Annotated in this window: 56 protein-coding genes (2 of these 56 running past the window's edge); 37 read left to right on the top strand and 19 right to left on the bottom strand. The window is 63.9% G+C overall.

Features of this window, described 5'->3' with window-relative positions:
• The 8 genes from NKI58_RS00595 to ssuD all read left to right on the top strand — a co-directional run.
• On the top strand, nt 1-57 hold the 3' portion of the coding sequence (locus tag NKI58_RS00595) for an ABC transporter ATP-binding protein (protein ID WP_352647922.1). 942 nt of this gene lie to the left of the window's left edge; the window shows 57 of its 999 coding nt (coding positions 943-999); its start codon lies off the left edge, out of view; the stop codon is at nt 55-57.
• A complete protein-coding gene (locus tag NKI58_RS00590; protein WP_352783418.1) occupies nt 35-982 on the top strand; it encodes an ABC transporter ATP-binding protein in 948 nt (315 codons plus the stop codon). The genes NKI58_RS00595 and NKI58_RS00590 overlap by 23 nt, the downstream gene beginning before the upstream one ends.
• A 20-nt stretch (nt 983-1,002) precedes the next feature.
• On the top strand, nt 1,003-2,058 hold the full coding sequence (locus tag NKI58_RS00585) for an aldo/keto reductase (RefSeq protein ID WP_352783419.1): 1,056 nt from the start codon (nt 1,003-1,005) through the stop codon (nt 2,056-2,058).
• 73 nt (nt 2,059-2,131) lie between these two features.
• Complete coding sequence (gene msuE / locus NKI58_RS00580) at nt 2,132-2,722, top strand: FMN reductase (protein ID WP_352783422.1); 591 nt, start codon at nt 2,132-2,134, stop codon at nt 2,720-2,722.
• A gap of 257 nt (nt 2,723-2,979) precedes the next feature.
• Complete coding sequence (tauA, locus tag NKI58_RS00575) at nt 2,980-3,987, top strand: taurine ABC transporter substrate-binding protein (RefSeq protein WP_352783425.1); 1,008 nt, start codon at nt 2,980-2,982, stop codon at nt 3,985-3,987.
• A 69-nt stretch (nt 3,988-4,056) separates the two neighbouring features.
• Complete coding sequence (locus NKI58_RS00570) at nt 4,057-4,851, top strand: taurine ABC transporter ATP-binding protein (RefSeq protein WP_352471351.1); 795 nt, start codon at nt 4,057-4,059, stop codon at nt 4,849-4,851.
• Nucleotides 4,848-5,696: an ABC transporter permease subunit gene (locus NKI58_RS00565; protein ID WP_352542466.1), complete on the top strand. Its 849-nt coding sequence runs from the start codon at nt 4,848-4,850 to the stop codon at nt 5,694-5,696. Before NKI58_RS00570 ends, NKI58_RS00565 begins: the two co-directional genes overlap by 4 nt.
• Nucleotides 5,697-5,738: 42 nt before the next feature.
• Nucleotides 5,739-6,887, top strand: a complete 1,149-nt coding sequence (gene ssuD / locus NKI58_RS00560) for an FMNH2-dependent alkanesulfonate monooxygenase (RefSeq protein ID WP_352783428.1) — start codon at nt 5,739-5,741, stop codon at nt 6,885-6,887.
• Nucleotides 6,888-7,750: 863 nt separating this feature from the next.
• Here the strand turns inward: ssuD and NKI58_RS00555 are convergent.
• The gene (locus tag NKI58_RS00555; protein ID WP_352456668.1) at nt 7,751-8,182 is read right to left on the bottom strand and encodes a winged helix-turn-helix transcriptional regulator; all 432 of its coding nucleotides are present in this window, start codon (nt 8,180-8,182) and stop codon (nt 7,751-7,753) included.
• Between the two features lie 150 nt (nt 8,183-8,332).
• Here NKI58_RS00555 and NKI58_RS00550 point away from each other — a divergent pair, with 150 nt between their 5' ends.
• Nucleotides 8,333-9,151, top strand: a complete 819-nt coding sequence (locus tag NKI58_RS00550) for an antibiotic biosynthesis monooxygenase (RefSeq protein ID WP_352783431.1) — start codon at nt 8,333-8,335, stop codon at nt 9,149-9,151.
• A 150-nt stretch (nt 9,152-9,301) separates the two neighbouring features.
• Nucleotides 9,302-10,039: an SDR family NAD(P)-dependent oxidoreductase gene (locus tag NKI58_RS00545; protein WP_352853023.1), complete on the top strand. Its 738-nt coding sequence runs from the start codon at nt 9,302-9,304 to the stop codon at nt 10,037-10,039.
• 94 nt (nt 10,040-10,133) lie between these two features.
• Here the strand turns inward: NKI58_RS00545 and NKI58_RS00540 are convergent, their stop codons facing one another.
• The 5 genes from NKI58_RS00540 to NKI58_RS00520 all read right to left on the bottom strand — a co-directional run bounded on the left by NKI58_RS00540 (nt 10,134) and on the right by NKI58_RS00520 (nt 14,707).
• Nucleotides 10,134-10,340 (bottom strand): sugar phosphorylase, encoded by a 207-nt coding sequence (locus tag NKI58_RS00540; protein ID WP_352621672.1) that lies wholly within the window; start codon nt 10,338-10,340, stop codon nt 10,134-10,136.
• Between the two features lie 182 nt (nt 10,341-10,522).
• Nucleotides 10,523-10,999 (bottom strand): hypothetical protein, encoded by a 477-nt coding sequence (locus tag NKI58_RS00535; protein ID WP_352621674.1) that lies wholly within the window; start codon nt 10,997-10,999, stop codon nt 10,523-10,525.
• 208 nt (nt 11,000-11,207) lie between these two features.
• Nucleotides 11,208-11,813 carry a hypothetical protein gene (locus tag NKI58_RS00530; RefSeq protein WP_502896889.1) on the bottom strand — a complete coding sequence of 202 codons (606 nt, stop codon included), beginning with the start codon at nt 11,811-11,813 and terminating at the stop codon, nt 11,208-11,210.
• Between the two features lie 213 nt (nt 11,814-12,026).
• The gene (locus NKI58_RS00525) at nt 12,027-13,307 is read right to left on the bottom strand and encodes a GNAT family N-acetyltransferase (RefSeq protein ID WP_352783438.1); all 1,281 of its coding nucleotides are present in this window, start codon (nt 13,305-13,307) and stop codon (nt 12,027-12,029) included.
• On the bottom strand, nt 13,307-14,707 hold the full coding sequence (locus NKI58_RS00520; protein ID WP_352577177.1) for a lipopolysaccharide biosynthesis protein: 1,401 nt from the start codon (nt 14,705-14,707) through the stop codon (nt 13,307-13,309). Before NKI58_RS00520 ends, NKI58_RS00525 begins: the two co-directional genes overlap by 1 nt.
• A 271-nt stretch (nt 14,708-14,978) precedes the next feature.
• On the opposite strand from NKI58_RS00520, the gene NKI58_RS00515 reads away from it, so the two are divergent.
• On the top strand, nt 14,979-15,164 hold the full coding sequence (locus NKI58_RS00515) for a hypothetical protein (RefSeq protein WP_031194557.1): 186 nt from the start codon (nt 14,979-14,981) through the stop codon (nt 15,162-15,164).
• A gap of 219 nt (nt 15,165-15,383) precedes the next feature.
• Nucleotides 15,384-15,512: a hypothetical protein gene (locus tag NKI58_RS00510; RefSeq protein WP_352633884.1), complete on the top strand. Its 129-nt coding sequence runs from the start codon at nt 15,384-15,386 to the stop codon at nt 15,510-15,512.
• Nucleotides 15,513-15,662: 150 nt separating this feature from the next.
• On the opposite strand, the gene NKI58_RS00505 is transcribed toward NKI58_RS00510, so the two are convergent.
• From NKI58_RS00505 to NKI58_RS00495, 3 genes are all read right to left on the bottom strand, one after another.
• Complete coding sequence (locus tag NKI58_RS00505; protein ID WP_352633882.1) at nt 15,663-16,163, bottom strand: hypothetical protein; 501 nt, start codon at nt 16,161-16,163, stop codon at nt 15,663-15,665.
• 162 nt (nt 16,164-16,325) lie between these two features.
• The gene (locus tag NKI58_RS00500) at nt 16,326-16,547 is read right to left on the bottom strand and encodes a hypothetical protein (RefSeq protein WP_352471339.1); all 222 of its coding nucleotides are present in this window, start codon (nt 16,545-16,547) and stop codon (nt 16,326-16,328) included.
• A gap of 67 nt (nt 16,548-16,614) precedes the next feature.
• On the bottom strand, nt 16,615-16,887 hold the full coding sequence (locus NKI58_RS00495; protein ID WP_352783442.1) for a DUF4242 domain-containing protein: 273 nt from the start codon (nt 16,885-16,887) through the stop codon (nt 16,615-16,617).
• Between the two features lie 142 nt (nt 16,888-17,029).
• On the opposite strand from NKI58_RS00495, the gene NKI58_RS00490 reads away from it, so the two are divergent.
• On the top strand, nt 17,030-19,684 hold the full coding sequence (locus NKI58_RS00490) for an ATP-binding protein (protein WP_352824331.1): 2,655 nt from the start codon (nt 17,030-17,032) through the stop codon (nt 19,682-19,684).
• Between the two features lie 162 nt (nt 19,685-19,846).
• Here the strand turns inward: NKI58_RS00490 and secA are convergent, their stop codons facing one another.
• Nucleotides 19,847-22,579: a preprotein translocase subunit SecA gene (secA, locus tag NKI58_RS00485; RefSeq protein ID WP_352853021.1), complete on the bottom strand. Its 2,733-nt coding sequence runs from the start codon at nt 22,577-22,579 to the stop codon at nt 19,847-19,849.
• Nucleotides 22,580-22,832: 253 nt separating this feature from the next.
• Here secA and NKI58_RS00480 point away from each other — a divergent pair, with 253 nt between their 5' ends.
• On the top strand, nt 22,833-23,750 hold the full coding sequence (locus NKI58_RS00480; RefSeq protein WP_352577165.1) for a peptidylprolyl isomerase: 918 nt from the start codon (nt 22,833-22,835) through the stop codon (nt 23,748-23,750).
• Between the two features lie 43 nt (nt 23,751-23,793).
• On the opposite strand, the gene NKI58_RS00475 is transcribed toward NKI58_RS00480, so the two are convergent.
• Nucleotides 23,794-24,450, bottom strand: a complete 657-nt coding sequence (locus NKI58_RS00475) for a TetR/AcrR family transcriptional regulator (RefSeq protein WP_352783657.1) — start codon at nt 24,448-24,450, stop codon at nt 23,794-23,796.
• Nucleotides 24,451-24,559: 109 nt separating this feature from the next.
• On the opposite strand from NKI58_RS00475, the gene NKI58_RS00470 reads away from it, so the two are divergent.
• Nucleotides 24,560-24,796 (top strand): putative antibiotic biosynthesis monooxygenase, encoded by a 237-nt coding sequence (locus NKI58_RS00470; protein WP_352783454.1) that lies wholly within the window; start codon nt 24,560-24,562, stop codon nt 24,794-24,796.
• Nucleotides 24,797-24,799: 3 nt separating this feature from the next.
• On the opposite strand, the gene NKI58_RS00465 is transcribed toward NKI58_RS00470, so the two are convergent.
• On the bottom strand, nt 24,800-26,026 hold the full coding sequence (locus NKI58_RS00465; protein WP_352783471.1) for a caspase family protein: 1,227 nt from the start codon (nt 26,024-26,026) through the stop codon (nt 24,800-24,802).
• Between the two features lie 180 nt (nt 26,027-26,206).
• Here NKI58_RS00465 and argJ point away from each other — a divergent pair, with 180 nt between their 5' ends.
• From argJ to NKI58_RS00440, 5 genes are all read left to right on the top strand, one after another.
• Entirely contained in the window at nt 26,207-27,448 is a 1,242-nt protein-coding gene (gene argJ, locus NKI58_RS00460; RefSeq protein ID WP_352783474.1) for a bifunctional glutamate N-acetyltransferase/amino-acid acetyltransferase ArgJ, read from the top strand.
• On the top strand, nt 27,448-28,227 hold the full coding sequence (locus tag NKI58_RS00455; protein ID WP_352783477.1) for a GNAT family N-acetyltransferase: 780 nt from the start codon (nt 27,448-27,450) through the stop codon (nt 28,225-28,227). The genes argJ and NKI58_RS00455 overlap by 1 nt, the downstream gene beginning before the upstream one ends.
• Nucleotides 28,224-28,646 carry a (deoxy)nucleoside triphosphate pyrophosphohydrolase gene (locus NKI58_RS00450; protein WP_023677979.1) on the top strand — a complete coding sequence of 141 codons (423 nt, stop codon included), beginning with the start codon at nt 28,224-28,226 and terminating at the stop codon, nt 28,644-28,646. Before NKI58_RS00455 ends, NKI58_RS00450 begins: the two co-directional genes overlap by 4 nt.
• Before the next feature lie 127 nt (nt 28,647-28,773).
• On the top strand, nt 28,774-29,079 hold the full coding sequence (locus NKI58_RS00445) for a hypothetical protein (protein WP_023677980.1): 306 nt from the start codon (nt 28,774-28,776) through the stop codon (nt 29,077-29,079).
• Between the two features lie 126 nt (nt 29,080-29,205).
• Nucleotides 29,206-29,385, top strand: coding sequence for a Flp family type IVb pilin (locus tag NKI58_RS00440; RefSeq protein WP_352456654.1), 180 nt, complete (start codon nt 29,206-29,208; stop codon nt 29,383-29,385).
• 50 nt (nt 29,386-29,435) lie between these two features.
• On the opposite strand, the gene NKI58_RS00435 is transcribed toward NKI58_RS00440, so the two are convergent.
• Nucleotides 29,436-30,308 carry a methyltransferase domain-containing protein gene (locus tag NKI58_RS00435; RefSeq protein ID WP_352453067.1) on the bottom strand — a complete coding sequence of 291 codons (873 nt, stop codon included), beginning with the start codon at nt 30,306-30,308 and terminating at the stop codon, nt 29,436-29,438.
• A 54-nt stretch (nt 30,309-30,362) separates the two neighbouring features.
• On the opposite strand from NKI58_RS00435, the gene NKI58_RS00430 reads away from it, so the two are divergent.
• From NKI58_RS00430 to NKI58_RS00415, 4 genes are read left to right on the top strand one after another with little or no spacing between them, the layout of a single operon-like run.
• Nucleotides 30,363-31,163 (top strand): ComF family protein, encoded by an 801-nt coding sequence (locus NKI58_RS00430; RefSeq protein WP_352783481.1) that lies wholly within the window; start codon nt 30,363-30,365, stop codon nt 31,161-31,163.
• A gap of 37 nt (nt 31,164-31,200) precedes the next feature.
• Nucleotides 31,201-31,470 (top strand): glutaredoxin 3, encoded by a 270-nt coding sequence (gene grxC, locus NKI58_RS00425; RefSeq protein ID WP_352670329.1) that lies wholly within the window; start codon nt 31,201-31,203, stop codon nt 31,468-31,470.
• Nucleotides 31,471-31,480: 10 nt separating this feature from the next.
• A complete protein-coding gene (locus NKI58_RS00420; RefSeq protein ID WP_352783485.1) occupies nt 31,481-32,347 on the top strand; it encodes a carbon-nitrogen hydrolase family protein in 867 nt (288 codons plus the stop codon).
• Nucleotides 32,344-32,769 (top strand): DUF1178 family protein, encoded by a 426-nt coding sequence (locus NKI58_RS00415; RefSeq protein ID WP_352696735.1) that lies wholly within the window; start codon nt 32,344-32,346, stop codon nt 32,767-32,769. The genes NKI58_RS00420 and NKI58_RS00415 overlap by 4 nt, the downstream gene beginning before the upstream one ends.
• A 115-nt stretch (nt 32,770-32,884) precedes the next feature.
• Here NKI58_RS00415 and NKI58_RS00410 read toward each other — a convergent pair whose 3' ends face one another.
• Nucleotides 32,885-33,685 (bottom strand): SDR family NAD(P)-dependent oxidoreductase, encoded by an 801-nt coding sequence (locus tag NKI58_RS00410; protein ID WP_352783488.1) that lies wholly within the window; start codon nt 33,683-33,685, stop codon nt 32,885-32,887.
• 181 nt (nt 33,686-33,866) lie between these two features.
• On the opposite strand from NKI58_RS00410, the gene NKI58_RS00405 reads away from it, so the two are divergent.
• Both NKI58_RS00405 and NKI58_RS00400 read left to right on the top strand, forming a co-directional pair.
• Nucleotides 33,867-35,087, top strand: a complete 1,221-nt coding sequence (locus NKI58_RS00405) for a winged helix-turn-helix domain-containing protein (protein WP_352783490.1) — start codon at nt 33,867-33,869, stop codon at nt 35,085-35,087.
• Between the two features lie 9 nt (nt 35,088-35,096).
• Nucleotides 35,097-35,750, top strand: a complete 654-nt coding sequence (locus NKI58_RS00400) for a Vgb family protein (RefSeq protein ID WP_352633866.1) — start codon at nt 35,097-35,099, stop codon at nt 35,748-35,750.
• 62 nt (nt 35,751-35,812) lie between these two features.
• Here the strand turns inward: NKI58_RS00400 and NKI58_RS00395 are convergent, their stop codons facing one another.
• Complete coding sequence (locus NKI58_RS00395; protein ID WP_023675145.1) at nt 35,813-37,306, bottom strand: FAD-dependent monooxygenase; 1,494 nt, start codon at nt 37,304-37,306, stop codon at nt 35,813-35,815.
• Between the two features lie 69 nt (nt 37,307-37,375).
• Nucleotides 37,376-37,861 (bottom strand): MarR family winged helix-turn-helix transcriptional regulator, encoded by a 486-nt coding sequence (locus NKI58_RS00390; RefSeq protein ID WP_352542481.1) that lies wholly within the window; start codon nt 37,859-37,861, stop codon nt 37,376-37,378.
• Between the two features lie 101 nt (nt 37,862-37,962).
• On the opposite strand from NKI58_RS00390, the gene NKI58_RS00385 reads away from it, so the two are divergent.
• Nucleotides 37,963-38,853: a DMT family transporter gene (locus NKI58_RS00385; RefSeq protein ID WP_352503215.1), complete on the top strand. Its 891-nt coding sequence runs from the start codon at nt 37,963-37,965 to the stop codon at nt 38,851-38,853.
• 19 nt (nt 38,854-38,872) lie between these two features.
• Here the strand turns inward: NKI58_RS00385 and ubiG are convergent, their stop codons facing one another.
• On the bottom strand, nt 38,873-39,622 hold the full coding sequence (gene ubiG, locus NKI58_RS00380) for a bifunctional 2-polyprenyl-6-hydroxyphenol methylase/3-demethylubiquinol 3-O-methyltransferase UbiG (protein ID WP_023675148.1): 750 nt from the start codon (nt 39,620-39,622) through the stop codon (nt 38,873-38,875).
• A gap of 214 nt (nt 39,623-39,836) precedes the next feature.
• Between ubiG and NKI58_RS00375 the strand changes: the two genes are divergently transcribed.
• The 9 genes from NKI58_RS00375 (at nt 39,837) to NKI58_RS00335 (ending at nt 52,640) form a co-directional block, all read left to right on the top strand.
• On the top strand, nt 39,837-40,406 hold the full coding sequence (locus tag NKI58_RS00375; protein WP_352783502.1) for a putative glycolipid-binding domain-containing protein: 570 nt from the start codon (nt 39,837-39,839) through the stop codon (nt 40,404-40,406).
• A gap of 198 nt (nt 40,407-40,604) precedes the next feature.
• The gene (locus tag NKI58_RS00370) at nt 40,605-41,858 is read left to right on the top strand and encodes an aspartate kinase (protein ID WP_352634310.1); all 1,254 of its coding nucleotides are present in this window, start codon (nt 40,605-40,607) and stop codon (nt 41,856-41,858) included.
• A 181-nt stretch (nt 41,859-42,039) separates the two neighbouring features.
• Entirely contained in the window at nt 42,040-44,310 is a 2,271-nt protein-coding gene (ptsP, locus tag NKI58_RS00365; protein ID WP_352783505.1) for a phosphoenolpyruvate--protein phosphotransferase, read from the top strand.
• Nucleotides 44,311-44,318: 8 nt separating this feature from the next.
• Nucleotides 44,319-45,398: a peptide chain release factor 1 gene (gene prfA, locus NKI58_RS00360; RefSeq protein ID WP_352633855.1), complete on the top strand. Its 1,080-nt coding sequence runs from the start codon at nt 44,319-44,321 to the stop codon at nt 45,396-45,398.
• On the top strand, nt 45,391-46,269 hold the full coding sequence (gene prmC, locus NKI58_RS00355; RefSeq protein WP_352621700.1) for a peptide chain release factor N(5)-glutamine methyltransferase: 879 nt from the start codon (nt 45,391-45,393) through the stop codon (nt 46,267-46,269). Before prfA ends, prmC begins: the two co-directional genes overlap by 8 nt.
• Nucleotides 46,270-46,600: 331 nt before the next feature.
• Nucleotides 46,601-47,563 carry a DUF4167 domain-containing protein gene (locus NKI58_RS00350; RefSeq protein WP_352570513.1) on the top strand — a complete coding sequence of 321 codons (963 nt, stop codon included), beginning with the start codon at nt 46,601-46,603 and terminating at the stop codon, nt 47,561-47,563.
• A gap of 238 nt (nt 47,564-47,801) precedes the next feature.
• Nucleotides 47,802-50,408 (top strand): ATP-dependent chaperone ClpB, encoded by a 2,607-nt coding sequence (gene clpB, locus NKI58_RS00345; protein WP_352783510.1) that lies wholly within the window; start codon nt 47,802-47,804, stop codon nt 50,406-50,408.
• A gap of 147 nt (nt 50,409-50,555) precedes the next feature.
• Entirely contained in the window at nt 50,556-50,921 is a 366-nt protein-coding gene (locus NKI58_RS00340) for an MmcQ/YjbR family DNA-binding protein (RefSeq protein WP_352783513.1), read from the top strand.
• A gap of 237 nt (nt 50,922-51,158) precedes the next feature.
• Nucleotides 51,159-52,640: a L,D-transpeptidase family protein gene (locus tag NKI58_RS00335; protein WP_352577123.1), complete on the top strand. Its 1,482-nt coding sequence runs from the start codon at nt 51,159-51,161 to the stop codon at nt 52,638-52,640.
• A gap of 21 nt (nt 52,641-52,661) precedes the next feature.
• Here the strand turns inward: NKI58_RS00335 and NKI58_RS00330 are convergent, their stop codons facing one another.
• Nucleotides 52,662-53,294, bottom strand: coding sequence for a TMEM175 family protein (locus NKI58_RS00330; protein ID WP_023675159.1), 633 nt, complete (start codon nt 53,292-53,294; stop codon nt 52,662-52,664).
• 168 nt (nt 53,295-53,462) lie between these two features.
• Between NKI58_RS00330 and NKI58_RS00325 the strand changes: the two genes are divergently transcribed.
• Entirely contained in the window at nt 53,463-55,028 is a 1,566-nt protein-coding gene (locus NKI58_RS00325) for an MFS transporter (protein WP_352853015.1), read from the top strand.
• Between the two features lie 17 nt (nt 55,029-55,045).
• On the opposite strand, the gene NKI58_RS00320 is transcribed toward NKI58_RS00325, so the two are convergent.
• Nucleotides 55,046-55,782 carry the end of a M23 family metallopeptidase gene (locus NKI58_RS00320; protein WP_352577119.1) on the bottom strand. Its footprint extends 1,222 nt past the window's final position, so the window shows 737 of its 1,959 coding nt (coding positions 1,223-1,959); the start codon falls outside the window, past its right edge; the stop codon is at nt 55,046-55,048.

Here is a 55,782-nt window from a genome sequence, read left to right as displayed (position 1 = left end):
GCCTGCCCCTACAGCTTCATTCCGGAGGTTGCGCATGGCGCTGCTCTCGGTCTCTGACCTTTCCACCCATTTCCACGCCCAGGGCGGCACGCTGCGCGCCGTCGATGGCGTATCCCTCGAAGTCGGACGCGGCGAGACGGTTGGTCTCGTCGGCGAAAGCGGTTGCGGAAAATCGACGCTAGGCAAGACCATCATGCGGCTGGTCGACCCGACTAGCGGCAGGATCGAGTTCAACGGCACCGACATCACCGTTCTCGACGCGCGCCGGCTGAAGGCGGCGCGCCGTAATATCCAGATGATCTTCCAGGATCCGTTCGCATCGCTCAATCCGCGCCACATGATCGGCGACATCCTGACCGCGCCGCTGAAAGTCCATGGCATCGGCAGCAAGGCCGAACGGCGCACCATTGTCGAGGACATCATCGAGCGTGTCGGCCTGCCCAAGGATTCGCTTGGCAGCTACCCGCATGAATTTTCCGGCGGGCAACGCCAGCGCATCGGCATCGCCCGGGCGCTGATCCTCAATCCGGAACTGGTTGTATGCGACGAGCCGGTGTCGGCGCTCGACCTTTCGATCCAGGCGCAGATCCTCAACCTGTTGGTCGACATGAAACGTCAGCTCGGCCTGTCCTATCTCTTCATTTCGCACGATCTATCAGTCGTCCGCTATTTCGCCGACCGGGTGCTGGTCATGTATCTCGGCCGCATCGTCGAAAGCGCCGACAATTCGACGCTGTGGACCTCGCCCCAGCATCCCTACACGCGCGCGCTGATGGATGCCGTGCCGGACCCGTCGCGGCGCCGCCAGGCCGCGCCGATCTATGGCGATCTGCCGAGCCCGCAGAACATCCCGAACGGTTGCCGCTTTCACACGCGCTGCCCGCTGGCGACGGATCTGTGCCGTTCGCAGGAGCCGGCATTCCGGGCGATCTCGCCCGGACACCACGTCGCCTGCCACTACGCCGAACCAACCCTCAACTGAAAGTTCAACGGAGCAGAAAAATGTCCGATTACCGCTATCTCGGCCGCAGCGCCCTGAAGGTTTCGCCGCTCAGCCTGGGCACGATGATGTTCGGCGGGCCGACCGAGGAGACGGTCGCGCATCGCATCATCGACAAGGCGCGCGAGCAAGGCATCAACTTCATTGACACCGCCGACGTCTATCACAACGGCAAGTCCGAGGAAGTCGTCGGTCGCGGTATCAAGGCGACGCGCGATCATTGGGTCGTGGCGACCAAGTTCGTCAACTCGCATGACAAGGGGCCTAATCTCGGCGGCCATTCGCGCAAATGGGTGATCCAGACGGTCGAGAACAGCCTGCGGCGCCTGGGAACAGACTATATCGACCTGTTCTACTTCCACCGCGCCATCTTCGATGCGCCGTTGGAAGAGCCGGTGCGGGCGATCGCCGACCTGATCCGCCAAGGCAAGCTGCGCTATTTCGGCGTCTCCAACTTTCGTGGGTGGCGCATCGCCGAAGTCGCGCATCTGGCCGATGAACTCGGCATCGACTGGCCGGTGGCCAGCCAGCCGCTCTACAACATCGTCAACCGCACCGCCGAGGCCGAACAGCTGCCGGCGGCCGCCTATTACGGTCTTGGCGTCGTCTCCTACAGCCCGCTGGCGCGCGGCGTGCTGACCGGCAAATACGAGCCGAACCAGGCGCCTGCCGCCGACACGCGGGCCGGCCGTGGCGACAAGCGCATCGCCGAGACCGAGTGGCGCCCGGAATCGATCGAGATCGCCAGGCAGATCGCGGCGCACGCAAAGTCGCGCGGTGTTTCGGCAGCCGATTTCGCGCTGGCCTGGGTGCTCAACAACCGGTTGATCACGGCGGCGATCGCCGGTCCGCGTACCGAGGAACAGTGGGACAGTTACGCGAAGGCGCTGGACTTCAGGCTGACCGCCGAGGACGAGGCCTTCGTCGATCGTCTCGTCACCGCCGGTCATGCGTCGACGCATCGGTTCAACGATCCGAGCCATCCGGTCGAAGGCCGCGTGCCGCGTTCGGAGCCGGACGCGCCGATCCCATTGACGCGGCCTCTGCGCGCCGCCTGACAGTCGCCGACGAAATGGCGGGGCCGGCGGCCCCGCCCGCGTTTCCAATTGCTTTGGACAGATGAGAGAGCCCATGAATTTCCACGTCGAACGGCTGCGCCAGAACATCGTCGTGCTTTCGGGCAACACCCACAGGCCGTCGAAGTCGCGGACGCTGGCGCATCATCTCGGCGAGGCGCTGCGCGAAAGATTGTCTGTCACGGTAAATTTCCTCGATCTTGTCGATGCCGGCCGTGGTCTGGGTGCTGCGTTTACGCGAAAGGAATTGGCGCCGGAGGCGCTGAATGTGGTAACCGCGGTCGAACAGGCCGACGCGCTGATCGTCACGACGCCGGTCTACAACGGCTCCTATGCTGGCCTGTTCAAGCATCTGTTCGACCTCATCGATCCACTGGCGCTCGTCGACCGGCCGGTCCTGATCGGCGCGACGGGTGGTGGCCAGCGCCACGCGCTGGTAGTCGAACATCAGCTTCGCCCGCTGTTTGGCTTTTACTCCGCCCTGACGGTGCCGAGCGCCGTCTATGGCAGTGACAGCGACTTTGCCGACGGCAAGCTCGTAGATTCGCTGGTTCTGGCGCGGGCCGGGCAGGCCGTGGATCAATTCGTTGCCCTGCTTTCACCGCGCCAGCCGAAGAGCCAACCGGTCCGGGCGGCTTCGGCCTGACGGATAAAGTGCCAAGGCAAGTGCCTGATAGGCGATATATAGCCAAGGCGCGGCCCGTAAGCACTCCGCATTTTGCGCCTGAATAATCCCGCGGGCGACAGCGTGCCGTCTAAATCCGAATTCTTTTTTAAGCGCGAGCTGATTTTAAGAATTCCATTGCTATCTAAGTCTATAATATCAGTGGACTTTAATCCAACGCTCTTGAATAGGGCGGGCAGTCGAGGGGTTTGCCCTCTGTTCAAAAGGATTAAGGCTCCATGCGAAAGCTTATTTCCGCCGCCCTTATCGGGCTTGCCATAGCGGCCACATCCGCTGCAGCGCATGCCGACGACAAGAAAGTCGTCATCGCCTACCAGACCGGTGCCAATCCCTACAATCTCGGCATTGCCAACGGCGATCTTGCCAAGAAAACCGGCTGGAACATCGAATACCGCCGCTTCAATTCCGGTGCTGACATCTTTGCTGCCATCGCATCCGGCGACGTCCAGATCGGCGATGTCGGATCAAGCCCGTTCGCCGCAGCCGTCAGCAGGGGCATCGACGTGAAGGCCTTCTACATCTCCTCGGTCTCCCGTGACGGAGAAGCCCTGGTGGTGCGGCCCGATATCAAGTCGCCGGCCGACCTGCGGGGCAAGAAGCTCGCGGCCGCGCCGGTATCGACGGATCATTACCAGCTTCTCGCCGTCCTCAAGCAGGAAGGCATTTCGGAGAAGGAAACCCAGGTCATCGCCATTCCGCAGCCCGAAATCGTTGCTGCCTGGAAGCGCGGCGACATTGACGGGGCCTTCGTCTGGGATCCGGCACTCTCTGAACTCAAAAAGGACGGCAAGGTTCTGCTCACAGCCGGCCAGGTCGCCGACCGTGGCGCGCCGACCTTCAGCGCGCTGGTCGTGACCGGCGATTTCGCCAAGGCCAATCCCGACTTCCTCGGCCAGTATGTCCGGCTGATCGACGGCTACAACACGGCCTACCTGAGCAACCCGGCCGCATGGGGACCGGACTCAGAGAGCGCCAAGCTGGTCGCCGGTCTGCAGGGCGGCACGGCGGCCGAGAATTCGGAGCAGTTGAAGACGACTGTGGTTCCGCCGCTCGACGAGCAGGTGTCCGACAAATGGCTGGGCGGTGGCGACAAGAGCGCCGTTGCGAAAATCCTCAAGGACACCGCAGGCTTCCTGAAGGACCAGCACAAGATCACCGCCATCAAGGACAGCTACACCGCGTTCGCCGATCCGGAATACGCAGACGCTGCCAAGGCCTCGAACTAGAAATCACCTGACGACATTCAGGTTCCGGCTGGCGGAATTCTCGCCAGCCAGACTGCTTGGAGGCCCACCATGCTTCGAATCCGCGATGCCAGCGTGACCTTTCCGGCCTCGGATGGCCAGGACGTGCACGCGCTTGATCACGTCTCGCTCGATATCGCTCCAGATTCCATCGTTGTCGCGGTTGGTGCTTCCGGATGCGGCAAGTCGACATTGCTCAACGCGATCGCCGGCTTCCTGCCGCTCACCGAAGGCACGATCACACTGGACGGAAAAGAAATTGTCGCGCCCGGCGGCGATCGTGGCGTCGTCTTCCAGAAAGATACCTTGCTGCCCTGGGCCAATGTGCTGGACAATGTCGCTCTCGGCCTGAAATACCGGGGCGTGCGGCGCGGCGAACGCCATGAGCGATCGAGGCGTCTGCTGGAACTGGTCGGGCTCGCCGATTTCGCCGAAAAGCCGCCCTATGAACTGTCCGGCGGCATGCGCCAGCGAGTCGGCATCGCGCGGGCGCTGGCCACCGATCCGAAGATCCTGCTGATGGACGAGCCGTTCGGCGCCCTCGACAGCCTGACGCGCGAGACGATGCAGCAGCTTCTGGCCTCGGTCTGGGCCAAGACCGGCAAGCAGATCCTGTTCATTACCCATTCGATCGAGGAAGCCCTCACGCTCGGCACCACCATCGTTGTGATGTCGCCTCGACCAGGCCGCATCGTTGCCCGGTTCGACGCCGACTTCGTTCGCGACTTCGCTGAGAGCGGCGACATCGGGCCGATCCAGTCCCACCCGCGTTTCATCGAACTGCGGCAGGAAATCCGCTCGCTCATCCACCAGCCGGAAGGCGCCCGCACAGGAACCTTGCAATGACGCTCGCCGCCAATTCCGGAACCTCTTTTTCGTCTTCGATAGCTCAGCGCGCGCCGTCTCCCAAGACGCGCCGGTCCGCTTCGACAAGCACGCTCGGCATCAGCCTGGTCACGCTGGCGTCGCTCATCGCCTTGTGGTTTTTGGCCACGCGCTTCGGCTGGGCGTCGCCGCTGTTCCTGCCGTCGCCCGCCGAGGTACTGACCCAGTTCAGCGCCGTCTGGGCCGATGGCTATGCCAACGGTACGCTGCTCGAGCACACACTGGCCAGCCTCGGCCGCATCGCCGCGGCGCTCGGTGTCGGCATTTTCCTGGGCATTCCGCTCGGCCTGCTGATGGGACTCAATCGGTGGGTCAAGGGCATCTTCAGCGTTCCGATCGATCTCTACTGGGGTCTGCCGCCTTTGGCCTACCTGCCGCTGCTGATCATCTGGCTGGGCATCGGCGAAACTTCCAAGATCGTGCTCCTGTCGCTGTCGACCTTCGCCCCGATCTGTTTTGCCGCACAGGCCGGCGTCCGGTCGGTGCCGGCCGAACGCATCAATGCCGCGCTGTCGCTCGGTGCGAGCCGGCTGCAACTTTTCACCAGCATCATCCTGCCGTCCGCGTTGCCGGAAATCATGACCGGCCTGAAGATTGCCATCGGCGCCGGATTGTCCACGCTGGTAGCGGCCGAGCTGATCGCGGCCCAGTCGGGCCTTGGCTATATGATCATGTCGGCGGCCAATTTCCTCGCCACCGACGTCGTCTTCGTCGGCCTCATCGTCATCGCCATCCTTGCCTTCGCCTTTACCAGCGGCATGCGCTGGCTGGAGCATCGCCTCATCCCCTGGAAGGGCAAGATCTGACGCTTGCCTAGACATTCCGCAATCGCTGAAGGAAACAATCCGATGTCCAGCAACACCCGTCCGCTCGACCTCTACTGGTATCTGCCGACCCATGGCGACGGACCGTATCTCGGCACGGACGAGCGGCACCGCCCGGCAACCTTCGGCTATCTCAGGGAGATCGCCCAGACTGCGGACCGGCTTGGCTTCAAGGGTGTGCTCCTGCCGACAGGAACGCGTTGTGAAGACGCCTGGATCGTGGCGGCCGGGCTGATCCCGCTCACCGAACGGCTGAAGTTCCTCGTGGCACTTCGGCCGGGCAGCGGAACACCGGCGCTGTTTGCGCGTCATGCGGCCACTCTGGACCGCATTTCCGGTGGCCGCGTCCTGCTCAATGTCGTCACCGGTGCCGAACCGGCCGATCTCGCCGGCGACGGCAACAAGCTCAGTCATGACGAGCGCTATGCACAGACCGACGAGTTCCTGACGATCTGGCGGCGAATCCTTTCGGGTGAGCCGGCGGATTTCGACGGCAAATATCTTTCCGCCCATGGCACCGACATTTCCTTCCCGCCGGTTCAGCGGCCGCATCCGCCACTCTGGTTCGGAGGCTCTTCGGATGCCGGCATCGCGATCGCCGCCAAGCACGTGGACACCTATCTGAGCTGGGGTGAACCGGTGGACCAGCTTGTCGAAAAGATCGCCCGCGTCAGGGAAGCCGCAGCGGCGCAAGGCCGCATGATGCGCTTCGGCCTTCGCATTCATCTGATCGTACGCGAAACGGAGGATGAGGCGTGGGCGGCGGCCGACCGGCTGATCAGCCACGTCACCGACGACCTGATCGCCGAAGCCCAGAAGGGATTTGTCCACATCTCGGAATCCGTTGGCCAAAAGCGCATGTCGGCGCTCCATCAGGGCCGGCGCGACCGGCTGGTCGTCGGCCCGAATCTATGGGCGGGACCGGGGCTGGTGCGCGGAGGTGCGGGAACGGCCTTGGTCGGCAATCCCGACAATGTTGCCGCGCGCATTCGCGAGTATCAGGCGATCGGCATCGAAACCATCATCGCGTCCGGCTATCCGCATCTGGAAGAGGCGTTTAACGTCGCCGAATTGCTTTTCCCCAAACTCGGCCTGAGTGGCGAAGCCGCACCCCAGGAGCGCAGCTGGGACGTCGAGTTCGGACGCCCCAAAATCGCCGCGTCCGCTTCGTGACGTCCTGCCGACAGCGTCGGCCAGAGCGATGTCATGTCGCTTCGCGACGGCGATCGAAGCGAGGCTGCGGCTAGGTCCAATGACATGGCTTTCGGGAATCGACCGAGAGCAACGAGCGTCCTAGCTAACGCGTGTCGCGTCTGAGGGGCCGGGCGCCGCCGGTATGTGGCACGCCCGCCCGTTCGAGGATGCGCTTCCACCCCAGGTAATAAGTGTGCTTTGACATCGGCAGGTTTGGATCGAAGATCGAAGGGCAAACGAATGGAGAGACCCGACATTGATTTCAGGTGCAGGATGGGTGCAGCCAGAAATCAAACCGTGGCGTATGTCCGGTTAGGTATGGATGATTGGACGGGCCGAAAAAGCTAGTGGCTACAATCGGTTATCGTACAATTGGATACCGCCGGATAAAGTTAGGATAGGCCATATCCGGTCGCTCAAAATCGAGTTCCGCAAGGAGTGCTGGTTCGATCCTGGCTAGGGGCACCACTTTTTAAATTCCCACCCACTTCTTATTGAACCTAATGGCGTGGGTGGGATCGTCCACGACGCCCTCGACGGCCACCGAATGGTTGCGTCTTGCCTGTTGCCGCAAGCTGCCCAAGCTTCCGCTGAACGGTGCGCGGACCAGCCCCAAGCGCAATCTGGCGTTCCTCACCGCACGCGATCAGGCGTGCCGCGGTCCCGCAAGAAGACGTTGCCGCAAAGTCGATCGCTGCCCGACGGACATCTTTCCTCCCGCGAATTACCCACCAGACCCGGCCCACGGATGCAACCTCGGGAGGTGAGATATGCGGGCATTATGGCACGATGCGAAACAGCTTCGTCTTGGATCGTGCTGCGGGCCGGAGCCGCCGCCGTGCCTAGCGCAGGGCCGCCACGACGTCGGCGAAGTCGGCCCGCTTGCCATTGCCGGCGCGACGCAATTGCACCTCGACCGGCTTGCCGTCGGATTGGTCGCAGTAGACGATGGGTCCGGGCCGCACCCATTTGTCGCCCCACTCGGTCAGCGCGATAATGACCGTTTTGAATTCCAGCCCCTTCCGGGTCAGGACGTAGTCGGCCTGCTCGCCGGCGGCACCCGGGCGACGGTCCATCAGGCCGGCCTCGACGAAATCCTCGAGGCGCTTGGCCAGGATGTTGGTGGCGATCCCCAGGCTCTTCTGGAATTGCGAAAAGCGCGTGCAGCCGCCGAATATCGCGTCGCGCAGGATCAACAGGCTCCAGCGCTCGCCGACCAGTTCCAGGGCGCGTGAGGCCGAGCAGTTTTGTTTTTCATAGAGACGACCAAGCATGGTGTGAACATACCCTATTGACTTGCATCATGCAAGTATGCATTGTACTTGCATGATGCAAGCGACAGAGGTCGAGAGAGCGTCGCTCCACTTCATCGCCCGAGATTTCGGGTGTCCATCAACCAATCAGATCTAGACAGGAGATATGTTATGAAAAAGGAAGAAGATTACACGACGTCATTCGTCGTTAAGCAAAGCCCCGAAGCGGTTTTTGCCGCGGTTGTCAATCCGCGCGCCTGGTGGTCCGAAGATATCGATGGCGATACCAACAAGCTCGGTGCGATATTCTACTATCATTTCAAGGATATCCACCGCGGCACGTTCAAGGTCACGGAGCTTGTGCCCGGCAAGAAGGTCGTCTGGCACGTCGTTCTGAACTACTTCAACTTCGTCAAGGATGCGACCGAGTGGACCGGCACGGACGTGGTCTTCGAGATCGCGCCGACCGAAAAGGGGACCGAGCTGCGTTTCACCCATGTCGGGCTGAAGCCGAGTGAAGAATGCTACGATGTCTGCCATGACTCGTGGCGCTTCTATGTCGCGAGTCTTCGCGACCTGATTTCGACGGGCAAGGGGCAACCCAACAAGGGCGAAGACAACGCCAACCCAACGGTCGTGCCGCAAAGCGAGGATACCCGCACCGCCGAGCGCAAGGCGGCAGGCGATGGCGCCGGGATGATCGTCATGACGACGGCAGCGGCGAAGCCCGGCATCGAAAGCAAGGTGCGGAATGCCCTGCGGGACGTGGCGGGGGCGGCCCGCAAGCAAAGCGGTTGCATCGACTATAGCGTCTTTCGCTCGGAGGCCGAGCCCAACGTTACCATCTGCGTCGAGCGCTGGGCATCGAAGCAGGAGCGCGACGCTTTTCTACGCTCGGCGGACGCGAAGAATTTCGTTTCGGCCATAACCGGCGCCTTCCTGGAGCGGCCTTCGCCGATCTCCTACACGACATTGGAAGTCGGGTCCTAGTTGCAAGGGTTCGCCCGGCGATAGCGCCGGCTGCCCTGGAGCAATGCAACGGGGGAGACGGCGTCCAAGCGTGGGAACAGAAAATCATAGCCTACTTGCATGATGCAAGAACGAATGGCTTGCATTCATGCAAGAGGAGGAGAGATCGCCGTGCCGAAATCGATGGAAGTCACAAACAAAGCCGTTCTCGTGACCGGGGCCAATCGCGGCCTCGGCAAGGCGCTGGTCGAGGAAATATTGAGGCGGGGTGCCAAGCGCGTCTATGCCGGCGCGCGCAAACCGCTCGCCCACGTGGATCGGCGCGTCACGCCGCTGATCCTGGACGTGACCGATGCGGTGCAGATTGGGGCGGCTGTCGAGCGGATCGGGTCTCTCGATATCCTCATCAACAACGCCGGCATCGGGCTCTACGACGATCTTGGCGATCGTGCTGCGCTCGAGCGACACCTCGCTGTCAACCTGCTCGGCTTGCATGGCGTAACCCACGCATTCCTGCCGCTGCTCACGCATTCGCGCGGCGCCGTGGTCAACATCCTGTCGGAAGCGGCTCTCGTTTCCTTCCCGATTATTCCGTCTTACTCACTGTCGAAGGCCGCCGCGTTTTCCATGACGCAATCGCTGCGTGCTCTCGCCGGCGCTCGTGGCGTGAGTGTTCATGCAGTCCTGTCCGGTCCCATAGACACCGACATGAGCAGAGACGCCGATATACCGAAGAGCTCCGCGGAGAGCGTCGCGAAAGGCATCCTGGACGGCATGGCGCGAGGGGAAGAGGAAATCTTCCCTGATCCAAAATCGGCATCCATGGCCGAGAGCTGGCGCGGCAGCGCGTTCAAAGCGCTCGAACGCCAAATGGCGGCTTTCGTCCAAGCCATGCCCGCCAAGCCATAGGCGACCGCCGCCATCGATACGCTGCCAGCATTCGCAATTCAGCACCCCACAGTGGGGCGAACATCATGCTGTTGAACGCAACCTTCCCCGGTTTTCACCAGCGGATCACGATGACTTTCTCGGTCCCGTTGGCGAGTTCGACAGCTTCGGTGCCATCTGGTTTGCGGCTTTGGATTCTGGCGCTCCCGACAGCTTCGATGCCAACAACGTTGACTGCAAAGGCTTCATCGATTTCGGCGGCACAGATCAAGGTGTCCGGCGGCAGGTCCTTTACTTGATCCAACAACTCGCGAAGCTTCATGGTCGAATCTCCTTGGCGATAGCAGGAATGAGCAGCACGCTTTCGCCGCACATTCGGAACCCTGTCCCTTGAGAAAGGTTCCCGATGAGGTGGAGATGCCGCAGAATGGGACGAGCGCGGCGATCCGCCCGTCGCGATGATGTGAACGCGCCGTGCGAAGCATCTGTCTCAAATCCCTGTCCCTAATGCTGCCGGCGCAATTCCTTGTTGATCATGCCGCCCATCGCTAGACCGACCGCCATCACCGCAAAAGTCGCCGCGATAGATCGCTTCGGCAGCACCGTCTCCCAACCTGGCGTCAACCGCTTCGGCACGAAGCCATAATCTGTTGCCGCGGCAATGGCCGCTGCCGCCAACGCATCGCGAAATATCAGAAGCGACGGACGCGGCGGCCTCGAGGCGAGCCATAGTTCGAAGAGGAATGCCCAGAAGATGGAGGAAGCGTGATGCGTGCCATAGCCGACGAGCGTGTGCGCCACGTCACCGCGCCGCACCGACGCGGCCTGTTCGCCGTAGAGCCAGTGGCTGGTCGCATTCGTGGGCTGCAGGGCGCCTTTGCCTTCCCGCCTGGCAAGCAGGGCCAGCGCAGCTGTCGTGGCGAAGCTGACGATCGTACCCGAAACGGCTGCGGACAATCCTGTCTGGATCAGACTTTTCACTTGGTCCTCCGTCGTTTCGCGGTCGGCTCCTTGGAACGCCTTTGTGAATTCGCGGCAGTGTCGTGTGATTGCCAAAACGGCAAAACGAGTCCGAAGTTCCGGGCACGGACTTTTGGTTGGACGTTATCCCAGGAGCGTCCTCCGGGATAACGCCTTTGAAGTCCGGCTGCCTTTCCTCGCAAGCTACGGATCGTACCCTGAGCCGCTATTACATCGGCCCCGGCACCATCTTGGTCGGCTGCTCAGGCATCGGAAACGGATAGTTGTCGCATTTCACGTCCGGGTTCGTCGGGCTGAACATTCCGAGCGGGTTGTCCTTGAACAGCCAGGCGTGAAGGTCGTAGTGGTGGAACTCCTTCGGGATGAGCGGATAATGCCCCTCCATCGGCCCCTGGAATGTCTGGCCGAAGAGCTTCGGCGGCTCCTTTGTGTCCGGCGTCAAGGGCACGAGCCATTCCGCGCCGACCAGGCGCAATTCGCCGCCGACCGGCTCATAGATCAGCACATTGGGGCGCGTCGGATCCGCGGTCGGGCCGACAGTCGTGACGTTGACGAAATGGATGCCCATCGCGCCCTTCGGGTAGTCCATCGCCCCCTCTACCTTTTCGCCGCTGTAGAAGACGCATCCTACCGTTGATAGATAAAGCTCGCGAATGGCAACCTTGTAGTCTTCATACCTGGACAGCGATTTACGCAGGGCATCGATCTCGGCTTTGTCGGGCTCGGCCGCCCGAGGAGTGGCGGCGTTCAGACACGCGCCAACGAGACCTGCCAAGGTGAGGATACCGACACGCCTGAGGTGAGTTGTTTTCATCATGCATTCCTCCCAGATTTTTTTCTTCTGGCCGTGCAGGACCGAGGCGGCAGTGATGCTGGACGCGCGGCCGTAATCGATCGCCTCATCCCGGTTGGGACTGCGTCGATGCTAATCCTTTCCGCTGATCGGGAGAATTAACCCTGACGACCTAGGCCCGAGCGGGCCGACGGTGCGGAGACGGACGGTCGGGCCCACTTTGGACCCCAAGCACTAGCGCCGGCGCAGCAGGCTCCTCATCCGGTTGCGCAGCAGACGCGCCATGTTGCGGGTTTCGCGGTAGAGGTGAAGCTGCGACGCCGCCTGGCGGGCGGGGCGGTCGGCGTCCGGCGTCAGCCCGATCACCAGCGTGCCCATCGGCTTGCGTTCGCTCCACAGCCGGCTCATCACCGGATGGTCGGGCACCGCGCAGGAATCGGTCATCATGATGTTGGGGTCGTCGAGATGCTGCCTGGTCACCTCGATCATCAGCAGCGTGCCCGGCGAATAGGCGGCGAGCGTCTCGTCATAGGCGGTCTTCCAGGTGTAGGCGACGCCGGCCTCGACGAAGACGATCAGGCAGGCGACGGTGCGGCCGTCGAGCGTCAGCGAATGGATGCGGCAGAGATCCTGCTCGGCCAGCCGGTGCACCGCTTCGCGGGCGAAGGCGGCGCGGTAGCGGTCGATGGCCATGGCGGTGCGCTCGCGGCCTTTCCAGCCGGCAGCCTCCAGCGTCAGGAAATTTTCGATGGCGTGGCGGATCTCGTCAGGCCCGCGCGCCACGACATGCTGCAGCCGGCCGAGGTCGGCGAGGCGGCGCTTTAGGCGGCGGAACTCGCGATAATGGTGGGCGCGCAGCGAAGCCTTCAGATATTCCTCGCCGTCGAGCGCGCTTTCGAGCACCGGGCGCTCGGCCTTGCCGGTGGTGACCAGCATCAGGCCGCGCGTTTCGGCGACGCTGGCGAGCAGGCTCGCCACCGGGCCGTCCAGCCTTATGTCGGGCAGCACGAAGACCTTCGGCAGCTTGAGATGCGGCCTGGACAGCATCGCGAAGAAATCCTCGATGACGCCGATCGGATCGTCGCGATCGACCAGCGGCGTGCCGATCGGGCCGAACGGGCTCGACCAGGTGCGCATGACGGGAACGCCGAGCGGCACCATCGGCCGCTCGACCGAGAACGGCACCAGCAGGCGCAGCCGGTTGCGATACTGGTCACCGTCCCGGATGACGGCCAGCCGCACCTCGCGGTCCTCGAGCCTGGGCATGGCCGGCGCCAGGAAGCGCGGATTGAAGAAGACGTTGGACTCGATCGTGCGGGTACAGAGATAGTCGAGCTCCTCGACCAGGTCGAAGCCGGCGGAGGCCGGATAGATGGCAAGCTTGCGCTCGGGCCGGTTGTTGGCGAGGATCTCGACATGGGCGGGATCGGCTTCGCGGGCAAGCCCGGCAAGGCCGGACACCATGGCGCCGGCCGGGCCGCCGCTGGTTTCCTCGAGCAAGGGGACGGCAGCCATCAGGCGGCTCCTTTGGCGGGCACGAAAATGACCATGGCGATGCCGAGCTTGCGCCAGACCGTAAAGGACAGCGCGCCGGCCTCGAAGATCATGGCGAAGACGGTGGCCATCGCCGCGCCCCACAGACCGAAGAGCGGGATCAGCACGACGCTAAGCGCGATGTTGAAGGCCAGCGTCATGGCATAGACGGCGGCACAGATGTTCTGGTTGCCGCTCATGGTGAGCAGGCTTTCGCAAGGGCCGACGGCGGCCCGCGCGACGACGCCGAACACCAGCAGGAACAGCAGCGGATAGCCGGCGGAAAATTCCGGGCCGAACAGGGTCAGCATCGGCTCGCCCAGGGCCAGCACCAGCAGCGCCATCGCCAGCGACGGCCAGAAGGTCCACGACACGGTTTCGCGGGCGAAGGCGGCGAGCTTTTGCGGCTCGCCATGGGTGAACTGCGCATAGCGCTGGGCGACGCCGGCCTTGACCGCGAAATAGACGAAATGCACCAGCGCCAGCGTCTTGACGGTGGCGAAATAGACGGCGACGTCGTTGGGATCGAGATAGGCGCCGACCATCAGCACGTCGGCATTGGTGAGCAGGAAGAAGAAGCTCTCGACCAGGAAGATCGGCAGCGAGACGATGAACCATTGGCCGAAATGCAATTTCATCGGCCCGGCCGGAATCCTTTTGTCGATGCGCGACGTCACGCCGATAAGCTGGCCGAGCGTGGTGGCGTAGGTGGCGGCGATCGCGGCGAAGATCGCGGTCTTGGCGTCCGGCGCATAGCCCGCCAGCAGCATCAGCGCCATGAACGCCAGGATCAGCAGCGGCCGCACCAGGAATGTCGGCGACAGCGCAAACAGCGCCCAGGAATTGGCCCGCGCCAGCCCTTGCAGCAGGTCGGACATGGCGATCATCGGCAGGCAGATGATGCCGAGGATGAACGGCACGACATAATAGTTCTCGATAAAGGGCGACAGTAGCCAGACGCCGAGCGCGCCGAGGCCGGCGATCACCGTCGAGGCAATCAGCACGAACAGCCGGCTGGCCCGCACGATGCCGCGCAATTCGGCTAGCATGCCGCGCTCGCGATATTCGGGAATGAAGCGGATGATCGAGGTGTGGAAGCCGAGGCAGGCGAGATTGCCGACGATGACCATCGTCACCCACACGAGCACGAAAATGCCGTATTCGAACGACCCCATCCAGCGCGCCATCAAAACCTGGCTGACGAAGGCGATGACGGCGCTGACGATGCGGACCGAAAAGGCGATCAGCGACATGCGGCCGGCCTCGCCGCGCGCGCCGGCGCTGAACAGGACGGCATCGATCAGGCCAAGCAGCGGCCTTATGCGCAGCGCAACGCGCTGCGGCAGGAACCGCCCGGCTGTCGTCGCCGCGGAAAAGCGCACCCGATACTCTCCGTTTTCCGCCAATTTACAGGGGTTGGGTGTAGCGGAGACACATTAAGAAACGGTTGGGTGAGCTTTCCTTCGCCCCGTCTCTATACGGGGAGAAGGTGCCGGCAGGCGGATGAGGGGCGGCGCGCTGCTCATATTCATCATTCGCGCAACCCTTTACCCCGCTCGGTAGTGTCTCAGTTTGAAATACGCGGAAGCGCCTATCCCGTTTGCCCCATATGCGAAAACGCCTATATGCTTAGCGGAAAGCATGGCAGCAACAATGGTCTACACTGTCATCTGGTATGGAAGACAGGGCATCGTCGACAAGGTGATCTTCGACGACGAGAAGACCGCGAAAGATCATGCAACCTCCATGTTCCAAACCCGAAAGGGTGACGATGGAATCGTGTCCGTTGAAGTTCGTAAGGACAACGGCGCTGTCGTTTTTAGCCATGCGGAGAACTAGGAGTGCCCACCGGACCTAAGGCCAGAAGCGCCCCGCCGACGTGATCGGCAACGCCGTCCGCGTCCTGCGCATTGCGACAGGCGAGGAAGCTGACGATGTGATTGACGACGGCAAGGACCCCACTGCCAAGGCCCTTGGCGCAGAGCGGAAAGAAGCGGGCCGAGAATATGACGCCAGAGCGTCGCGCTGAGATCGCGCGCAAGGCGGCGGAAGGCTGCCTTGGATCAGGACAGCACCCGGCTCTACTGCAAGATCGTGCCACAGATGGTGCCTTGGCTGCCGGAGGAAGAAGCTGCGCAGCTGAAGTTCGCGTTCGAAGCCGAAATGGAGCGGCTGAAGGCGGCTTAAGCACTGACGCCGGCGGGACAGCGCCCCCCTCTGGCCTGCCGGCCATCTCCCCCTCGGGTGGGGAGATTGGCTAATCGCGAACGCTAGCGCTGCCCCTCATCCGCCCTTCGGGCACCTTCTCCCCGTATAGTGACGAGGAGAAGGAAGAGGCTACATACCCTTCATCGCATCGCACGACACGTTCGGGTTCATATCCGCGAACGCGCCGGTCGGGTTGCCCTTCCAGGCCCAGACATGCAGCTCGTAGAACGGACCGAGGCCATAGCGATTGGGCGCGCTGTTGAAGTTGAACAGATGCCCATCGAGCGAGGCCGGGCCTTTCGAGGTGATGTATTCGACCGCGATCAGTTTTAGCGTCCCGTCGGCCGCCGGCTCGTACATCACCGCTTCAGGCTTGGCGACATCGACAGCGTCATCCTTGAGGTAGCCCGGATTGACGTAGTGGATGCCCATGGCGCCGCCGGTGATGCCGCTGGCGCAGGGAATCGGCGCATAGCCCTCGGCGGTTGCCGCCGCCACATTCTCGAAGCGGCTGTTGGCCGCGCGTACCATGTCGGCCAGCGGATTGCCGTCCTTTGCCTGGGCCGCGGTGGCGGCGATCGACAGGATGGCCAGGGCGGCAAGGCGCCCGGTGCAAAGATTGATGTTCATGTTCTCTCCGGTTGTTTGAGGACGCGCACCGAGCGGGTCTGCTCAACGCTGCGGCGTCCGTTGGAATTTTGCGAAACAGGTCGCTCGTCCTGTTTTCATGTCGGCCGCAGTGATGCGGCCGGTTGCACGGCTTGTTTCAGCCCGTCCAAACGGCGCGGCGGCCTAATGGTCCCACCAATAATATTCCCAGTATTCGCGCCGCTGCTCGCGGTCGGGCAGTCCGATGTCCTGCCTCAGATAATCGTCTTGCGGGGGCAGCCGGCGCCGCCTGCCCAGCAGACGCGAAGGCAGCGCCGCCGCGATCCGCCATAGACGGCCAAGCAGGGAACCGCCGGGGTTTCCCACGACAGGCGCCGGTTCGCCGACCGGCATGCCATCAGGCATGTCGCAATTGCCGCGAATGGCAGTTTGATACTCATCCTTTTGTCCGCCACTTGGGGTTTGCCTGCCATCAACGGTAAAAGTAGGGGTCAAGAACCCGCACCTCCGTGATCTTGTCGACACGCAGCGAATTCTTCTGGGCGGTGCTGCGGATCGCCTCGGGCGAGGGCGCGTCGTAGATGCAGAAGCTGCGCTTCTTGTCCGGCGACACGTAGGACTGCAGCCAGGTAACGCCCTTTTCGGCATTGCGCATGACGACACCGCCCAGCGCGTCGGCGCCGGCTTCGTTCATCGGCACGTTGAGGCCGTCCGGGAATGTGCGTTCGATCAGATAGCGAGGCATGGAAGCCTTCCTTTCTCCAGTGGGGCACGCCCGGTTTGAGCGCGGCTCGACATTGATCACGACCGGCAAGAGCGCACATCGGAGCCTTTCCCCATTTTTGGCGGGACGATTCCCTATGTTGGCAGCGTTATGGACGGGGGATATGTTGGCGGGTCCATCGCGGGTCCGCCTGTTCGGCGAACTCGATCTGCGTGAGCGAATGATGCTTCTGGAACGGCAGGCACAGCTGGAGCGACTCGACGGGCTGCTGGCCGATGCCGGGCGCGGCCGTGGCTGCGTCGCGGTGCTTGCTGGCGAGGCCGGGGCCGGCAAGACCGCGCTTGTCGAGGCCTTCATCGACCGGACTGCGCAAGCCACGCGCATATTCCGCAGCGCCTGCGAGGATCTGTCGATACCCGATCCGCTCGGGCCGCTTTACGATCTGGCGCGGGACGCGCAATGGGCGCTGCCGCAGGCGATCGATCATCGGCAAGGACAGAGGCTGCCGCTGTTTTCGGATGCGCTCGAAATCTTCGAGACGAAGGCGCAGCCGACCCTGCTGGTAATCGAGGACTTGCACTGGGCCGATGATGCGACGCTCGATTTCGTCCGCTTTCTCGGCCGGCGCATCGCCAACAGGCATCTCTTGCTGCTGCTGACGGCGCGCACCGATCGCAGCGAGGGACAGATGCGGGTGCGCCGCGCGCTCGGCGAGATACCGGCAGGCAGCGTCGCGCGCATCGACGTGCCGCTGCTCAGCGAGGCAGCGGTGCTGTCGCTGGCCGAGGCGGCGGGGCGCGATGGCGATGCCATCTACCGGGCGACGGCGGGCAACGCCTTTTTCGTCACCGAGCTGTTGTGCAGCGGATGCGAGGAAAAAACGGCGCTGCCGGCAAGCGTGCGCGACGCGGTTCTGGCGCGGGCCGAGCGCCTGTCGGCCGGCGCCCGCGCGATGCTCGACGCGGTGTCGGTGTTCCCGCGCCGGGCCGACGCCTGGGCGTTGCAAGGCCTGTGCGGCGTCGCCAGCGCCGGCCAGCTTGCCGAATGCGTCGCCAACGGCCTGTTGGAGGATCAGGGCGACGGCTATGCGTTCCGGCACGAGATCGCCCGCCGCGCCATCGAAGCGATGTTGACGACGAGCCACCGGCGGCAGTTCAACCAGCGCGCGCTGGCCGCCCTGCTCGAAAACGGCGAGGTTTCCACCGGCCGCCTGGTGCATCACGCGGTGGAGGCGCACAATCTGCAGGCAGTGCGCGAGCTGGCCCCGGTTGCGGCGCGCGAGGCCTCCCGCGTCGGCGCCCATCGCGATGCGGCCGGCTTCTATGAAGCCGTGTTGCGGCAGGCCGACAGCCTGCCGGTGGAGGAGCGCACGGCGCTCTATGAGAAATATGCCTTCGAGTGCCACCTCATCGGCAAGATCGACGAGGCCATCGCCGCGCAGGACCAGGCGCGCCGGCTGCATCAGGCCCAGGGGAATACGGGGAAGGAAGGGGATTGCCTCAGATGGCTGTCGCGCTTTGCCTACCTGCTTGGCGACCGCATGGCTGCCGATGCCCTTGGCGAGCAGGCGGTTCAGCTGCTGGAGGCCGCGCCGGCCGGGCCGGAACTCGCCATGGCCTATTCCAACCTCTCGCAACTGGCGATGCTGGCCGAAAGGCTCGACGACACGCTGCGGCTCGGCAACAAGGCGATTGCGCTCGCCGAACAACTGAACCGGCCCGACATCGTCTGCCACGCGCTCAACAATGTCGGCAGCGCCGAGCAGTGGCTGGATCTGGCAAACGGACGGCTGCACCTTGCCCGCAGCCTGGAGATCGCGCTGGAGCAGAATTTTCAGGAACATGCGGCGCGCGCCTTCACCAACAGCGCCTGCAGCGAGATGAACCAGCTCGGCTTCGCTGACGCGCGGTCGTTCCTCGATCGCGGCATCAACTATTGCGTCGAAAACGACCTCGTCACCTGGCGCGACTATATGCGCGGCGTGCTGGCGCAGCTGCTGCTGCGCCAGGGGCAATGGGAAGAGGCTGCCGCCGAGGCACTCGAGGTGATCGCCAACGAGCAGGCGACGATGCTGGTCCGCCATCCCGCCGTGGTGGCGATGGCAAAGCTGCGCGTGCGGCGCGGCGATCCTTCCGCCGAGCCGCTGCTTGCCGAAATGGCGCGGTTCCTCGAAAAGGGATCGGAATTGCAGCGGCTGGCGCCCTATGCGGCACTGATGGCCGAGCGGGCATGGCTTGGCCAGGGCGACCGGGAGGAGGCGTTCGGCCTGATCGCGCTGGCCGAGAGCCTGTCGACGACACGGGCGGTCTTCGGCGAGCTGGCGATGTGGCGGCAGAAGCTGGCGCCGGACCTCGATCCCGGCGACACCATCGGCATGGCCGCGCCCTACCGGCTGCTGCTCGCCGGCGACTGGCAGGCGGCGGCAGAACTATGGGCCGAGATGAACGCGCCCTACGAACGCGGGCTGGCGTTGGCAGAGGGCGACGAGACCGCACAGCGCTCGGCACTGGAGATTTTTGAGAGCCTCGGCGCCAGGCCCGTCGCCGTTCACCTGCGCGACACCATGCGGCGCAACGGGGTCAACCGTATTGCAAGGGGGCCGCGCCAAACGACGCGTGCCAATCGTGCCGGCCTGACCCAGCGCCAGATGGAGGTGCTGCAACTGATCGAGCGCGGGTTCTCCAACAAGCGGATTGCCGAGCAGCTGACAATTTCGCCGAAGACGGTCGATCACCACGTCTCGGCGGTTCTGGGCAAGCTGGAAGCGGTTTCGCGGGGTGAGGCGACGGCCGCGGCACGCGATTCAGGGCTGATTTGAGAAGCGAATAAATCAAAGGCCGGCGACCCTTCGCGCCCCCCTCTGGCCTGCCGGCCATCTCCCCCTCAGGTGGGGAGATTGGCTAATCGCGAACGCTAGCGCTGCCCCTCACCCGCCCTTCGGGCACCTTCTCCCCGTGAACGGGGAGAAGGAAGGTGGCGCTTACGCAAACGCCCCATGGCAATGCTTGTATTTCTTGCCCGAACCACAGGGGCAAGCCTCGTTGCGGCCGACCTTGCCCCAGGTCGCCGGGTTCTTCGGGTCACGGTCTTCGGGGGCGACGATGGCGTTGGTCTCCTGGCGGACCAGGACGGCCGTCTCGCCGCCTTCGAAATCGTCCTCGCCGGTGAAGCCGTCGATATGGCTGCCGAACATGTCGGGGGCTTCGGGCGGCGGCGCATCGGCCGCCTGGCGGACCAGCTCGACGCGCATCAATTGCGCGGTGACGGCCTGGCGCAGATTGCCCAGCATCGCCTGGAACAGCTCGAACGCCTCGCCCTTGTACTCCTGCAGCGGATCGCGCTGGGCATAGCCGCGGAAGCCGACGACCGAGCGCAGATGGTCGAGATTGACGATGTGCTCGCGCCACAGATGGTCGAGCGTCTGCAGCACCACGGAACGTTCGACATAGGTCATCACGTCGGGGCCGAAACGCTCGGCGCGCTCCTTGGCGGCGGCGTCGGCGGCCTGGCTGACGCGCTCGCGGATGTCGTCCTCGGCGATGCCTTCTTCCTTGACCCAGTCCTCGACCGGCAGATCGAGATTGAGGAATTCGGCGATCTCGGCCTTGAGGCCGGCGACGTTCCACTGCTCGGCATAGGCGTTTTCGGGAATGTTCTTGGCGACGATCTCCTCGATGACGCCTTCGCGCATCTCTGTGATGGTCTCGGACAGGCCCTCGCCGTCCATCAGCTCGATGCGCTGCTCGAACACCACCTTGCGCTGGTCGTTGGAGACGTCGTCATATTTCAACAGGTTCTTGCGGATGTCGAAGTTGCGCGCCTCGACCTTCTTCTGCGCCTTTTCCAGCGCCTTGTTGATCCAGGGGTGGATGATCGCCTCGTCTTCCTTGAGGCCGAGCTTCTGCAGCATGCCGTCCATGCGCTCGGAGCCGAAGATGCGCATCAGGTCGTCCTGCAGCGACAGGAAGAACTTCGAGCGGCCGGGGTCACCCTGGCGGCCCGAGCGGCCGCGCAACTGGTTGTCGATGCGGCGCGATTCATGGCGTTCGGTGGCGAGCACGTAGAGGCCGCCGGCGGCGAGCGCCTTTTCCTTCAGCCGGGCGATGTCGTCGCGGATTTCCTTTTCCCTCGCCTCGCGCTCGGGGCCGGCCGGCATGTCGCCAAGCTCGTCGGCGATGCGCATGTCGGCATTGCCGCCGAGCTGGATGTCGGTGCCGCGGCCGGCCATGTTGGTGGCGATGGTGATGGCGCCGGGCTTGCCGGCCTGGGCGACGATCGCCGCCTCGCGCTCGTGGTGGCGGGCGTTCAGCACCTCGAAATCCTTAAAACCTTCCTTGCGCAGGCGTTCGGCCAGCTGCTCGGACTTCTCGATGGAAGTCGTGCCGACCAGCGTCGGCTGACCCTTGGCGCGGGCTTCTTTGATCTCCTTGACGATCGCCTTGTATTTCTCCTCGACCGTCCGGTAGACCTCGTCGTCTTCGTCAATGCGGATGACCGGCAGGTTGGTCGGGATCTCGGTGACGTCGAGATTGTAGATGTTGGCGAATTCCTCGGCCTCGGTCAGCGCCGTGCCGGTCATGCCGGCGAGCTTCTTGTAGAGGCGGAAATAGTTCTGGAAGGTGACCGAGGCGAGCGTCTGGTTCTCCGGCTGGATCGCCACATGCTCCTTGGCTTCGAGCGCCTGGTGCAGGCCCTCCGAATAGCGGCGGCCGGGCATCATGCGGCCGGTGAACTCGTCGATTATGACGATCTCGCCGTTGCGCACGATATAGTCCTTGTCCCGCTGGAACAGCCGGTGCGCCTTCAGCGCGTTGTTGACGTGGTGGACGATGGCGACGTTCTCGACGTCGTAGAGCGACTCGCCCTTGAGCAAGCCGGCATCGCGCAGCATGTTCTCCAGCTTCTCGGTGCCTTCCTCGGTGAAGATCGAGGTCTTTTGCTTCTCGTCGATCTCGTAGTCCTGCGGCTGCAGCTGGATGATGAAGGTGTCGATAGTATTGTACATTTCCGAACGGTCCTCGAGCGGACCGGAAATGATCAGCGGCGTGCGGGCTTCGTCGACCAGGATGGAATCGACCTCGTCGACGATGGCGTAGCTGTGTCCGCGCTGCACCATCTGGGCGCGCTCGTACTTCATGTTGTCGCGCAGATAGTCGAAGCCAAGCTCGTTGTTGGTGGCGTAGGTGACGTCGGCGGCGTAGGCGACGCGGCGCTCCTCGTCGGACAGGCCATGGACGATGACGCCGACTTTGAGGCCGAGGAATTTGTAGACGCGGCCCATCCATTCGGAGTCGCGCGTGGCCAGGTAATCGTTGACCGTGACGACATGGACGCCGTTGCCGGCGAGCGCGTTGAGGTAGACCGGCAACGTCGCCACCAGCGTCTTGCCTTCGCCGGTGCGCATCTCGGCGATGCCGCCATTGTGCAGCACCATGCCGCCGATCAGCTGCACGTCGAACGGCCGCATGCCGAGCACGCGGCGGGCGGCCTCACGCACGGTGGCGAAGGCCGGCACCAGGAGGTCGTCGAGACTGGCGCCGTTGGCGATGTCCTGGCGGAATTTGTCCGTGCGGGCCTGAAGCTCGGCGTCGGAAAGCGCCCGCATCTCGTTTTCCATGGCATTAATCGCCTCGACGCGCGGCCGGGTCGATTTGACCCGACGATCGTTGGAGGAGCCGAAAACCTTACGGGCGAGACCGCCGAGACTGACCATCCAATGGCCCTTTCGATAGCATTCCAAGTCATTGCGACGGGCGCCGGCCGGCCCCCATCAAATGCGCGTGAACGCGGACAAACGCAAAAAGCGCCCGGAAAACGGTTCTGGACGCAAAGTCGTTGGACAGATAAGAGGGGGCTCATTCGATGTCAACGCCGCGCCCGCCCTGTCGACCGCGCCAAATTCCGCCACAATCCTGCTGGTCTGGAAGCCATTCCGCTCTAGCTACCCCGCTTTGGAGATAACCGTAATGTCAGTATTGTTCCGCCGCGCGTCGCTCGCCAGCCTTGGTCTGGCATTCGGGCTATCGGCCCTCTCGCTGTCGCCGCTGATGGCGCAGGAAGCCGCCCCTGCCCAGCCGGCGGCACCCGCCCCGGCAGCCAAGCCGGTCGATCCGAACGCCGTGGTCGCCACCATCAACGGCCAGACGCTGACCGAGGCAGACCTTGGGCTTGCCGAGGGCGAGCTGTCGCAGCAGTTCGCGCAGCTTCCGCCCGAGCAGCGCCGCGCCGCGGCGCTGTCGGCGGCGATCGAAATCCGCGTGATGGCGGCTCAGGCGGTGACCACCGGCCTCGACAAGGATCCCGACTTCCAGCGCCGCATGGCCTTCCTGCAGCAGCGCGCGCTGCATGGCGAAATGGTCGAGAAGGGCGTCGTCGACAAGGTTACCGATGCCGAGGTCCGCGCCCGCTACGACCAGGAAATTGCCAACACGCCGCCCACCAACGAGGTGCACGCCCGTCACATCCTCGTGAAGACGAAGGAAGAGGCAGACGCCATCATCAAGCAGCTCGACGGCGGCGCCGACTTCCAGAAGCTTGCCAACGAGCACACCAGCGATCCGAGCGGCAAGACCAGCGGCGGCGATCTCGGCTGGTTCGGACCTGGCCAGATGGTGCCGGAATTCGACAAGGCGGTATTTGCGCTGGCGGTCGGCAAATACACCGAGCAGCCGGTGCAGTCGCAGTTCGGCTGGCACGTCATCAAGGTCGAGGACAAGCGCACCAAGCAGCCGCCGGCCTTCGACCAGGTCAAGGACCAGGCCCGCCAGGCGGTCATCCGCGACAAGTATTTCGCGCTGGTCAAGTCGCTGCGCGCCAACGCCAAGGTCGACATCCCGGATGCGAACCTGAAGAAGACGGTCGACGCACTGGAAAGCGCCAAATAGGGCTAGATTGAGCTACGGCAGGGCGCTTGCCGCCCTGTTGCTTCTATTTGGGGGCGCGACCGATGATGCGTCGACGCCGCCGCCGGATCGGCGTGGCGTCGCCGGCATCCTCAGCGACTATGCCTTTCAAGACATAGCCGACCGCCCTGCGCAGCGTCGCTTCGTCCTCGTCCAGGCGGTTCGTCAGAAGATGCGTCCAGGCGAACGAGGCGATCAGGTCGGCGACGACAGTGGCATCGACATCGGCTGCCACCTCTCCCCTTGCCTTGGCGCGTTCGACCATCTGGCCGGTATGGACACGACGCCCTCTTGCGTATTCGGCTAGAGCGGCGGCCGCGTTTTCATCCGACTGCGCTTCGGCAATCAGCGATCGGAACACGCTGCCCGACGATGTGTCGCGCCAGTGCGCGAACAAGCTCTTCAGGAAGCCGACGAGATCCTCCTCGAGCTTCCCGGTATCGGGATTGTCGACGCGCTTTTGCCGCTGGTAAACGTCGAGCAGCAAGGCGGCCTTGCTTGGCCACCAGCGATAGATCGTCGGTTTTCCGGCGCGTGCGCGGCGCGCCACCGCCTCGATCGAGAAGCCGGAATAGCCGGCTTCGACCAGCACCGCCTCGGCGGCATCGAGAATGGCATCGGCGCTTTCCGGGCTGCGCCGTGCGCCGGCTGACTTGCGCCCGGGATCGGTGGTTTCGCCCATCTCTTCTTCCTTACCCGCGGTTTCAGCAGCCATCATATACAACTCTTGACGAAACGGAACGATCCGTTTTATATATAACGGAACGTTCCGTAACGATAAGGAGAGTTTGATGCACTCGACCGCCGTGACCCGCTTTTCGCGCCTGCGCTTCGCCGTGCTGGTGCTGCTCGGCGTCTATCCGCTGATCACTGCCATTCTGTACGTGGTTTTTCCGCTGACGCAGGAATGGCAAATCTGGCAGCGTACGCTGGTCATCGCGCCGCTGATGGTCTCGATCATGATCTGGGGGCTGATTCCGGGCGTGCAGCGGGCGTTTCGCGGGTTCATCAACCCAGCGGTCCGCTGATGTTCATTCCAGCGCTTGCGACGTTTCCGACGCAACGCGCCACGCGCCATCGGCCAGCACGAGTTCCAGCGTCACCCGCGCCTTGCCGGTCAGGCGCTGCGCCGATTTGTCCTTCGGCACATAGTCGTAGCGCATGGCGAAAACCACGTCGGCACGGTCCTTGCCGTGCGGCGTCACCTCAAGGCTGCCGGGCTCGAGACCGAACGACCACGATGCCCATTGCGCGAACCAGTCGGTCTTGACCTTGACGATCGCCTCGCTGTCGTAGCGCGTGCCGTAGATGATGGCCGACGAACCGTAGAGCCGCTTGACGGTTTCGCGCATTCTCCTGGCGTCAGGCGCCAGATAGTCCTCGCGCAGGAACTTTTCGATGGCACCCTTGTCGCCGACGGAGCGTTCGAGCGCAGCCACCTGCGACGCGGGGGCCGGGCTGACGGCCGGTTTCGGTTGCTGGGCAATGTCTGCGCCCGGCACGAACTCGAAACGCTCGAGCAGCGATCCCTGCTCCCAGGGACGCTGCGCCTCGCGCGTTGCGGAAACGACGTCGCGGCGCACCGCGATCATCATGTCGTTGATGCTCTGTCCGGGCTCAGCCATATGCCGCAAAAGTGCCGCCGCAAACGGCGAGTTGCGCCCCGTCCCGTCCATTGCGACAGCGCCGGGCGCCGTCGAGAAGGCGATGAACGAGCCGCGCGTCGACTCGAACTGGGCAAGGCCGGCGAGAGCCGTCGCCGAGCGCGTCGTGGCGCTGCGGCTGAGACTTCGGGCAAACGGGTTGTTGCGGCAGGCATCGAGGAAGACCAGGCTGACCTTGGTCTGCTGCTCCATGATGTCGAGGACCTCGTCGATCGGCACCGCCTCGAGCTGCAGCTTGACCGGCATGTCCAGCCTGGCGTCGACCGGCACGATGAAGTTGCGCCCGTCGACCTGCAGGCCGTGGCCGGCATAGTAGAACAGCCCGGCACCGGCACCTTGCAGCGCATCTGAGAATTCGCCGATCTTGCGTTCGAGCTCGCGCTTGCCGAGATCGTTGCCTTCGATCACCTCGAAGCCGATGGCGCGCAGCTTGTCGGCGATGTCGAGCGCATCGTTGACGGGATTGGCCAGCGTGCCGGCTTCGGCGTAGCTGCCGTTGCCGACCACAAGCGCCACGCGCCGCGCCGTCTGCGCATCGGCCCGCAGCAGCAGAAAGCCCAGAAACGCCAGTGCCAAGACCACAAGCCTGCCCATGGGGCAGGATCATAGCGCTATCGGTCGCAGCGACGCCAACAAATTTGCAACAGCCTGCTTGCGGCCGCGGCAGGTGTCAGGCGTCCGGCACCCGTAACGGCTGTGAAAACGCCTTGCGCCGGCGCGTGCTATCGGGCAAACCGGCGTTCCTTTCGCGATTTTTCCCGCCCGGGGTCTTCCATGTCCACACAGGTTTCGCCGCTCGCGCCGAAGAAATATGCCAAGATGCCGGCCATCGAGGGCGTGCGCATCGCCACCGCCGAGGCCGGCATAAAATACAAGAACCGCACCGACTTGCTGGCCATGGTGTTCGACGCCGGCACCACCGTCGCCGGCGTGTTCACCAGGTCGAAATGCCCGTCGGCGCCGGTTGATTTCTGCCGGCAGAACCTCACGGCGGGCAAGGCGCGCGTGCTGGTCGTCAATTCCGGCAACGCCAATGCCTTTACCGGCCAGAAGGGCCGCGCCTCGACGGCACTCACGGGCGAGGTGGCGGCGAAGGCGGCCGGCTGCACAGCGGGCGAGGTATTCCTGGCCTCGACCGGCGTGATCGGCGAACCGCTCGACGCCGGCAAGTTCAGCCATCTGCTGGCCGGGCTGGTCACGGACGGCAAGCCGGACTTGTGGACCGAAGCCGCCAAGGCGATCATGACTACCGACACCTATCCCAAACTGGCGACCGCGACGGTCAAGCTCGGCGATGCCGACGTCACCATCAACGGTATCGCCAAGGGCGCCGGGATGATCGCGCCCGACATGGCGACGATGCTTTCCTTCATCGCCACCGATGCGCCGATCGCAGCACCCGTGCTGCAGGACCTCCTGTCGCGCGGCACGGCCAAGACCTTCAACGCGGTTACCGTCGACAGTGACACCTCGACCAGCGACACGCTGCTGATGTTCGCCACGGGTGCTGCCGCCAGGCGCGGCGCGCCGGCAATTTCCGAACCAAAGGATGCGCGCCTCGGCGCCTTCCGCCGTGCCCTCGGCAAGGTGCTGAAATCGCTGGCACTGCAGGTGGTGCGCGACGGCGAGGGCGCCCGCAAGCAGGTCGAGGTCACCGTCACCGGGGCCAAATCGGCCCGCTCGGCCAAGCGCATCGCGCTGTCGATCGCCAATTCGCCGCTGGTCAAGACGGCAGTCGCCGGCGAGGACGCCAATTGGGGCCGCGTCGTCATGGCCGTCGGCAAGGCCGGCGAACCGGCCGACCGCGACCTTCTGTCGATCTGGTTCGGCGACAACCGCCTGGCCTATCAGGGCGAGCGCGACGCCGCCTATTCCGAGGAGGCGACTTCGGCGTATATGAAGCGCGACGAGATCCGCATCCGCGCCGATATCGGCATCGGCCGCGGCAAGGCGACGGTGTGGACCTGCGATCTCACCAAGGAATATGTCGCCATAAACGGCGATTATCGGAGCTGATGGCGTTGGCTTCCAGACATCCGGCAAGCGTGTTGGCGATCGTGCGCCGCTATGAGGCGGCCGGCTTTCGCGCCTGGCCGGCGGCCGCCGTCCATTATGACGGCACCTGGGTGGTGCGGCTGACGGCCGGCCATCCGGCCAAGCGGCTGAATTCGGTCAATCCGCTCGATCCGGGCGACATCCAGCACATTGCCGAGCGCATCGGTCGCGCCAGCCGTCGGTTCGACGCCTATGGCAGGCCGCTGACCTTTCGCATCTCGCCGCTGTCGGGGCCGGATCTCTCAAAGTACCTCGACGGCGAGGGCTGGAGCATATTCGCGGAGTCGCTGGTCATGCGGCTGCCGCTGGCGGACGCTATGCTCGACGACGCCATGGACCAGATTCCGTTGAGGGACATCAGCCGTTTCATCGGCGCGGCGCTCAAGGTGAGCGGTTCGGATGTGTCGCTGCGGCCCGGCCTGTCGGAGATCATCGGCGCCATCCAGCCGGAGGCCGGGCTGTTTGCGCTGGAGAACGGCAGCGAGCCGCTGGCAACGTTGATCTGCGTGCATGACGGCGACCTTGCCGGCCTGTTCGAGATCGCCACCGACAGGTCGGTGCGCAACCAGGGCCATGGCCGCCATCTCATCCGGTCGGCGCTGAAATGGGCGCGGCTGCGCGGGGCGCGGGAAGCCTGGCTGCAGGTCGAGGCGGACAACGCGCCGGCGCTGGCGCTCTACCGTTCGCTCGGATTCGACGAAGTCTATCGCTATCGCTATCGCCGGCCACCCGGCGCATGAGCGGCTTGGATACGATCGGCAAACGCCTGCTCCTGGTCGCGGCCTGCGCGCTGGTCGATGCCGACGGGCGCGTGCTTTTGGCGCAGCGGCCCGAAGGCAAGCAACTCGCCGGCCTGTGGGAGTTTCCGGGCGGCAAGGTCGAGCCCGGTGAGACGCCGGAACAATGCCTGATCCGCGAATTGTACGAGGAGATCGGCATCGAAACCGACATCCCTTGCCTGGCGCCACTCACCTTCGCCAGCCATTCCTACGATGATTTTCACCTGCTGATGCCGCTATTCGTCTGCCGTCGATTCCGCGGCATTGCCCAGCCGAAGGAAGGCCAGGTGCTGAAATGGGTGCGGCCGCGCCAGATGCGCGATTTTCCAATGCCGCCGGCCGATGCCCCGCTGATCCAGTTCCTCATCGATCTGCTGTAACGGCCGACCTGCCGTAAATCGGGCAGCGCTGCAACGCGCTGGCAGCAGCGTTAATGAAAGATTTATCTGACCGTGAAAAATTGACGCTAGGCGGTTACGCCGATTCCACCGCTGGGGAGCGATTTGCATGAGCCTTGAAAAGGACTGGGACTCGCCTTGGCCCGACCGCCTTCCTGGCGCCGCCAATGCCGGCATGGGAATATTGCGCATCGCCCTCTTGTTCGGCTCGGCCGCGGTGGCTCTGGCCTTGATCGCGACGCCCTACCTCGACAGCCGGACCCGCTCGCAGTTTGCCCGCGACGGGCTTGATACGATGAGCACCGGCTCGATCGGCCAGCGCGATAGCTATACGCTACGCAAGAGCGTGCTGCAGCCGCTGCCCAGTTCGGTCTGCGTTATACGGGCCGATGGCAGAAGCAGCGGCGACTGCTGACTCCTCAACAGATCTCTAGGATTCGGCTGTTTCCTAGAATGCAGCAGGTTCACCGCGCGTTAAGCCTGTCGCATTAACCTTTCTTAACGGGTCGGCGCTAGGTTCGGGCAAGAGGGATGGGCGCCCATGAAAATCTTGCTGCAACGATTTTTAGACGACGAGAGGGGTGCGACGGCTATCGAATATGGTTTGATCGTCGCCGTGCTGTCGCTTGCCATTGTCGCTGGTATTGGCCAGGCTGCCGGCGCCATCCAGTGGTTGTTCAGCGACAACAGCAGCAAGCTTGCCAACGCTTTTGCACAGTGACCCGCTTAGCTTTTGCGTGGGATACGCTTAGCTTTTGCGCAAGGATACGCTCAGGGGCCGCCGGGGTTTTCCAGGATTGTCTTCAGCGATATTTTTGCGGAGCCCGGCTTCAGCGGCTTTTGCTGAGAGGCATCGGGCGCCCAGCCTGACATCCAGACCACCGAGAAACTCGCCCTGACGCGGCCATCGGCATCCGAAAACCGCTCCGCATAGATTTCGGCGGCGCGCGCGAACAGCGCTCGCGTGCCCGGCCGCCTGCTGCGGTCGACAAGCGCGCTGGTCTCGCCCATGGCGCGCAGGTCGGCGACCAGGCCAAATAGCGAATCGTAGCGCACCGTGATCGTCTCGACGTCGGCAACCGGCAGTGCCAGGCCGGCGCGCTGCAGCAGCGCGCCGGCGTCGCGGACGTCGGTGAACGGGATCACACGCGGGCTGGCGCCGCCATAGAGCTCGGTCTCGGCGGCAAGCAGGCTTTCGCGCAGTTCGGAGAGCGTGCCTGTGCCGGCGAAGGCGCCGAGGAAAAGCCCGTCCGGCTTCAGCGCCCGGCGGACCTGCACCAGCATGCCGGGAATGTCGTTCATCGCCTGCAGCGACAGCAGCGAGACTGCGAGGTCGAGGCTTTCCGGCTCGAATGGCACGGTTTCCAACGGCGCCAACAGTCCTGGCTGGCCACCCAGGAAAGCGGCGTCGGCCTCGACGCGCACGTTTTCCGTCACCTTGCCGCTTTCGGCGAGCACCTCTGCTGCTGCCGGCGTCTGGCAAAACAATGAGGCCGCCTTGCCGAACCTGCGTTCGACGGCGCCGAGCCGGTCGGCAAGATCCTCGGCCGCCCGCCGCATGAGGAAATCCGCGCCGGCGATGGGACGGGTCAGTGCCCGGCGCTTGCGCGCCAGCCAGAGCGAGGTGTCAATTACAGGCTGCAATGGGCAGGTCCTTGTGCTTCGCTCTCTGATATAGTGATGCGGAGGACCAACCACGTGGCCGATCCCATGTCAGAGATCAAGCGTATTGCGATCAAGAGCATTGCCCGCAAGGCATTGGGCTGGCCAGCGCGCCTCTTGTTCCCGCCGGTCTGTGCCGGCTGCCGCCGCCATGTCTCGCAGCCCGGCGTGTTGTGCGGCGCCTGCTGGCCGAAACTCAGGTTGCTGGAACGGCCATGGTGCCCGGTGATGGGCACGCCGTTCACGCACAGTATGGGTGAGGGGTTCCTTTCGGCGGAGGCGATAGCCGACCCGCCGCCGTTCGAGCGCGCGCGGGCGGCGGTCGCCTATTCCGGCGTTGCCCGCCAGATGGTGCAAGGGCTGAAATACCAGGACCGCACCGATCTGGCGCCGTGGATGGCGCGCTGGATGCTTCGCGCCGGTGCCGAGCTCATCGCCGAGGCCGATGTGGTCGTGCCGGTGCCGCTGCACTGGCGGCGTTTCTTCAGGCGGCAGTTCAACCAGTCGGCGGAACTGGCGCGGGCGGTGGCGCAGCTCGGGGAGCGGCCTTTCGCGCCCTCTGCCATCAGGCGCGTCAAACTCACGCGCCAGCAGGTCGGGCTTGAGCGGCGGGAACGCGAGGAAAATGTTCGCGCCGCATTCAAAGTGCCGGATGAGGCGGAGATCGAAATCGCCGGCCGCCGGGTGCTGCTGATCGACGATGTCTACACCACCGGCGCCACCGTCCGCGCGGTCGCCAGGGCATTGAAGAAGGGCGGTGCCGGCGCAGTCGACGTACTGACCTTCGCGCGTGTGCTGCCGGGGGACTTTCGGGCCGACGAATCGGCGCCTATATAGCCTAGATGACAGCGGAACGAGGCAGGGTTGCTGACCGATGGTCGATGTGACGATCTACACGCGGATGATGTGCGGCTATTGCACCGCGGCCAAGCGGCTGCTCGACAGGAAGGGTGTCGCCTATACCGAGCACGACGCCTCCTTCTCGCCGGAACTGCGCCGGGAAATGATTTCTCGGGCCCATGGCCGTTCCACCTTTCCGCAGATATTCATCGGCGACACGCATGTCGGCGGCTCCGACGATCTCCACGAATTGGAGGCGGAAGGACGGCTGGACGGATTGCTCGCCAACGGCTCGACCAGATAAGGACATGACGATGCGTGCTTTCAAGGCGGCGGCGATCCAGATGCGTTCGGGTACCAGCCCGGAGCGCAATGCGGTCGATCTGGAACGGCTGGTCCGCGAGGCGGCAGGTCTTGGCGCGTCCTATGTCCAGACCCCGGAAATGACCGGCGCGCTGATCCGCGACAGCCAGGCGCGGGCCGCTTCCTTCACCTCCGAAGACAAGGACATCGTCGTCTCGACGTCGCGGAGGCTGGCCAAGGAGCTCGGCATCTTCCTGCATATCGGCTCGACCGCCATTCTGCGCGCCGACGGCAAGCTTGCCAACCGCGCCCTTCTGTTCGGGCCGGACGGCGCCACCATTGCCACCTACGACAAGATCCACATGTTCGACGTCAATCTCGACGAAGGCGAGAGCTGGCGCGAATCCGCCGCCTATGAGCCAGGCACCGAGGCCGTCGTCGCCGAAATCAATGGCGCGAAGCTCGGCTTTGCCGTCTGCTACGATCTGCGCTTTCCGCAGCTGTTCCGTGCCGAGGCGCTGGCCGGCGCCGATCTGCTTTCGGTGCCCGCCGCCTTCACCCGCCAGACCGGCGAAGCGCATTGGCATGTGCTGCTCAGGGCGCGCGCCATCGAGAACGGTGCCTATGTCGTCGCCGCCGCGCAAGGCGGAGTGCACGAGGACGGCCGCGAAACCTATGGCCATTCGCTGATCGTCGATCCCTGGGGCCGCATTATCGCCGAGGCGGCGCATGAGGAGCCGGCAGTGATCGTCGCCGAGATCGACCCGGGGCAGTCAGTCGCTGCGCGCAAAAAGATACCGAACCTCAAGAACGCACGCGACTTTGCCGTCAACGCCGGTTCGGCGGAGGCAATGCCGCTCAGGGGTGCTGCCTCTTGATCCGCTTTTCCCTGCTCTGCGAGCACGAGCACGAATTCGAGGCCTGGTTCCGCAGCAACGACGATTTCGACACACAGAAGAGGCGCGGTTTCGTCGATTGCCCGGCCTGCGGCTCGCACAAGGTCGAGAAGGCGCTGATGGCGCCTGCCGTCTCCACCGGGCGCAAGCGCGAAAGCATCGCGCTGGCCATGGGCGAGGCGCAGAAGCAGGCGCTGGCGCAGCTCAAGGCCATGGCCGACAAGGTGCGCGAGAATGCCGACTATGTCGGCGACAAATTCGCCGAGGAAGCGCGCAAGATCCATTTCGGTGAAAGCGATCCGCGCGGCATCTATGGCGAGGCGACGCTGGACGAGGCCAAGAGCCTGGCCGAAGATGGCGTCGAGTTCTTGCCGATTCCAAGCTTCCCCGACGACCGCAACTGATCCGTCAACCTGCTCCGTACATAGCGAGGCATCTCTTCGCTAGGCAGCGCCGTGAAGGTCGGGGCGGCGCCGAAGGGCGGCGATGCTGCCGCCCCCTGCACAAGCGTCCGCAATTTCAGGCCGAGCAGCAAGGATGGGCCTCGCGGGCAATCGTTTCGCTGCTTCTTTCATGCCCACTGCCTGACGGGCTTGCTTCACTTGACGGGCTTGCTTCCGCATAGGCTGCAAACTGGCGTTCAAGCGCCTTGACTGCACTGCTGCGCCAGCCTTCCGCCAGGGATTCCGACATGGGATCGGGGAAGATTTCCTCTTCGCCGTTCTCCACTCCGTCCAGGATCGCCCGCGCGACAGACTCCGGAGAGGCCTTCGCGATGTCCAGGCCCCGGGTCATGTCCGTGTCCACGGGGCCGGGAAGGACCCTGTGGACGCTGACACCCCGTCCGGCCAAAAGGGTGCGCAACGACTGCGACAGCGAGAATGAGGCCGCCTTGGAGATCGAGTAAGCCGGACTGAACGGCACGGCGGCAATCGAGGCCAGCGACAGAATGTTGACGATGGCTCCCCGCGACCGGGCCAACAACGGCAGCAGAGCCTGGGTAACGTCGTACGAGCCGAAGAGGTTTACGGCGAGCTGTTGTTCGAGCACACGACGGTCGCTGAGGTCATCGAAGGGCGATACGCCGGCGTTGTTGATGAGGATATCGAGAGCATCGATCTTCTCGACCGCCTCCCGGATCTGCGCAGCGTTGGTCACATCCATGGTCAGGGACGTCACACGCCGGTCGGGGTGGGCCATCGCTTGGCGGGTTGCGGCATAGACGCGCTTTACGCCTCTGCTCAGGGCTTCCTCGACCAGTGCCCGACCGATGCCCCGATTGGCGCCAGTCACCAGGATGGTTGAACCTTCGATCTTCATTGCGTCTCTCCTAGTGCTTTATCGTTGTGTTCGAGCTCAGTGCACAATCTAGCCGCGACTCAAGGTTGGCGCGCCGCAACTCAGGTTGGCTACAGTCGCCGTTGTCGATACGACTGGTTGGTGAGATGGACTTAGCGCCGGATGTCGAAGCCATGGGAGTGACAAGTGTGACGGGATTCCGATGGACTCGCTAATCACGGCGGCGGCGCATGCGCTTGCGGCGGGCGATCCGCTCGGCGCCTTGAAACGGGTTGCGCTGCGCGACGATGCGCCGGCACTGGCGTTGCGCGGTATCGCGATGGCGCAGCTTGGCGACCTGAATAGGGCGAAGGTTCTCCTCAAGAGGGCGGCGCACGCATTCAGCCCGAGGGAGGCCGTGGCCCGCGCGCGGTGTATCGTCGCCGAGGCCGAGATCGCGCTCGTCTCGCGCGACCTTACCTGGCCGGCCAAGGCACTCGACGCCGCACGGGCGACGCTTGAAAAGCATGGCGACCGCGTCAACGCCGCGCATGCGCGCAACCTCGACGTTCGGCGCCTGCTGCTGATCGGCCATCTCGACGAAGCCGAGCGCAGGCTGGACGGCTTCGATCCCTCGCCGCTGCCGCCGGCATCGCGGGCCGCCCACGAGCTGGCTGTCGCCGGCATCGCCATCCGCCGCTTGCGGACCGGCCCTGCGCGCGCCGCGCTTGGCCTGGCGGCGCGGGCGGCGCGCGCGTCCGGCATCCCCGCGCTGATCGCGGAGGTGGAGAGCGCATCGCTGGTGCTGGACACGCCGGCCGCACGCCTTGTCGCGCGTGGCGGGGAACGGCCCCTCCTGCTCGATGAAGTCGAAGCGCTCCTGGCGTCGGGGGCGCTCGTGGTGGATGCATGCCGCAACGTCGTGCGGGTCGCAGACACCGTCGTCTCGCTGGCGACCCGCCCGGTGCTGTTCGCGCTGGCCCGCGCGCTGGCCGAAGCCTGGCCGGGGGACGTGGCAAGAAGTACGCTTATTGCGCGCGCTTTCCGCGGAAAGGACGCGGACGAATCACATCGCGCACGGTTACGGGTCGAAGTCGGGCGGCTTCGCGCGGAGCTTCGGAGCTTGGCGGATGTGAGCGCGACGAAGCGGGGCTTTGCGCTGGCCCCGCGCCGCGCAGGTGAGGTCGTCGTGCTGGCGCCACCCGTCGAAGAAGAGCATGCCGCCGTGCTCGCCTTCCTCGCCGACGGCGAGTCTTGGTCGAGTTCGGCCCTGGCGATTGCGCTTGGAGCCAGTTCGCGTACCGTGCAGCGAGCGCTCGAGCAGCTCGCCCAGGCCGGCAAGGTGCAGTCGTTCGGCCGCGGACGGGCGCGTCGCTGGATGACCCCGCCGCTGACGGGTTTCCCGACAATCTTGTTACTCCCCGGCCCACTGCCGGGCTACTAGGATGGAATCATGGAACGATCCGCAGCCGAAATCCTTCGAGAATATGGACCCTTTCCGGGTGTCGACCACGTGGACGGCGTTACCTTCGACGGTGAGCATGTCTGGTTTGCCTCAGGCGACAGATTGAACGCCTTCGATCCGGCAAGCGGCAAAGTGGTGCGCTCGATCGACGTCGCGGCGCACGCCGGAACGGCCTTCGACGGCCAGCACCTCTATCAGATCGCCGAGGATCGCATCCAGAAGATCGATCCGAGGAATGGCCAGGTGCTGGCGACGATCCCGGCGCCCGGCAATGGCGGTGATTCCGGGCTCGCCTGGGCCGAAGGAACGCTCTGGGTCGGGCAGCATCGGGGCCGAAAGATTCATCAGGTCGATCCCGAGACAGGGGCAATCCTTCGCACCATCGTTTCCAACCGCGTCGTCACCGGGGTCAGCTGGGTCGACGGCGAGCTGTGGCATGGCACCTGGGAGGGGGAGGAGAGCGATGTCAGGCGGATCGATCCGGAAACGGGAAAGGTCCTTGAGAAGCTCGATATGCCGCCGGGAACAGGCGTGTCGGGGCTCGAATCCGATGGCGGCGACCAGTTTTTCTGTGGCGGCGGAAACAGCGGCAAGATCAGAGCTGTTCGCCGGCCCAAACGAGGCTCGGCGACCAGAATCTGAGTTTTTGCCCTCCGTAGCCGTTTGATTTCGGGACCATTCGAGCTAACTGGTTTTTGCGGTTTTTAGCCCGGTGGTCCGAACCAGGTGTTCATCGCGTCTTGAAGACCATCCTGCGTCCTGTCGCCTACCCAAGCAACATATCCATCGGGTCGGATTAAAACTGCGGTTGGAGCGGAGACCAAACCTAGCGCAGGCAACTCCCATGGATCGTCCCATTTGGCGTAAACCAACTTAATGCGGTCTGACCACGGCTTGATGTCGAGGCTGCCCGGCGCGTCGAGATTCAAGAGCACTGGCCGCGCTTTTTGGAGGAGCGCAAATACGCGCATGGGACCATCAGGCGTGGCCAGGTCGAGGTCAGGAATGCGGCGGCCGACCAGCGGATGCCCCTGGCCGAGGTCGTAATGGATACCAAGTCCGGACATCTCGGCAGCGATCCGTTTGCGAGGCTCCTCCATCCCAAGGAGCTCTGATACGATTTCACGCAAGGCTTCAGTGCGATCATCAGTACGTTGCAATGCGACCTGTGCCATTGTCGTACGCAACACGCGGGCCGCAACCGGATGCCGCTCGATGTGATAAGTGTCGAGCAAGCGTTCAGGCGATGTTCCTTTCACCACTTGGGCCAACTTCCAACCGAGGTTCACCGCATCCTGCACACCGATATTGAGGCCTTGTCCGCCCACCGGGGAATGCACATGGGCGGCATCGCCCGCTAGGAGAACCCGGCCCTTGCGGTAAGCCGCCGCCTGCCGCGACATGTCCGTGAACCTGGAAATCCAGGTTGGGCTATGGATTCCGTAATCTGTTCCGCATGCGGCGACGAGCGCTTCGCGGAGATCGCGCAGCGTGGGCTCGGTCGTGGCGCCGACATTCTTTTCAGTGACCATGACGCCTATGGGACCTTTATCGGCAAAGACGACCTTGCCGTCACGAATTTCGTACTCTTCCCTGCCGAAGGCATGGATGCCAAGTGCGGTGCGATGAATGCCCAGTGGCGGCTCCTCCGCCATCTCGGCCTCGGCGAGGATGCTGCTGGTCGTCGCATCCCATCCTCGAAACTCAATGCCAGCAGCTTTGCGGACCAGACTGCGGCCTCCATCACACCCGACGAGATAGCTTGCCCGCAGCGACGCACCATCGGACAGTTCGATGGTGACGCCGGCGTCGTCCTGCACGAAACACGTTAATTCACGGGCGCGATAGATCGGCACTGCCAGCTCGCTGACCCATCCAGCGAGAATGCGCTCAATGTGTTTCTGTCTCAGCGCCAGCCCGTAGTTGTGGCGGGTCGGAAAATCGCTGATGTCTAAACGCATCGCCGCGAATCCCGTGACTTGGGCTATTTGTCCTTCGGCGAGGAACCGGTCCGCGATGCCGCGCTGATCGAAAACTTCGAGAGTGCGTGAACTCAGACCTCCAGCACGCGAACCGGCAAGCTCTTGGTTCGGGCGGCGTTCGACAATGGCTACGTCGATGCCTGCCAACGCCAACTCGCCTGCCAGGGTTAGGCCCGTCGGACCTCCTCCGGCAATCACGACTGCATGTTCTGTCATCGGCAAACTCCTCTGGCAGTTACGACTCCCAATGCAATGATCGCAGAGTCCCAGTGGTTGCCGTTTGGGTTAGTTCAGGCTCGCTATCAATTTTTCGAGCAGGCGAGCGAGCATGATCTGCTCCGGGCGTATCAGGCCGGAAAGTATCTGGTGCTCGTTGGCGACGTGAGCGGTAACCGCCTCGTCAATCAACGCCAGACCCTTTTTAGTCAGCTGCACGACAATGCCGCGGCGATCGTCGGGGTGCGGCCCGCGCTTGATCAGGCCGGATTTCTCGAGCCGGTCGAGGCGGTTGGTCATCGCGCCCGACGTCACCATCGTCGCCTCGTAGAGAGCCGTCGGCGTCAGCGCGTATGGCGGCCCGGAACGACGCAGCGTTGCCAGCACATCGAATTCTCCGGATTGCAGCCCGTAACTTGCAAACAGCGGCGCCAGCCGCTCTCGTGCGATCAGCGAGGCGGCCTCGTTCAACCGTCCGAGCACGGCCATCGGCGAGACATCGAGATCCGGCCGTTCCTTTTTCCATTGCCCGATCGCTTTTGCTGCGCGATCCATGTCTCTCACCGTTATGTATCTTGACGTGAAGAATCTTTAGCTTATCTTACCTCAGCTTGCGATATTGGCCAAGTGCCGCGAACGGGCGACGGGACGGTGCGATGAAATTTCTCTGGGACTCGGCGCTTGGCCTTCTGGTTGTCACCGGTGGACTGCTCGGCCTGACGCTGCCGTTCGGCAAGATCGCGACGGCGGCCGGCGTGGCCGCCATGGTCTGGGCCTTCGTCATCTCGCTTGGTGCCGGCGGCGTGCTTTTATGCGCATTGCTGCTCAACGGGAAGCGCATGCGGCTTACGCCGCACAGGCTGCGCTATTTCTTCGTCACCGCGGCCGTCTCATATGCAATCCCCAATCTGCTGATGTTTTCAGCCATTCCGCATCTGGGCGCCGGCTACAGCGGCATCATGTTCACGCTGTCGCCGGTCGTCACGCTGGTGTTCTCGATGCTGCTCGGCGTCAGGCGCCCGACCATGCTGGGCATCGTCGGCATAGTCGTCGGTTTCGTCGGCGCAGTCATGGTGGCGGTGACGCGCGGCGAAGCGGGCCAGCCGGCCGAATTTTTCTGGGTTGCGATGGGCCTGCTCATCCCGGTCAGCCTCGCCGCCGGCAACATTTACCGTACCGTCGACTGGCCCGAAGGCACCGGCCCGATCGAGCTCGCCGTCGGCAGCCATCTGGCAGCAGCCTTGATGCTGTTTGCCGGCATTCTGGTCCTGCTTGGCGGCAATGCATTCGGCTCGCTCGGCGGCGTGCCGCTGGTCGCTGCGGCACAGGTGGCATCAGCCTCGGCGATGTTCGCCTTCTTCTTCCGCCTGCAAGCGGTCGGCGGCCCGGTCTATCTCAGCCAGATCGGCTACGTCGCGGCGGCGGTCGGGCTGTTTGCCGGGACCCTCTTCCTCGGCGAGCGCTATCAACTGCTGACCTGGGCCGGTGCCGTCATCATCACCGCCGGCGTGTTCATCACCACCAAGGCGCAAAGCCAGAGGCCATAGGGGCCAGAAGGCGTAAGCTTCAGACGGATGCCTTCTCCGCCAGCACCATGTAGTTGACGTCCATGTCCTTCGAGCGCTGCCAGCGGTCGGCGAGCGGGTTGTAGGTGACGCCGGTGCGGTCGATGACGGTCAGGCCGGCGCCGGCAAGCGCCTTTTCCAGTTCCTCGGGGCGCACCAGCTTGCCGAACTGGTGGGTGCCGCGTGGCAGCCAACGCAGCACATATTCGGCGCCGATGATGGCCAGGCCCAGGGCCTTCAGCGTGCGGTTGATGGTGGCGACGAACATGATGCCGCCAGGCTTGACCATCTCGCCGCATTTGGCCAGGAACAGATCGACATTGGCGACATGCTCGACCACTTCCATGTTGAGGATGACGTCGAATTTTTCGCCGGCATCGGCAAGATCTTCCGCGGTCGTGGCGCGATAATCCACGCTCACGCCGACTTCCGCCGCATGCAGCTTGGCCACTTCGATGTTGGTGGCGGAGGCATCGGCGCCGACCACTTCGGCGCCAAGCCGCGCCATCGGCTCGCACAAAAGCCCGCCGCCGCAGCCGATGTCAAGGAAGCGCAGGCCTTCGAACGGCCGTGCCGCACGCGGATCGCGGCCGAAGCGGGCCGCCACCTGGTCGCGGATATAGGCAAGCCGGATCGGGTTGAACTTGTGCAACGGGCGGAACTTGCCGTTCGGGTTCCACCATTCGGCGGCAAGGGCGGAAAAGCGTTCCACCTCTCCGGCATCGATCGTCGATCGTCGGGGCTCTGGCATGGCGTGGTCTCCTCGGACGCTAGGAAGTCGGGCGCGAGGCTGCGAATGTCAAGGCGCGAAATTCACCGCCGGCGGTGCGATGCGCGCGATGCCTTCCGGCGCCGCCTTTTGCCGGCTGCATTTGTGTCAGCACGTGTCAGTTGATGGTGTGCCGGAAGGAAACGCCTAGGCTTTGGCGGACGAAGCAGAGACATCGGGTTCGGAGGAGTGCGCAATGATGCGAGCGGTTGCTTCCATTCTTTGGCGCCGGCTTGACCAGGAAGGCCACGACGCTTGCCTTCTGTCGGAATCGGGCTCTGGGTGGAACCTCAGGGGACAGGCGCTTTTCGTCCAGGACGGCGAGCCGTGCAGCATCGCCTACGAGGCGGACTGCGACGCCGATTGGCATACACGATCGGCGCGCGCCGACGGCTTTCTCGGCACGCAAGAGCTGCATTACAGGATCGACCGGCTGACTGAGCGCCAATGGACGCTGAACGGCGAGCATCAAGCGGAAGTCGACGGTCTCATCGATGTCGATCTCGGCTTCACGCCCGCAACGAACCTTTTGGCGCTTCGCCGTTTTGCCCTCGATGTCGGCACGGCGACGCCCGCCCCGGCGGCCTATCTGACATTTCCCGAACTCAGGCTCGTTCGCCTCGAGCAAACCTATCAGCGCGTCGATGCTGCACATTACGCCTATGCCGCCCCGATGTTCGGCTACCAAGAGACACTGGAGGTCTCGCCGCTCGGTTTCGTCCTCGACTATCCGCGCCTGTGGAGAGCCACGGCACAGCTGGGCTGAAGCGAGCGGCATTTGCCAAGAGGCAGTGCAGGCGTGACGCTGTGCTCGTGTGTCGCCTGGCCGGCAGCGGCGGCATGCCTTGCGAAACCGCCATCATTTGGCTAAGGAGGCCGCGCATTGAGCGCCCGGCCACAGCTTGGCGCATTTTTCCGCTTTTCGGCCTTCGGTCCGGCATCCAGTCAAAGGCATTTCGCTTCTATGGCGCGCATCGTGATGAAATTCGGCGGAACGTCCGTCGCCGACATCGTCCGCATCCGCAATGTGGCGCGTCATGTCAAACGCGAGGTCGACGCCGGCCATGAGGTCGCCGTCGTGGTCTCGGCGATGGCCGGCAAGACCAACGAGCTCGTGCAATGGACGCGCGAGGCCTCGCCGATGCACGATGCGCGTGAATATGACGCCGTGGTCGCCTCCGGCGAGCAGGTCACTGCCGGCTTGCTGGCGATCGCGCTGCAGAATATCGGCGTGCATGCCCGCTCCTGGCAAGGCTGGCAGATCCCGATCAAGACCGACAACGCGCATGGCGCGGCGCGCATTCTCGACATCGACGGCGCGTTCTTGATCAAGCGCTTCGGCGAAGGCCAGGTGGCGGTGGTTGCCGGTTTCCAGGGCATCGGGCCGGACAATCGGATCGCGACACTCGGTCGTGGCGGCTCCGATACCAGCGCAGTCGCCATCGCGGCAGCGGTCAAGGCCGACCGCTGCGATATCTACACCGACGTCGACGGGGTCTATACGACCGATCCGCGCATCGAGCCGAAGGCGCGGCGGCTGGCCAAGATTTCGTTCGAGGAAATGCTCGAAATGGCCTCGCTCGGCGCCAAGGTCCTGCAGGTGCGCTCGGTCGAGCTTGCCATGGTGCACAGGGTGCGTACTTTCGTGCGGTCGTCCTTCGACGATCCCGACGCACCAGGAATGGGGGATTTGCTTAATCCGCCGGGAACGCTTATTTGCGACGAGGAAGAGATCGTGGAACAGCAGGTCGTCACCGGAATTGCCTACGCCAAGGACGAGGCGCAGATTTCGTTGCGCCGCGTCGGCGATCGGCCGGGCGTCGCCGCCGGCATTTTCGGGCCGCTGGCCGAGGCCAACATCAATGTCGACATGATCGTCCAGAATATCTCCGAGGACGGCAAGTTCACTGACATGACCTTCACCGTGCCATCCGGCGACGTCGACAAGGCGCTCGCCGTGCTCGAGCGGCTGAAGGCGACGATCGGCTACGACGTGGTGCAGTCGGAAGCCGGCATGTCGAAGGTCTCGGTCATTGGCATCGGCATGCGCAGCCATGCCGGCGTCGCCGCTACCGCCTTCAAGGCGCTTGCCGACCGCGCGATCAACATCCGCGCCATCACGACGTCCGAAATCAAGATTTCGATCCTGATCGACGGTCCCTATACGGAACTAGCAGTTCGCACTTTGCATTCCGTGTACGGTCTGGATAAGCAGTAGCGGACTGCATCGGCCCGAAAATCGGAATCGATTTTCGGAAGGCAGGATGCAGCGGATCGAAAATCTTGGAGCGGTCTTTATGCGTCCAATTGGACGATGGCGCTCTAATTGAGTTGTTGCGTTTGTGCCGCTGTGCAGGGCAACCTGCACCGGTTGAAACGCTATTGGAGAAGAAGCCGCGATGCGTGATTCGGCCAGTGGCCCGCGCGTTTTGCTGAAACGGCTCCGCGAGCTCATGCAAGAGCCGCTGGAGCCGCAGGAGCGGCTTGACCGAATCGTGCGCGACATCGCCTCCAACATGGTTGCCGAGGTCTGCTCGCTCTATGTGCTGCGCGCCGATTCGGTGCTCGAACTCTACGCCACCGAAGGCCTGAACCCGAACGCCGTCCACCTGGCGCAGCTCAGGCTGGGCCAAGGCCTGGTCGGCACGATCGCGGCCTCGGCGCGGCCGCTCAACCTCTCCAATGCACAGGAGCATCCTGCCTTCGCCTACCTGCCGGAGACAGGGGAAGAAATCTATAATTCCTTCCTCGGCGTGCCGGTGCTGCGGGCAGGGCGGACACTCGGCGTCCTGGTCGTGCAGAACAAGACCATGCGCCATTATCGCGACGACGAGGTCGAGGCGCTGGAAACAACGGCGATGGTGATCGCCGAGATGATCGCCACCGGCGATCTGGAGCGGCTGACAAGGCCCGGCCTCGAGCTCGATCTGCGCCGCCCGGTAAGCTTTACCGGCCTGTCCTTCAACGAAGGCGTCGGTCTCGGCCATGTGGTGCTGCACGAGCCGCGCATCGTCGTCACCAATCTTTTCAACGAGGACAGCGAGGAAGAGGTCAGGCGGCTCGACGCGTCGCTCGGCTCGCTCAGGCTCTCCATCGACGACATGCTGGAGCGCCGCGACGTCGCCTTCGAGGGCGAGCATCGCCAGGTGCTCGAAGCCTATCGCATGTTCGCCAACGACCGCGGCTGGGTGCGCCGGCTCGAGGAGGCGATCCGCAACGGCCTGACGGCCGAAGCGGCGGTCGAAAAGGTGCAGAGCGACATGCGTGCCCGCATGCTGCACATGACCGATCCGTATCTGCGCGAACGGATGAGCGATTTCGACGATCTCGCCAATCGGCTGCTGCGGCAGCTGATGGGGCGCGGACCGGAGGACGTCGCGGCCTCGCTGCCCAAGGACGCCATCATCGTCGCCCGCTCGATGGGTGCTGCGGAGCTGCTCGATTATCCCAGGGACAAGCTGCGCGGGCTGGTGCTGGAGGACGGCGCCGCGACCAGCCATGTCGTCATCGTGGCGCGGGCCATGGGCATACCGGTCGCCGGCCAGATGAAGGGCGCCGTTTCCATGGCGGAAAACGGCGATGCCATCATCGTCGACGGCGAGGAAGGCGCGATCCATCTGCGCCCGCAGCCCGACCTCGAGGCGGCCTATGCCGAGAAAGTGCGTTTCCGGGCGCGGCGGCAGGAGGTCTACCGCGAGCTGCGCAAGAAGCCGTCGGTGACCAAGGACGGTGTCCAGGTCGACCTTCTGATGAATGCCGGGCTGGCGGTCGACCTGCCGCAACTGGCCGAAGCGGGCGCGGCCGGCATCGGCCTGTTCCGCACCGAGCTGCAATTCATGGTCGCCTCGACCTTTCCGCGCGCGGAAGCCCAGGAGCGCTTGTACCGTGACGTGCTCCAGGCGGCGCGCGACAAGCCGGTGACGTTCCGCACCATCGATATTGGCGGCGACAAGGTGCTGCCCTATTTCAAGGGCTCGATCCAGGAGGAGAACCCGGCGCTCGGCTGGCGCGCCATCCGCCTGACGCTCGACCGGCCTGGCCTGCTGCGCACCCAGATCCGCGCGCTGCTCAAGGCGTGCGGCGGGCGCGAACTGAAGCTGATGCTGCCAATGGTGACGGAACTCGGTGAGATCGTGCAGGCGCGCGAGATCATCGATCGCGAGGTCCGGCATTTGTCGCGCTTTGCCCATCATTTGCCGACCAGCCTTAAGGTGGGGGCGATGCTGGAGGTGCCGTCGCTGCTGTTCCAGCTCGACGAGTTGATGAAGGCGGTCGATTTCGTCTCGGTCGGCTCGAACGACCTGTTCCAGTTCGTCATGGCGGTGGACCGTGGCAATACCCAATTGTCCGACCGCTTCGACCCGCTGTCGACGCCGTTCCTGCGTGTTTTGAAGCAAATTGCCGATGCCGGGGCTCGCAACCAGACGCCGGTGACCCTGTGCGGCGAACTTGCCGGCAAGCCGATCTCGGCGATGGCGCTGATCGGCCTTGGCTATCGCTCGATCTCGATGTCGCCGGCATCGATCGGCCCGGTCAAGGCGATGCTGACGGAACTGCCGCTCAGCGAACTGGAAGCGTTCTTCGACGACAATCTGATGGCGCCGGCGCATGGCCTGCCGATGCGGGCGCTGCTGCAAGCCTTTGCCGATGACCGCTCGATACCGCTATAGACTTCGCAATGATCAACCTGCCCCGCGACCGTATGGATCAAGTCGTCAAGCGTTTCGACATGCTCGAAGCGCAGATGTCGGCCGGGCCAGCGCCGGACGCCTATGTCAGGATGGCCTCCGAATATGCCGACATCCAGGAGATGGTGGCAAAGATCAGGGCGCTGCGCGCCGCCGAGCGCGAACAGGCCGATCTGGAGGCGATGCTCGCCGACAAGGGCACCGACGCCGAGATGCGCGCCTTGGCCGAGGCCGACCTGCCGGAGGTCAAGCATCGCATCGAGGCGCTGCAGAAGGACATCCAGATCCTGCTGTTGCCCAAGGATGCCGCCGACGACAAGAACGCCATCCTCGAGATCCGCGCCGGCACCGGCGGCGACGAGGCGGCGCTTTTCGCCGGCGACCTGTTTCGCATGTACGAGCGCTATGCCGCGGCGCATGGCTGGCGTTTCGAGACGGTGTCGGCCAGCGAGGGTGAGGTCGGCGGCTACAAGGAAATCATCGCCACCGTTTCGGGCAAGGGCGTCTTTGCCCATCTGAAGTTCGAATCCGGCGTGCACCGGGTGCAGCGCGTGCCGACGACCGAGGCGGGCGGACGCATTCATACCTCGGCGGCGACGGTCGCGGTGCTGCCGGAAGCCGAAGAGGTCGACATCGACATCAGGGCCGAAGACATCCGCATCGACACGATGCGCGCCTCGGGTTCCGGCGGCCAGCACGTCAACACCACCGATTCGGCCGTGCGCATCACCCATCTGCCGACCGGCATCATGGTGGTGCAGGCGGAAAAGTCGCAGCACCAGAACCGGGCGAAGGCCATGCAGATCCTGCGCGCCAGGCTCTACGACCTCGAGCGCAGCAAGGCGGACGAGGAACGTTCCGAATCGCGCAAGTCGCAGGTCGGCTCGGGCGACCGCTCGGAACGCATCCGCACCTATAATTTTCCGCAGGGTCGCGTCACCGATCATCGTATCAACCTGACGCTCTATAAGCTCGACCGGGTGATGATGGGCGAACTCGACGAGATCATCGACGCGCTGATAGCCGATCACCAGTCGAAGCTGCTCGCCGATATCGGCATCGATGGCTGACAGCCTGCCCGCCACGCTGGCGCCGCTGCTGCGGGAGGCGCGAAACCGGCTCGCCGCAGCCGGGATCGCGGATCCGGCGCTCGATGCCAGGCTGATCGTCGAGCATTTTTCCGGCACCAGTCGCACGCAGGCCATCGCCGATCCCGGGCGCGCTGTCGATACGGACGTGACGGCGGTAATCGAAGCCGCCTTGCGGCGGCGCATCGCCGGCGAGCCGGTACACCGGATCCTTGGCTACCGCGAATTCTACGGCTTGCGCCTTTCGCTTTCGCCGCAAACGCTGGAGCCGCGGCCGGATACCGAAACGCTGGTCGAGGCTATACTGCCCTTCGTCAAGGCAATGGCGGCACGCGAGGGCGGCTGCCGCATCCTCGATCTAGGGACCGGTACCGGTGCCATCGCGCTGGCGCTGCTCAGCGCCGTTCCGGCCGCGACCGCCACCGGCGTTGACATTTCGCAGGAGGCGCTGGCCACAGCCATGCGTAATGCCGGGGAATTGGGGCTCGTCGGCCGGTTCACGCCGGTCAAATCCGACTGGTTTGAAAAAGTTTCTGGCCTGTACCATGTAATTGTCGCAAACCCTCCCTATATACCCTCAGACGACATTGGAAATCTGCAGGACGAGGTCCGCGGTTTCGATCCACGCCAGGCCCTCGATGGCGGCGTGGACGGTCTGAGCCCCTACAGGAAGATCGCCGCGGGAGCGGCAGCGTATTTGGAACTCCAAGGCAGGATTGCGGTCGAGATCGGCCATACGCAGCACCAACAGGTTACGGAGATATTCTCCGCGGCCGGGTACCGTTCGGTCGGGGTGTTTCGTGATCTCGGCGGAAACGACAGAGTTCTTGTGTTCGAACGGTGGAAGCCGTGATGCAGTGCGAAAAAAGCGCTTGGCAATACCGGGGAATGCGGCTAGGGTCGCGTTAACCGGATGAGACGAAGCAGGCAGTGCTCTTAGCGATTCGGTTTTCCTTGGAAATAGCTGCCTTCTTGCGCAAACGACGCCCAAGCTTCGTGCGGGAATCGTCCGGCAAGTGAAGTAACCGGAACAGGATGGCACGTGGCGCCAACGCAATTGATGCGGGCGAACGCCGGTGAAGGAACGAAACGGCTGGCCGTATGAGCGCCTCCGTTCGTGAAGAGTTTTTCGAAAATTTCAAAGTGAAGAGAGTCTAATGAGGCCACAACAGCAAAACAGGCGCATGCGCGGTCGCAACAACAGTGGCGGCGGCGGCAACAACAATAACAACAACAATCGTAAGGGGCCGAATCCCCTGACGCGTAACTATGAGAGCAACGGCCCGGACGTGAAGATCCGCGGATCGGCTCAGCAGATTGCCGAGAAGTACGCAACCCTTGCCCGTGACGCGCAAAGCTCCGGCGACCGGGTGATGGCGGAAAACTATCTCCAGCATGCAGAGCACTATAACCGCATCATCGCAGCCGCTCAGGCGCAGATGCCGATCCAGAACGCCCAGCAGAATCGCGACGATTTCGACGATGACGGCGACGAGGATCGCGACGAGTTCGACAATGCCGGCAACAACAATGCCAACGAGACGTCGGGTTCGGCGGTCAATCACGGGGCCGGCCCGCAGCCGGTCATCGATGGCACGCCGGCCGAGCTGGCGCTGAACCAGGAAAACAGCCGCGACAATCGGGGCGGCCGCGATAACCGTGACGGACGCGACAACAATGGCGGACGCCACCGCGACCGTCGCCCCAATGGCGGTTACGGCCAGAACGGCCAGCGCGGCGAGTATGGCGCGCGCGGCGAGCAGCAGGGTGGACAGCGCGTCGAACAGCCACGGCGCGACGAGACGCCGGCGCAGGCGGAGCCCGTGCCGGCCGCTGAGCCGGTCTTTGTGAGCGAGCCCGCACCGCAATTCGAAAACCTTTCGCCAGCGGGTCTCGCCGCCCAGGCCGAGCTCAACGAAGCCGCGGCCGAAAACAGCCCGGCACGCCGCCCCAGGCGTCCGCGCCGTCCGCGGCTCGATGTCGAACCGGCAAATGGCGGCAACGACAACGCCGGCCGTGACAGTGCCGAGACAAGCAGTGCCGAGACAAGCAATGCCGAGACTGGCAATACCGACGCTGGCAATGTCGATGCAGCGCCGGCTGAAGGCCCCGGCGGTCAAGCTGTGATCGCAGACGTCGAGAATTGATCGGAAAAACGTTCAGCCGATCTTAGCGCATCCTTTACCCTGGACGGCGGAGAGAAATCTCCGCCGTTTTTGTTTTGCGCGCTCGGAATATTATGCGTTCGCCAGTGTCGAGGCGTCTTGAGGGTCCGTGGTTTGCGTCCCATATCTTGCGTGAACAGGATCCGGCTCGAACGGGCGGGTCCGTCACCGCAATCTGATCCGGTGCCGCGAAGCGGGCCGGTGACGGAAGGAGACAGGCATGAATCTTGAAAAATATTCCGAGCGCGTGCGCGGCTTTATCCAGTCCGCGCAAACCATGGCGCTTTCCCGCAATCACCAGCAATTCACCCCCGAGCATATCCTCAAGGTCCTTGTCGATGACGACGAGGGCCTGGCTGCGTCGCTGATCGAGCGCGCCGGCGGCAATGTCCGTGACGTCAAGCTCGGCGTCGAAACGGCACTGGAGGCAATGCCCAAGGTCGAGGGCGGCAATGGCCAGCTCTATCTGGCGCAGCCGCTGGCAAAGGTGTTTTCGACCGCCGAGGAACTGGCCAAGAAGGCCAGTGACAGCTTCGTTACCGTCGAACGGCTATTGCAGGCGCTGGCCATGGAAAAATCGGCCAAGACCGCCGACATCCTGTCCAAGGCGGGTGTCACGCCGCAGGCGCTGAACCAGGTCATCAACGACGTACGCAAAGGTCGCACTGCCGATTCGGCGAGCGCCGAGCAGGGCTACGACGCGCTGAAGAAATACGCGCGCGACCTGACGGCGGACGCCCGCGCGGGCAAGCTCGATCCGGTCATCGGCCGCGACGACGAAATCCGCCGCACCATCCAGGTGCTGTCGCGCCGCACCAAGAACAACCCAGTGCTGATCGGCGAACCCGGCGTCGGCAAGACGGCGATCGCCGAAGGGCTGGCGCTGCGCATCGTCAATGGCGATGTCCCTGAATCGCTCAAGGACAAGCAGCTGATGGCGCTCGACATGGGGTCGCTGATCGCCGGCGCCAAATACCGCGGCGAGTTCGAGGAGCGGCTGAAGGCGGTGCTTTCCGAAGTCACGTCTGCCGCCGGCGGCATCATTCTGTTCATCGACGAGATGCACACGCTTGTCGGTGCCGGCAAGGCGGATGGCGCCATGGACGCGTCGAACCTGCTGAAGCCGGCGCTCGCCCGCGGCGAGCTGCATTGTGTCGGCGCCACCACGCTCGACGAATACCGCAAGCATGTCGAGAAGGATGCGGCCCTTGCCCGCCGCTTCCAGCCGGTCTTCGTCAATGAGCCGACGGTCGAAGACACTGTCTCGATCCTGCGCGGCCTGAAAGAGAAATACGAGCAGCACCACAAGGTGCGCATCTCGGATTCGGCACTGGTCGCGGCCGCAACCCTGTCCAACCGCTACATCGCTGACCGCTTCCTGCCGGACAAGGCGATCGACCTGGTCGACGAGGCCGCGTCGCGGCTCCGCATGCAGGTCGATTCGAAGCCCGAGGCGCTGGACGAGATCGACCGCCGCATCATGCAGCTCAAGATCGAGCGCGAGGCGCTGAAGGTCGAGAAGGACGATGCCTCGAAGGACCGGCTCGCCCGGCTCGAGAAGGAACTCTCGAACCTCGAGGAGGAATCGACCGAGCTGACTTCGAAATGGCAGGCCGAGAAGCAGAAGCTCGGGCTTGCCGCCGACCTCAAGAAGCAGCTCGACGAGGCGCGCAACGAACTTGCCATTGCCCAGCGCAAGGGCGAATTCCAGCGCGCCGGCGAACTTGCCTATGGCAAGATCCCGGAACTCGAAAAGCAGCTGAAGCAGGCTGAAGCCAGGGATGGCAAGGCCGGCATGGTCGAAGAAGTGGTCGGCCCCGATCATGTCGCCCATATCGTCTCGCGCTGGACGGGGATCCCGGTCGACAAGATGCTGGAAGGGGAGCGCGACAAGCTGTTGCGCATGGAAGACGAGATCGGCAAGCGCGTCGTCGGCCAGGGCGAGGCGGTGCAGGCAGTGTCGAAAGCCGTGCGCCGTGCGCGCGCCGGCCTTCAGGACCCGAACCGGCCGCTCGGCTCGTTCATGTTCCTCGGGCCGACGGGTGTCGGCAAGACCGAACTGACGAAGGCGCTGGCCAGCTTCCTGTTCGACGACGAGAGCGCGATGGTGCGCATCGACATGTCGGAGTTCATGGAGAAGCATTCGGTCGCCCGGCTGATCGGCGCGCCTCCCGGCTATGTCGGCTACGAGGAAGGCGGCGCGCTGACCGAAGCGATACGGCGCCGGCCCTATCAGGTCGTGCTGTTCGACGAGATCGAGAAGGCACATCCGGACGTCTTCAACGTGCTGCTGCAGGTGCTGGACGACGGCCGGCTGACCGACGGGCAGGGCCGCACGGTCGATTTCCGCAACACGCTGATCATCATGACGTCCAATCTCGGCGGCGAATATCTGGTCAATCTCGGCGAGGACCAGGATGTCGACGTCGTGCGCGACGAGGTGATGAATGTCGTCAGGGCTTCGTTCCGGCCGGAATTCCTCAACCGCATCGACGAGGTGATCCTGTTCCACCGGCTGCGCCGCCAGGATATGGGCCAGATCGTCCAAATCCAGCTCAAGCGCCTGGAAAACCTGCTTGTTGACCGCAAGATATCGCTTTCGCTCGATCAGGAGGCGATCGACTGGCTAGCGGCCAAGGGTTACGACCCGGCCTATGGCGCGCGGCCGCTGAAGCGGGTGATGCAGAAGGAATTGCAGGACCCCCTGGCGGAAAAGATCCTGCTCGGCGAGATCCTCGACGGCTCAACCGTCAAGGTCACCGCTGGGTCCGACCGCTTGAACTTCCGCTCGAAGCCGGCAGTCGTGGCAACCGAAGCGGCCGCCTGAGCTCAAGCCAAGAGCCTGTTCCATCCCGATCGAATCGGGATGGAATTCCTATCTTCAATCTCGACCATGATCCTTTCCGAAAAACCGGCATACCCTTTTGTTACGCCGGCCTTCGGTTCATGGTCCAACATCACTGGCGGGGCGCAGATGACGCTGGACGACTATAACAGCTTCTGCGCCTCGCTGCCTTCGGCGACCCATGTCGTGCAGTGGGGCGGCGCCCATGTCTGGAAGGTCGGCGGCAAGGTCTTCGCGATCGGCGGCTGGAGTGAGGGCAAGGAGCCGTTCGTTACCTTCAAATGCTCCGACATCGCCTATGACGTGCTGAGGGAGCAGCCGGGCCTTCGGCCCGCGCCCTATCTTGCCTCACGCGGCATGAAATGGATCCAGCGCCAGACCGGCGAAAGCATGGATGATGGCGCGCTGAAGGATTACCTGCGCGAAAGCCACCGTCTTGTCGTGCTGAAGCTGACGAAGCAGGCGCGCAAGGAATTGCGGCTCGCTGCCGGTTAATCGGTCAGAAATCCGCCATCTTCATGCCCGGTTCATATTGGAACCTTATCGTTGGCAACTGATTTGCTGGCGAAGGGGTTCGCCTACCACATCGGCCCGAAATCGAGTTTTGATTTTCGCAAAGCACGATGCGGAGATTTAAAGCGTTAGAGCGTCCTTTGCGCGTCGAAAAGACGCGCGGCGCTTTGAAGAGACAATGCCGGCGGCGGCAATTACGGACCGGAGAATTTGGCCATCATGTTGCGCACCATCTTCACCCTTTCAGCGCTTGCTGCCGGGCTGCTGGCGTCGAATGCGATGGCCTCGCCAATAGTGGATACCGCGCCACGGGTGGTTCGTGCCGCCAATGGCGGCGGCATTCTTGTAGCCCAGAACGGCAATCTCGATATCTACTACGATGCCAGGGGAAACCGCGTCATCGTCGATGCGGAGACCGGCAAGGTCATCGCCATCCAGCCGCCGCAGACCAGGCTCGACCGCCGCGCCTTGCGCCGCGAGCGCTTGCGCAACCTGGGACCGGTCGAGGACGACCCCTATTATCTCGACGACCCTGAGGACACGGCGCGGTTCCGCCGCAGGCAGATGGAAGACGAGGGCAGGGTCATCATACCGCCGGCTGACGAGTACGACCCCTATGGCGACAATTCGGTGGAAGCCTTCCCCGAAGCGCCACGGGATGACGGCTACGGCAACGGTTATCCGGAGGCAGCGCAGCCGGTAAAGCCGCGCACCATCGAGCGCCAGCCGCTCAACGAGGCCTCGATCGAGCCGGTCGAGCCGACGGTGCCGAACGAGCAGGCGGCCTTACCGCCAGACACAGCCCCGCCGCCAAGCACTGGCGGCAAGACGGCGGTCGACCCGTCGCTTGCGCTCGGCGCCCGCGAGGACGTGGCGGCACTGCAGGTGCTGCTCGACCGTGCCGGTGCATCGCCCGGCGTCATCGACGGACGCTTCGGCTCGAATGTCGACAAGGCACTCGCCGCCTATAACGAAATCACCGGCAGCAATCTGAAATCGACCGACGCGGTCGGTATCCAGGCGGCCCTGGCGCAATCCGGTGGCGATGCCTTCGCCTCCTACACGATCACGCCCGAGGATGCGGCCGGCCCCTATGTCGCCTCGATACCGGAGGACTACAGCCAAAAGGCCCAGCTCGATCGGATGGGCTACACGTCGGTACCCGAAGCGCTGGCCGAGCGCTTCCATATGGATGAAACCTATCTGAACAAGCTCAATCCGGACGCCAATTTCAATCGTCCGGGCACCATCATCAAGGTCGCCAATTTCGGCAGGCTGGTGGCGACGCCGGTGGCGCGCATCATCGCCGACAAGTCCAATAAGCAGGTCCGCGCCTATGATGCTGCGGGCAAGCTGGTCGCAGCCTATCCGGCGACTATCGGCTCGTCCGACACGCCGTCGCCGTCCGGCACGCATGCGGTGTCGCGTGTCGCATTGGACCCGAACTACACCTACAACCCGAACATCAATTTCAAGCAGGGCGAAAACGACAGGATCCTGACCATCCCGCCGGGGCCGAACGGCCCGGTCGGCTCGGTCTGGATTGCGCTGGACAAGCCGACCTACGGCATTCACGGCACGCCGGATCCGTCCAAGATCGGCAAGACCGAAAGCCATGGCTGCGTGCGGCTGACCAATTGGGACGCGCGCGAGCTTGCCAAGATCGTGACGCCCGGCGTTATCGTGGAGTTCGTCGACTAAAGCGCAACGCCTTCGCCCGAATCACCCGATGACCTTGCGCAGCAGTGGCGCGCGCAGCGCTGCGGCATAGATCAGCTGCACCACCAGGATGAAGCCGACGCTGAGCAACGGGCTGATCAGGCAGAGTGCAGCGCCGACGGCCCACAGGATCTGTGCCTTGACGATGCGCAGATAGACCGTTCGGGTGGTCTCCGCGTCGACACCTTCGGCCAGAAATCCGTTTTTGTCCGCGTAGCGCCAACTGGCGAGCAGCGTCAGTCCGAGCATCAAAAGATTGAACCAGTACACGAGCACCGCAGTCCTGAATTCGAGGAAGTCGGCGAGAAGGTCGGTCGAGAACGGCAGCAAGGCGATGAAGCCGAGGAAACAGAGGTTCAGCGTGGCAAGCCGCCGGTCGGATTTTGCAATCAGCCCGTGTTGCGCCTGCTGGCCGAACCAGAAGATGGTCAGCGTCAGGAAGCTGAGCGCATAGGTCAGGAAGCGCGGCGCCAGTGCTGTGATCGCTGTGATCAACTCGCGTTCGGAATGCACCGTTTCATGCGCCGGCACCCTGATCTCGAGAACGATCAGGGTGAGCGCGATGGCGAACACGCCGTCGGTGATGCCGACGACGCGCCCGCGTCCTTCCGCCGAGGGTTCGAGCGGTCGTTTCATGCGGTATTTCCCCCTTGCCTGTAGCGCTGCGAGAAGCTTAGCACGGCACTTGCCGTTTGCACCCTGAGCGGCGTGATCCTGCCTGTGTGGCCAGGTTGGGCCTGGTTTCAACGAGAACAGCGTGCTGGCCGGTTGTCGCCGGCGCGCCGGCGATCTAGGTAAGGCGGCATGCACACGCCAACCAAAGTCGGTACCGGCGCCGTTCCCCTGACCGGCTCACTTCCCGCCGATACGTTCTGTCCGCAGGCGCAGCGGCGGTTCGTGCTGATCGCCGCGATCCTGGCTTCTGCGCTCGGCTTCATCGACGGGTCGGTCCTGGCCATTGCGACGCCGGCGATCCGCGTCGACCTCGGCGCCAGCCTCGCCGAGGCACAATGGATTTCCAATGCCTACGCATTGACACTCTCAGCCCTCATTCTCGTCGGCGGCGCCGCCGGCGATCGCTTCGGCCTGCGCCACTCCTTCGTCGCCGGCATCGTCCTGTTCATTGCCGCCTCGCTTGCCTGCGCGCTGGCGCCTAACCCGACGGTGCTTATTGCGTTTCGGGCTATCCAGGGTGTCGGAGCGGCCATCATGGTGCCGGGCAGCCTGGCCATTATCGCCAAAGCCTATCCGAAAAAGGAACGCGGCCGGGCGATCGGCATCTGGGCCGCAGCATCAGCACTGACGACGGCGCTCGGCCCGGTGCTGGGCGGCTTCGTGCTGTCGGCGTTCGGCGACGGCATCTGGCGGGCGATCTTCGCCATCAATCTGCCGCTCGGCCTTATCTCGGTCTATCTTCTGCTGGCCAAGGTCCCTGCCGACGCGCCGGCGGAAAAGCGCGGCCTCGATCTCGGCGGCGCTGCACTCGCCATATTGGCGTTCGGAGCTCTCGCTTACGGTCTGACCTCGATGAGCGGCGACGGGGAGGGGCTGATGTCCGGCCCGAGTATTGCCGCCGGTGCGGTTTTGCTCGTCGTGTTCATCGTCTTCGAGCGCCGGCGGCGCGAGCCGATGATCGAGCTGTCGTTGTTTCGAATCGGCGCGTTCGCGGGCGCCAATGTGGCGACCTTCTTCCTTTATTTCGCGCTGTCGGCCAATCTGTTCTATCTGCCGATGCTCATGATCGCCGGATGGGGGCTGAGCGCGGCCGAGGTCGGTTTCATCTTCCTGCCGCTGTCGGCATTGATCGCAGTGTTGTCCGGACCGGTCGGCCAGTGGTCCGACCGCATCGGGCCTCGCTTTCCGATCGCCAGCGGCAGTCTGGTTGTGGCTCTTGCCTTTGCCGGACTTGCCTTGCTGGCCTATTGGGGCATCCACAATTTCTGGATCGGGGTATTCCCGCTGATGGCTCTGATGGGGTTCGGCATGGCGCTGGTGGTATCGCCGCTGTCTACCGCCGTCATGAGGGGGGTCGAGGACAAGGATACGGGTGCGGCCTCGGGCATCAACAACGCCGTCTCGCGCATCGGCGGCCTGATTGCCGTGGCGGCGATGGGATCGCTGGCGGCCTGGGTCTATGCTGGCGTGCTCGGCACCGCTGCCGGCTCCGGCATTCCGGGTTTCGGCGAACCGCCGCCAGCCGGCCTGGCGCCCGGCCTCGATGCGGCACGACTTGCCGCCAGCGACGCGGCATTCGCCGCCGTTGCCGCGGTGACCGCGCTGCTTTGCCTGTTTTCGGCAATCACCGCGTGGACGACGGTTTCCGGCGAGCGGCTGCCATGGGCGCGCGACACGGCGAATCAGCACGGCTGACGCCGAAAAACGTCGGCTCAGCCTTCGATCTTGGCGCTCGCGACCTTCAACTGATTGCTGTCTTCCTGCTTGAGCAGGTCGTCGATGCGTTCGCGCTCGCGCTTGAAGGCGACGAGGTCGTCGCCCTTCAGCGTCTTACCGACCGGTAGGCGGACGCGCATCGAATCGACCTTTGTGCCGTTGACGATCAGTTCGTAATGAAGATGTGGACCGGTGGAGAGGCCGGTTGAGCCGAGATAGCCGATAACCTGACCCTGGCGAACGCGAACACCCGGCTCGATGCCTTTGGCAAAGGCGCTCTGGTGATTGTAGGACGTCTCGTAGCCATTGGCGTGACGCAAGATGATCTGCTTGCCATAGCCACCGGCCCAGCCGGCTTTTTCGACGACGCCGTTGCCCGCGGCAATGATCGGCGATCCCACGGGAGCTGCCCAGTCGGTGCCGGTGTGCATTTTCACATACCCCAAAATGGGGTGACGCCTGGCACCGAACCCGGACGTAAACCGGCCATTGGGCAAGGGATTGCGCAGCAGAAACTGCTCGGCGCTGCTGCCGTTTTCGTCGAAGTAGTCGGTGCTGCCGTCCTGCATCTGGAAACGGTAGAAATTTCGCGTCGTGCCGCCGAAAGTCGCGGAGACGTAAAGCAGCTCGGATTCGTCAGACGCCTGGTCGTCGCCATCGGGCTGCGAGAACAGCACCTCAATGCGGTCCGTGGGATTGAGGCGCGACTGAAAGTCGACACCGGATGCCAGCA

It is taken from the genome of Mesorhizobium sp. M0522 (assembly GCF_040321085.1).
Lineage (GTDB): Bacteria > Pseudomonadota > Alphaproteobacteria > Rhizobiales > Rhizobiaceae > Mesorhizobium.
Note: the sequence above shows the minus strand (reverse complement) of the source record. Positions and strands in the feature narration are given on the sequence as shown.

Excerpts from the sequence above, each read along its gene's own strand:
- NKI58_RS00470 (WP_352783454.1), top strand. The coding sequence starts at position 24,560 with ATGCACTCGACCGCCGTGACCCGCTTTTCGCGCCTGCGCTTCGCCGTG.
- NKI58_RS00405 (WP_352783490.1), top strand. The coding sequence starts at position 33,867 with ATGGACTCGCTAATCACGGCGGCGGCGCATGCGCTTGCGGCGGGCGAT.
- NKI58_RS00325 (WP_352853015.1), top strand. The coding sequence starts at position 53,463 with ATGCACACGCCAACCAAAGTCGGTACCGGCGCCGTTCCCCTGACCGGC.
- NKI58_RS00500 (WP_352471339.1), bottom strand. The coding sequence starts at position 16,547 with ATGCCTGATGGCATGCCGGTCGGCGAACCGGCGCCTGTCGTGGGAAAC.
- ubiG (WP_023675148.1), bottom strand. The coding sequence starts at position 39,622 with ATGCCAGAGCCCCGACGATCGACGATCGATGCCGGAGAGGTGGAACGC.
- NKI58_RS00565 (WP_352542466.1), top strand. The coding sequence starts at position 4,848 with ATGACGCTCGCCGCCAATTCCGGAACCTCTTTTTCGTCTTCGATAGCT.
- NKI58_RS00445 (WP_023677980.1), top strand. The coding sequence starts at position 28,774 with ATGAGCCTTGAAAAGGACTGGGACTCGCCTTGGCCCGACCGCCTTCCT.
- clpB (WP_352783510.1), top strand. The coding sequence starts at position 47,802 with ATGAATCTTGAAAAATATTCCGAGCGCGTGCGCGGCTTTATCCAGTCC.
- NKI58_RS00440 (WP_352456654.1), top strand. The coding sequence starts at position 29,206 with ATGAAAATCTTGCTGCAACGATTTTTAGACGACGAGAGGGGTGCGACG.
- NKI58_RS00530 (WP_502896889.1), bottom strand. The coding sequence starts at position 11,813 with ATGAAAACAACTCACCTCAGGCGTGTCGGTATCCTCACCTTGGCAGGT.
- NKI58_RS00400 (WP_352633866.1), top strand. The coding sequence starts at position 35,097 with ATGGAACGATCCGCAGCCGAAATCCTTCGAGAATATGGACCCTTTCCG.
- NKI58_RS00450 (WP_023677979.1), top strand. The coding sequence starts at position 28,224 with ATGAGCGGCTTGGATACGATCGGCAAACGCCTGCTCCTGGTCGCGGCC.
- ptsP (WP_352783505.1), top strand. The coding sequence starts at position 42,040 with ATGCGTGATTCGGCCAGTGGCCCGCGCGTTTTGCTGAAACGGCTCCGC.
- NKI58_RS00570 (WP_352471351.1), top strand. The coding sequence starts at position 4,057 with ATGCTTCGAATCCGCGATGCCAGCGTGACCTTTCCGGCCTCGGATGGC.
- NKI58_RS00465 (WP_352783471.1), bottom strand. The coding sequence starts at position 26,026 with ATGGGCAGGCTTGTGGTCTTGGCACTGGCGTTTCTGGGCTTTCTGCTG.
- NKI58_RS00585 (WP_352783419.1), top strand. The coding sequence starts at position 1,003 with ATGTCCGATTACCGCTATCTCGGCCGCAGCGCCCTGAAGGTTTCGCCG.
- prfA (WP_352633855.1), top strand. The coding sequence starts at position 44,319 with ATGATCAACCTGCCCCGCGACCGTATGGATCAAGTCGTCAAGCGTTTC.
- NKI58_RS00480 (WP_352577165.1), top strand. The coding sequence starts at position 22,833 with ATGTCAGTATTGTTCCGCCGCGCGTCGCTCGCCAGCCTTGGTCTGGCA.
- msuE (WP_352783422.1), top strand. The coding sequence starts at position 2,132 with ATGAATTTCCACGTCGAACGGCTGCGCCAGAACATCGTCGTGCTTTCG.
- NKI58_RS00335 (WP_352577123.1), top strand. The coding sequence starts at position 51,159 with ATGTTGCGCACCATCTTCACCCTTTCAGCGCTTGCTGCCGGGCTGCTG.
- argJ (WP_352783474.1), top strand. The coding sequence starts at position 26,207 with ATGTCCACACAGGTTTCGCCGCTCGCGCCGAAGAAATATGCCAAGATG.
- NKI58_RS00350 (WP_352570513.1), top strand. The coding sequence starts at position 46,601 with ATGCGCGGTCGCAACAACAGTGGCGGCGGCGGCAACAACAATAACAAC.
- NKI58_RS00550 (WP_352783431.1), top strand. The coding sequence starts at position 8,333 with ATGAAAAAGGAAGAAGATTACACGACGTCATTCGTCGTTAAGCAAAGC.
- NKI58_RS00590 (WP_352783418.1), top strand. The coding sequence starts at position 35 with ATGGCGCTGCTCTCGGTCTCTGACCTTTCCACCCATTTCCACGCCCAG.
- secA (WP_352853021.1), bottom strand. The coding sequence starts at position 22,579 with ATGGTCAGTCTCGGCGGTCTCGCCCGTAAGGTTTTCGGCTCCTCCAAC.
- NKI58_RS00340 (WP_352783513.1), top strand. The coding sequence starts at position 50,556 with ATGACGCTGGACGACTATAACAGCTTCTGCGCCTCGCTGCCTTCGGCG.
- NKI58_RS00515 (WP_031194557.1), top strand. The coding sequence starts at position 14,979 with ATGGTCTACACTGTCATCTGGTATGGAAGACAGGGCATCGTCGACAAG.
- NKI58_RS00475 (WP_352783657.1), bottom strand. The coding sequence starts at position 24,450 with ATGGGCGAAACCACCGATCCCGGGCGCAAGTCAGCCGGCGCACGGCGC.
- tauA (WP_352783425.1), top strand. The coding sequence starts at position 2,980 with ATGCGAAAGCTTATTTCCGCCGCCCTTATCGGGCTTGCCATAGCGGCC.
- NKI58_RS00490 (WP_352824331.1), top strand. The coding sequence starts at position 17,030 with ATGTTGGCGGGTCCATCGCGGGTCCGCCTGTTCGGCGAACTCGATCTG.
- NKI58_RS00495 (WP_352783442.1), bottom strand. The coding sequence starts at position 16,887 with ATGCCTCGCTATCTGATCGAACGCACATTCCCGGACGGCCTCAACGTG.
- NKI58_RS00390 (WP_352542481.1), bottom strand. The coding sequence starts at position 37,861 with ATGGATCGCGCAGCAAAAGCGATCGGGCAATGGAAAAAGGAACGGCCG.
- grxC (WP_352670329.1), top strand. The coding sequence starts at position 31,201 with ATGGTCGATGTGACGATCTACACGCGGATGATGTGCGGCTATTGCACC.
- NKI58_RS00410 (WP_352783488.1), bottom strand. The coding sequence starts at position 33,685 with ATGAAGATCGAAGGTTCAACCATCCTGGTGACTGGCGCCAATCGGGGC.
- NKI58_RS00330 (WP_023675159.1), bottom strand. The coding sequence starts at position 53,294 with ATGAAACGACCGCTCGAACCCTCGGCGGAAGGACGCGGGCGCGTCGTC.
- NKI58_RS00540 (WP_352621672.1), bottom strand. The coding sequence starts at position 10,340 with ATGAAGCTTCGCGAGTTGTTGGATCAAGTAAAGGACCTGCCGCCGGAC.
- prmC (WP_352621700.1), top strand. The coding sequence starts at position 45,391 with ATGGCTGACAGCCTGCCCGCCACGCTGGCGCCGCTGCTGCGGGAGGCG.
- NKI58_RS00370 (WP_352634310.1), top strand. The coding sequence starts at position 40,605 with ATGGCGCGCATCGTGATGAAATTCGGCGGAACGTCCGTCGCCGACATC.
- NKI58_RS00420 (WP_352783485.1), top strand. The coding sequence starts at position 31,481 with ATGCGTGCTTTCAAGGCGGCGGCGATCCAGATGCGTTCGGGTACCAGC.
- NKI58_RS00395 (WP_023675145.1), bottom strand. The coding sequence starts at position 37,306 with ATGACAGAACATGCAGTCGTGATTGCCGGAGGAGGTCCGACGGGCCTA.
- ssuD (WP_352783428.1), top strand. The coding sequence starts at position 5,739 with ATGTCCAGCAACACCCGTCCGCTCGACCTCTACTGGTATCTGCCGACC.
- NKI58_RS00375 (WP_352783502.1), top strand. The coding sequence starts at position 39,837 with ATGATGCGAGCGGTTGCTTCCATTCTTTGGCGCCGGCTTGACCAGGAA.
- NKI58_RS00455 (WP_352783477.1), top strand. The coding sequence starts at position 27,448 with ATGGCGTTGGCTTCCAGACATCCGGCAAGCGTGTTGGCGATCGTGCGC.
- NKI58_RS00505 (WP_352633882.1), bottom strand. The coding sequence starts at position 16,163 with ATGAACATCAATCTTTGCACCGGGCGCCTTGCCGCCCTGGCCATCCTG.
- NKI58_RS00385 (WP_352503215.1), top strand. The coding sequence starts at position 37,963 with ATGAAATTTCTCTGGGACTCGGCGCTTGGCCTTCTGGTTGTCACCGGT.
- NKI58_RS00555 (WP_352456668.1), bottom strand. The coding sequence starts at position 8,182 with ATGCTTGGTCGTCTCTATGAAAAACAAAACTGCTCGGCCTCACGCGCC.
- NKI58_RS00525 (WP_352783438.1), bottom strand. The coding sequence starts at position 13,307 with ATGGCTGCCGTCCCCTTGCTCGAGGAAACCAGCGGCGGCCCGGCCGGC.